The following is a 56,324-nucleotide window of genomic DNA, read 5'->3' as shown; positions in this document are numbered from 1 at the left end:
TTGCCGGCTGCGTACGTTGTCCGGTTCCACACCCGCCAGAATGGCCCACCGGCGGATCTTCTCGTCATCACCCTGGCTGCCGACGAAATAAAGATCAAAGGCCTGCTTTTTGGCTTGCAAGTCCTTAAGGCGTGCGATGCACGCTGTGCAGTTATCTTGAACAAAGATCGCAAGCCGACCATTGCTTTTTAGTGCTGTCTGCGCAGTGAAGCCTATGGAGGAAGGGTTAGATGAGATCTGGATGACTTTTTCATTGGGGTATAGACGGGCAAACGCCTGGTCATAGGCCAGCTGGTAAGCCAACTCCTTGTCAACTCGCTGCCTCTCAGCCCGCACCTGCAGTTCCGCGTAATGTTTACGCTCTTCATTCGATTTGGCCTCGATGCCAAGCGCTGTCAACGGATCTAGGCCGGGCGAGTACACTCCACGGGGACCCTCCATCAAGGTTTGGTATCGACTCCACTCTTGAGTGGTTAGGCCCCACTCGCGGGCAATCTCCCCTTTGTTAGTGCTTTGGACTGAATTCTGGATGTCACTGTTTTGCATGCTTGTGACGGAAGTCGCTGGTGGGGGAGCCGCAAAACAGCTGCAGGTAAATAGAAGCGTCACTAAGCTTGCAATGCTTTGGAGGTTGAGAATTGGCGGGGCTGATTTGGGGGAATTGTGGATGGCAGACATAGGACGGTCCTATTGCGCGACAGTTACGATTTGTGGGGTTCCCGCGACGTCGAAGCGTGCGGATTTACCGTCTAGGGTGTTGAGGCGCCAGGCAGTGCCTGCCACAGCGTCACCCGGCCGGATCAGATAGATTTGGCTTAGGTGGGTACTGCCAGTAGGAGCCACCGAAAGAAAACGTTCACCGCCTCGATACTCGATCCCTATCACAGTGAATGGTGGGGGCTGAGGTGCGGTGACACTGGTGACGGGCTTTTTGATAAGTGGTGATTTGCGAGGTACTGGTTTCGTTTTGGGGAGCGCCACGGGCGGTTGTTTGACCTGGGATTTACTCAGCTCTTGAAGGCGGTTGTCGATGGTCTCCAGACTTGCCTTGAGCACTACCAATTCGCCTGAAGATGCAGAGTTGCGAGACAACTCCTGTGTCGCTTCTGTTGCTTGCTTTGCGTAGGCCTGAGCGGCGTCGATCCTATTGGACAGCGCCTGCTGGCCGGAGCGGAAGTCTTCGTTGGACACTAGGTGCTTGCCATCAACGGCGTCCAGGCGCTCATCTACTTTGCCCAGCCGAGTCAGCAGTGCATCCAGCGACTCTTTGTCGGCAGTCGCGGCTAAGCTATTGCTGAGCTGGAAAAGTTGATGATGCTCATAGCTCAATATGCCCGCCAGAATGACTAGGCAGACACTGAGAATTGCAGTGGTTCGAGTAGGGCGTGGTAGGTTCATGGGCATCCTCGCGCGAAAACGAGGCAACCCTCTCAAACGGGCTCATTTGGCGCAGCAGAAAATAGGTTTCCCAGTGAATATCTTTTTTTCAAAGCTTGCTCTCCAGACTCCAAAACGCTACTAAAAAATGTCGCGATAAAATACGTTGTCACCCCAATCAGCCCTGGAAGGCTCACCATGACGTTTTACATCTCTCCGTCTTACGATTCGTACTATTCCTGCCCAAATGGTCATAACAACAACAGTGGCGCGACCCATCTTGATAACCAGACGTGGACATGCACTGAATGTGGCCAATTGATCAATATCACCATGACCGACTATTCCGGCGTCATGCATATCGTCCAGCGTCATCCTGCAAACACCATCCGCATTGGAAACTACATCGTGTGGGATAGAGGCAATAAGCTTCTGAACATTGGTGAGGTCTACGGCTCCAATGCCCCCACTGGTAAAAAGCAGGCCACGCACTGGAATTTGGTTGTAGAAGGTTACGGCCTTGGAACGATTCCGGCTAACCAGTACATCAACCGGATCTGACACCCGCCCCCCGCGAGGATAGGCCTATGCTCCTATTTGACCCGCTACGCGACTTTTTCCAGCGCCGTCAGATCGTACGCCTCGATGCGTTAGCCGGCGGCGTACAGCTGTTGAACCTGCGCAGCGAATCCCCCAGGGGCAGCTTCGTGTTTCCCGGTACCGACTGCCAGGACAACATCGAGGTCGGTAGCCGCCCGGTTGGCTACGTCGATTACGGCATCAGTCCGCTGGGCCGGGCACGCGGGCGACACCGGGGCGAATTTTCCTACCCAACGATACGGTTTAGCTGCTTGTATTCATCCCAATCGATACCAAGCGCATCCGCGATTTTACGGTGCTGATCCAAGCGCCATTCATTAGCCTGCTCCGGCGACTCGGCGACTAGGCAAATCACGAACTCATCGACTTCGAGTCCGCGGCTTCGAGCAGCCTCTGCGAAAACCACAATGCGCTGCTGTTCGCGGTATTCATCAACCGTTATCCCGCAGGCCTCAATTACGGCTGGATTGACCGACTCGATCTGAGTTAGCGCGCGAGGGTTTTCAGCGAAAAACCTACTACGGGCAGCCTGATACCGGTTTTCAATACTCATCGATTTTTTTTCCTAGCCATACAGAACTAAAGTGACGACAGCGCCAATCGACAACGCGAGCGCAATTGGAAACGGAATGTAGAAGTACTTCACCTGCATCCAGTCTTTTAACGTGGCTATGACGTTTTCCCTCAACTCTGCGCCTGATCAGTGGGCACTGTTTTTCCCGCAGTTAGCGCAGCAAAATGCTCAATCAGCTCTGGTTCTGCACCGGCCCATTTCATGGCTTCAGACATATCGTTGAAAGCACGCTGACGGCTGTCAGTTCTGCTGAGGCGACGTTTCCGCTTCTCAACTTCCAACGTCCATGCTTCACCTGTTTCGCTGATCAGCTTGGCAGCGGTGATGCTGCCGTTTTTGGAAGCAATGAGCATTTGGCTACTCCAAAGGTATCGCTGATGCTGAAACCGCATCCTGGTACTGCCACCGGCCCAATCAAGGGCCGGTGGTGTGCAGCGAACCTTTCCGTTAACTGGTTAGGTCGCTGAGACGTCACTCAGCGACTTATCCAAGGCTGCTGGTGTTACTCGGTCACGGACTCGAAACTTGTCAGGTCCAGATGCCCTTTCTCCTTCTCGGCAGGCAGGATCTCTGCCAACTGCTTGATAGTGGAAATATGCACATCAACCATGGCTTTCATCAGGTCACGGGCTGCCTGCTCGAATCGTTCATCTTCTTGCAGTGGAAGAGGCAAGATGCCCGGCAGATACGTTTTGCCAAACCCACCATAGCCACCATCGGCACCGTGGAAGGTATGGGTCGTGCTGAGGGTTGCCGATTTAACTGTAATGGTCACGATGTCAAACGGTGACTTAGTGGTCTCGGCGCCCTTGTATAATTCTTCTCGAACAGCGACAGCTTCGACCTGAATCAGGGACGCGGCCCCTTGGCCACAGTCTGATTGAATACGGGTAATCTTTTTCACTATGAATCCCTTTTTGAATTTGACGGCCAGAACTGCCAGTCTCTACTGACATGGCCCGCACTAGGCGGGCTGATAGTCAGCGGTCGATTCCTCGAACTACCCGGTGTACGTCCATGAGGTGGTCTTGCCACGAAACGGAACCTCAAGATCAGTACCGACGATTTGGACCGGCTTTACTGGGTTGATCGGCGGATTCCCAATAACCTTGCCAGACACTTGGCCTAGCAGTTCAAGCGTCCCCTGATTCAACACGTTGCGGGAAACCTGGCCATGGACGATGGCGTGACCGCCAGCTTCGATAATTAACCCGCCTGATAACTGTCCACGGGCAATCAAAACCCCTCCAGCGCGCACGTAAGTGGTGCCAGTAACTTGACCAGAGGTCTCTTGGGTATCGGTAACAATCAAATCGCCTACGTGCTGCATCTTGAAACTCCTGCCTATGGATAAAGGACTTTTCTACGTCCTCGGCCCCGGCTGTTTGACGGCCAGGGCTTGGGTTACAGCGGACGCGTTCCTAGCTGTTCCAGACCTTCCAAACAGGCTGCGATGTCTCGCATGCACTAATCCAATCGCCGATCTCCTGAATCATTTCCTGGGCTCGTTGTTCGTCTATTTCGCCGCTATCCAATTGCTCCCATACGAAGCCCAGGAACGCACCTACGTCGTGAGGGAATTTCACGTGGTCTTGATGTAAGTTCGACTCAAGGAACGGCGCACCTTCTCGATCAGCATCACCATAGATCGCGACGTGGGAAATGTGCCATCCAGCTTCGATTTTCTGTACCGTGAGCGTCGTGTTCGCTGACCACCGACGCGTCCAATAAGTAAGCTTGAAATCCATAAGTGTTCCTTAGCTTAAGGGGGGAGGCGCCAACGCGGCGTTCCTCTACGGCCTCAGCCCCGCAGGTGCGGGGCTTGGGCTTTTCCTACCTTAGTGGGACTGATGCTTCTCCATATAGCGAAGCACCTCGAATCGATCAGCATGGACCAAGGCGCATGCTGAATAATCACCTTCCCAAACAGCCGTAGCCCAAGTTCCCTCTAGCCCTGCATGCCAGAATGCTCCCCATTTCCCATTTGGTAGCTCCAGCAAAAGCCATTCTGGAAATGGACACTTCCGTGCCAGGCTCAAAACATATTCGTCATGATGCGGTTCGCTCGGCATTCCCATACAGTGTTGCTCCTTTTTCCTATCTAAACCTGCACTTCGGTTTCAGCATCACCGAGCCCATAAAGCGCATCCTCGGGAGCGTGAAAATACGCTGGCTTGCCTTGGCGTCCTTGATTGGTGCCCGCCCCATTCGGGTGGAGGGTGATAGTTACAGCTTCTTCATGCCCCGCCTGGACCTTGGATAGCCACCCGGAAACCGACAGATCTTAATTTTCTTCATAAGGACTTTTACATTGTGGCTGTTACTGTTGAAAGCCAACTTAGGAAGAGGGCTTTCAACAGGACCGGCTAGCCAAGCCATCGATCGTTGTGCCAGATTTACTTGGCTGTACTGCTCGGTTGTGATGGGGATGAGGCTGCTTGCAACACTTGGGCATCGCAGGTGAGTTTGCTGGAGCGCATTTCATAATGACAAGAGCTTGCGTCCACAGTCACCACAACTGGCTGGCCACCAAAGCCGACGGCGTATGGCTTAATCACAACCTGATCCACCGGATTAAAGGTGCCAGGCAGACAGACCATGTAACCTACAAATGCCAGCGCGAGCCCTATGATGTTTTTGTTCTTTTCGCCAAATGGGGAGTTGATCAGTAGAAAGCCGAGTCCAGTGCAGAGCATCGCCATGCCAAGGGGAAAACTTCGGAAGACCATGAAACACGCCGCGAAAAAGACGAAGACAATGCACACGTTTAGGCTTGTCAATCGAACGAATTGCGACGCGGTTGTGAATTTTTTTGGCTCGTTGGTGTTGGCTTGATTCAAAGTACCCTCCTTGGGTGCTATGGCGAAAAATGGTTTGGGGGGCGATAGACTAGCTAGGAGCGGCCGTTTTTCCTATCCACTTCGGCATGCAAGTGGTTTCTGTTTAGAGCCGGCTAGCGGCTCACTTTGCCCGAATGCACGTCGAGGTAAAGTCGATTGGCTGTGGTCATGCCGCCGCAGTACATGAAATACATACCTTCACCTTTGACAGGCGATGCCATCCACCCACCGATTTCTTCGAAGTCACCGGCGGTGCAGGTGCCATTGTCTATAAGCTCACGGGTTGCTTTGGTGAACTGGGTGCGGTAGAGAGGGTAATCATCCGAGTTTTTGACCAGTACGTCTTCACCGGAAGCACCCTCCCCTGGGTCTGCAGGTCTGTCTTTTGTAAGCGACTTTGTAGGCACCCACTCTGCGAACATCCCGTTATTGATGCCGTTGCTGGCGACGCACGCGGAGTTACCGCTCTTCACGTATTCACTGAAGCCACCCGAGCAAGAAGCTGAGTAGGGCTTGGTTACGCGGACCCAAGCGCCTTTCGTCTCCAAAACCTCCACGCCTTCGCGGAACATTAGCTGGCCAGCAACCCCACATTTAACGGACGGACAGGTATGACGCGCCACTCGGTCGGCAGCTACCCAGAGACTCGGTTCTGCGACAGCAATGTTAACGGACGTCAATAAGGCCATGGCAGTGAGCAAGGCGGGCCTTTTGGTTGCGATTTCCATGTCGTCATTCCTTTGTTTTCGCGGACGCGAAAATGGGCGTCCTCCTACTAAGCCGCCCCGCTGCGAGGGTAGGACTTGGTCGTACCTAGGCCTTTTCCTATTTAGTGGGAAGCGTCTTCAACCAGTTCAAACGCGTTGCCCAAGATAGACGGGCGACGTGCAGTGCCAGCCAGCTTTCGGCCATCGGACAGGACCACTTCAGCACGAATAAGCCCATCACGGATGAGATTGGTTGGATGGTCGACCATAACGGACCAGGTACGATGTGGCTCGTTATAGAACAGGGTAGCGATGACGCCGGGATGCGCTATAGGCGTTTCACGGCCAGGGGCGCTGTAGATCAGGGTCAAGTCGATGGGGCCGATGTAGTCCATGGTGCCTTTCATTCCTTCAAAAAGTGAGGCGCGAAAGCCGCGCTTTGTTAGCAATGGGCCGGTTGTGCAGCGATTTTTCCTATGCGTCAGCAATTTCGGCCCGCATGATGGTTATCATCGGTAAGAGCTGCTTTCGAATTTCATCAATCAACTCCGTTATCAGCTCACATTCACCCTTCGTAAAACGCCAAAATGGTGCGCCGCGTATATCGGTGAGCGCATTAGAATCTATGCGCCAAGGCTGGACTTTATGGTGCTTGCTGTCCGAATGCGCATACACCTCATGACGAAGGTCCATCAGCCGCTTATGAAGAGCTTTCGAGCCCTGATTATCAGGAAAAACATTTTCAGGTAGATTTGGCCATCCGTAGCTTTTGGTGAATGCTCTCGCATAGCTAACAACGAGTGCCGTAACAAATGCGGATTGCTGCATGTAGATAGAGCCCCGACGTTCCCAAGGTGCTGAGTGCCAGCCTTTTTTCAGTAGATGTTGGGCATATTGGCGCGCAAGCCCAAGATCCTCGGCAGCGACGTAGAGGCGTTCATACAGTCTCTGCTTCTGCTCACTAACGATGTTTAGAATGTCCATTTCATCAGGCTTATCCTATCGATCTAGATAGCGTTCCGACCACCCGCGAGGAAAGTAATATGCTCGTATGAAGGCTCCAAAGATCGATACACACCGTGTTCCTCGGCGTATTGACGAAGGTGCCGATTGCAGCCCAAATCCCAACTTGCCACCTCAACATTCCAACCCATTTTCACGGCTCTTTTCAGCGCCGGAATGAAGCCTTCGCCATCCAAATGACCATTGCCGTCGCCCGTCAAAAGCAGGATTGTTCCAGGTGCGTTTGCGTCAATCAGACGTTTCAGCATGGAGTATTGTATAGCTTGATCGACCGCTACCTCGCCGCCTCCGATAGCCCCTCGCTCTTGTACCTCGACCTTTACTCCAAGGTTGTCAAAATAGCTCCATAACACGTCATTGTTCGGTGGTAGCGATCCTCCAACAAATGCAAATTCCATTTGCCGACCGTCGACAACAGTCATCAGCAATTTCTTAAAATGAACTCGAAACTCACGCTCGTGGCCGGGCTCTTTCAGGCTGCAATAGTTTTTCCCCACAAGCCAGATGTTGGAGTTATCCCAAAAAACGTTCAACGACATGTGCTCATTCCCTCGATCATCGAACGCGAACGCCGCGCTCTGGTACTGCCAAAGCCCGCGACTGGGCGGGCTTGCGGGTGCAGTGATTTCCTCGAACTATTCAGTTGCCGCATCAGGCATGGCGTCAATGCGCGCATAGAGCTGGTTGATTTGCTCCTGCATCGCTCGATTATCTTCCTCGTTTGCGTCAATCTCGTCAGATAGCTAATTGATCTTGAACAGCATCTGTTCTTTGGTCATGTCGCTCGCGCCCTCGTGAATACTCATGTCGTTTTCCTTGGAGTCAGTGCAGTGCGACGACCGAACCAACGAAGCGCTCTCTCAGAACCTCACTGTCCGACTCGACTACTGCTGTAACGTTGGAATCAACTTCATCCTCGCCCTGGTCGTGCGTCGGGATCGAGGCGCTTCAAGCGCCGGATCAGTTCCTTGACTTTCATGGGCCGTTTTCCTTCGGCTAGCGATCTATGTCTTGCCTCGCTGCTCGCGCCACTTGCGTTCTTCTTCCTTGAGGTCGATGCCGTGGACGCTTTGAAAGAACTCAAGCTGGCTATAAAGCTTGAGCTGGACTCGCGCCGAATCATGACGACATGGCATGCTCAGATCTAGTTTCTCACCGCCAAATGCTTCTACTGCGGAGGACAACAGTCCACCGAGCAGTACCCACGCTTCAAAAGCAACATCGAGCAGATCCCTGTTAGGAAACTGCGGAACCATCCAAGTGCGCCAGAGCGCCGGTACGGAATCGCAATCCGGGCCAAGTCCACGCAATATCTCGTTTTCTCGACACATCGCCTTGTAGCGCTCGTACGCCTCATCAGATCGTTCCCATGGATGCACGCGGAACGGGAGCACCATCTTTATTTTAGTGCCCTCCATAGTCCCGATCCTCCCGTGGCTGCTGAGATTCAAGGCTCCGTGATGAACCACAAAGTCACGTCGCTTACCAAGCGTCCTGAATAGGTCGTTCATGGAGACCGTCTCTAGCAATATCTCGATCTTGCCTTTCACGTCAGAATGCCTCTGTAAATCGTTCCGCAAAGCCTGCGGAACTTCCTTTACGGCACGTAGGAACGAATTGCATGAGTAGCGGAAGGGTTCTGGCTCATGGTAATTCGTCTCCATCTGGTGCAAATACCAGTGGCACTCTTCCCATCGGTCAAGAGAGAGCTGCAGTTTGCTATGAGCACAAGACTTCATCGTTCCTCCGCTGAAACCTGCTGATTCTTTCGACTCCGGGTCCTTCACGTTTTTCCTATGCCGATCTGCGTTTGCCGATGCCCTTGCGAGCCTCACAGTCGCACCAAAGGTATTTGGGTATTTCGCAGAGTCACAACGACTACTGCGTTCGTGATCTCGCCTGAGCTCTTCGATGACGTTTACGCTCAGCTTTTTCCAAACGAGCTATGTCGCTCATAGTCATTGGGACAACCGAGGCGTGGCGCTGCATATCAGCCGTAGTGTGGGAGTGCTTTTCAACAAATGGGCTCACCATTATCCATTCGTTAATGATCGCTATGTGGCCATAGCTTTTAAAGTACTCGTGCCACTGCATGAAGAAATCATTTTTAGTACCTGGGGCCTTGGCCAGATACGCAGTCTCGCAAGCTATTGCGACGTTGCGTAACGCATCCCCGCGATTAGCCGTAGCTGGTAGTTTTACATCTAGATCCAATACGTCGCCTGGCATGGCCTGCATGGTGGTCAGCTTGAGCAGTATCTGAAAGAAACGCTCAGAGAATGAAGGATGGACTCCTGCCCCGTCATTCGTGTTCGGAAACGTTCTTATGATCCAGAACAGCACGTAAGTGACATAGCAACGAATATCGATGTCCTGGATGCCTGGGAGCCATTGCTGAACAGCGCGGTATACTGCTGCCGCAGCGCATAGGTCAGCGTCATGTTCGAAAGCACGTAGCACATGGTCATGTGATCCAAGTTCGATTTGGACCTGATGATGTGCGCGAAACAAATGAGCGTATTCGTGCGCCAAGACCCATGTGAGGCCTATTTGAGGAAACAAATCTGGCAAGCCATCCAGATAGTCCTCATTTCCTGCTTTGACCTTCGATGATGGTATGGCCGTATCAAAGCAGTGATTAATCATGCCTTGGCTGACCACAATAAGGCCAAGCGGATTGGCCTCAGCCTTGATTTGATCTGTTGTGAGCACAAAAAATTCTGGGACCGGTACGTCCACACAAAACCTTACGCGCATTAGTTCCAATGCTGACCGCGCTCGCTCAAATACAGAGGCTATAGCTGCACGCCGCAAAGGATCTGTGACGCTTTCGAGATACTCACTTACAGGTATCGTCCGGGCATCGCTAATCTCCATGAAGTTTTCCATCAGGATTTCCTTTAATCGGACGCTAATCCCATGTGCATGACATACCACGCACCGATGTCCATACAACCTTCCCCAACGTAACGGCCGCCAAGACGACGAAGAAAACCCTGCTTAGCTTCCTCCGTGGACAGCCTCAACCAAGGGCTATCGTCGCCATACGAGACCAAGAGCTGTCCATTTGGTGCACGCTCGGCTTTGTATTGAGCGAACTCTGTTTCACCGTCAACGGCTTCATGGAGGGCGTACACGTCCTCTACGTCCGTCTGCACAGCGCCATCGAGCCATTCGTCAAAATCGGTCAGTGTGTGCCTAGCCATTGTTGATTTCCTCAAGTTCTCGGGGGCAAAAACCTCACCCCTGGACGGACATTTCAATATCAATTCTGACTAGCGGAAAATTAGAAGATCGATTCATTACTCAGAAACCTAACCTTCATCGTCGCCTCCCGAAGGATCATCGTCACTGTAGGCCGGCCGATCCTCATATTCGCCTTCTGAACGATCATCGTTCTGCCCAGCCTCAGACTGGTCATTATTTTCACCTACTGAACGATCATCGTTCTGACCGGCTTCAGACCGATCATCATTTTCTGTGGCACTTGCTATGGCTACATGAGTAAAAGCCGAAAGCGATATTATCGCTACAACCGCAAGCAGAGCCAAACGCTGGAAAGCTATCTTCATTTTCACTTGTTCACTCCCTTCATTGCTGCCGCAATGTTGTGAGTTGATAACTGATATACGCCCATTGGGTATAGCCTACTTCTGGGAGCTGAACGGTCAGGGAAAATCGCAGGCAAAAAACCCCCGTGAAGAACGGGGGTTAGTTTGGGGTAGACCATCAATTGAGTGTCGGGGGTACGCCATCGCTGAGATGCGTGCTGAATTCGGATGCGCTGGCATTTTGATAATGCCGGTCGATCATCGCATCCGAACTCTCTTTGGTGACGACTGTAGAGGCCAGCAGAGCTTGTTTCGGGTCAACGCCTGCCTCCATCATTTTTGCTGCAAGTTCGTCCTTAGCATCCAGCGCTGCGTGAACGTACTGCTTGATACCGTCTTTCATTGTCACTTTGCCCATGGCTATTTCCCCAGGATATGCCCGTCCGCGAATGGCGGTTGGTAGCCGTCCAATACTAGTTCTATCAGGAACTGCCTACCAGCAACGGCGGGCATCCAGGAAAATCTGAAGCGAATTACAGCGAGAGCGGGCTATCAACCTCTGCCCTTACGCCTAGCGCTTCAATCTCTCTGGAGACTTCGTACGCATCGCGATGCTGGAAACCACTGGCAGCCGCATCGAGGCGCAAACGGACAAAGCCAGGATCAGAGCGCATGCAATCGTTCACCTCCTCACGCACATCATCAATGCACATGTCAGCATTGATACAGATGGTCGTTGGCTTAGCCGGAGCGAGGGTTGCCTGAAGCTTCGCTGAAGCCGTATTCCAATCCTTATATTCATGGGCCGCCGCTATGGCTTCGAGCGCTTGGGAATGGCTGAGAGGGATATTTTGTGATGCGAGGTGGTTGCGCAGGCGCTTGGCTTGCGACTTGAGGTTTTCAATCGTAGTCATGATGGGTTCTCAGAATACCGGCTCGCAATGCGCGTCGTCCCTCCATTGCGACCAGCCGGTGAGAATCACCATTAGGATGTGAACCTTGCTTTCACCATGCCAATCGGAGGAGGGGGCAGGCAGCAAGTCGCCTGCCCAAAGGGTATTGCAAGCGCCGCTGATTATGAAGCCAAAAGATCACGGAAAATTAGTCTTTGGCCTGCAGTTCTTTTTCAATGTTGGCCAGGTCTTGTGCAAACGCCTGATCGAGCAGGCTCGGTTTCTTTTTCCAAGGTCTTGTTTCCGGTTCCGGCTCTGCTGCGTAAAGCGTCACAGCATCAGGATTCGCTTGCAGGTGCCGCTCGAACTGCTCCTGCAGCTCTTGTCGCAGTTCTTCTTTGGTCATTCAAACACTCTCGTTTTTATCAGATCGGGTCATTTGTTGCGTCTGGCCAAGTTCACATAGCAACTGCCATGCGGTCCGCCGGGTACGGGCGCATGAACTCCATGCTATCCCCGGCCGGAGCTTTCAACCAATCGCCGTACAGCCCCTTGGGCAAGATCACCACCATGCGTTTTTCATCCTGGGGCTTATGGTAGTCGCGCATGAAGGGATGGTCGTCCGCGTTGATGGTCAACATCGTGTAACTGTGCAGGATCTTCCCGGTACCGGGATCGCGCCATTGCTCCCAAAGGCCTGCGATTCCCAACAGCTCATCGTCCGCACGGGTGATACGAGTAGCAATTGATTTACCCGATCGCCAGTCAGGCTCGTAGATGGCCGCAGCTGGGATGATGCAGTGCTGGGCCTTTCGCCAAGCTGCACGGAACGACGGCTTTTGACTGGCCGTCTCCGATCTGCAGTTATAGGTACTCCGAGCGATTTTTGTGTCCTTGCTCCAGGTCGGAATCAGTCCAAACGAGCCTGACAGCGCTTCTACCGGCGCCGGCGATTCAGCGTCGACGTGTTCCACGCGGCGGATGAAAGGCCCGATATAGCCTGGATACAGTTCCAACTTACCCTGCTTGAAAGGTTCAACATCGAATGTCTCGGCCACTCGATGCGGTGCCGGTGCTTCGTAATGACTGCACATACCGAAACTCCTTCAGGATCCTGACGCCTCAATTGGCGTTTACCGTCCATAACTGGTCAAGCCTAGTGGTGTAGCTCGGACTCATCAACTCCCGACGCATCGCCCAGGTCGGCGCCGCCGGCACAGCGGCAGCGCGCAGCGTGCCGCGTCCCCACCGGTTGTTGATCTCGTCGAGGACACTCATCACCTTGTCCGCAGCTGCTGGCTGCGTGTGGGCAAATAGGTCATCAGTAAACTCACCTGGTTGACGCAGATCCATAAGCAACACCTCAGCCTTGCTGTATCGGAACCCAGAGCGGAACAGGCGTTCCACTGCCTGCGTGGCGGCCTTGGTGATCAAACGCACGTCGTTGGTGGGGTAGGGCAGCTCCACCAACACACCGTTAGCGTAACGGGCTTCGTCAGGGTTAAACATGCCGGTGCGGATGCTGACGCGGATCTTCTTGCACAGCGAATGCTGGGCTCTTAGCTTTTCCGACGCACGCTGCGCGTATGTGGCCACCGCCTCTTTGATCGGCTCGATCTTCTCCAGACGCACGCCGAACATTCTGCTGCAGCAGATCTCCTGCTTGGCCGGCACCGCTTCTTCCAGGGCCAGGCACGACGTGCCGGCCAACTCGCGCACTGTTTTCTCCAGGACAACGCTGAATTTGCGGCCGAGCAAGAAGGGATCAGCCTTGGCCAGGTCCATGGCCGTGTGTATGCCCAGGGCCTGCATGTGCGCCGTCATGCGTCGACCTATGCCCCATACCTCTTCGACAGCCGTGTTGCGTAGCACCCAATCGCGCTTAAAAGGATCGCACAGATCCACGACTCCACCCGTCTGTGCCTGAAGGCGTTTTGCGGTGTGGTTTGCCAGTTTGGCCAGGGTTTTGGTGTGGGCAATGCCCACACCAACCGGGATACCGGTGTGTTTTAAGACTTTGGCACGGATCTTTCGCCCAAACTCGGTTAGGTTGCCGGGCATACCGGTGAGGTCACAGAAAATTTCGTCAATCTAAAGGAAAGATTGTGAACTATGGACATAGCCACAGAGCAGTCATGGTCTGCTGTTGACTCTGATCTCTGATGTCCATACTTCACCTCCATTTTTCCGCGAAAAATCTATGGGGTGCCCATACGTCATTGCATTGATCCAACCCTCTATTAGCTAGCTGCATCGCGTTTGACCTTTTTTCAGCTGACGTCCCTAAGCACTTGCGCATATGCGTAATTGCATGGACTTGACCAGTCGTTTGCATTGACTTGACCAGCACACTGGTTAGCCTTGACCGGCAGAAATCGGCCAATAGCTGCCGTTTAATGCAGCTCCACCGGTGCAAGTTTGCTGAGGAACCTGAAATAACAGGCCAGCCTTCTCCGCTGCAAGCAGTTGCTTGCTTGGAGTGAGGTATATCCGAATCTGCTCACCAGATCTCATGTTGCCTGAATGCGGCAAAAACAGTCGTATCCCGACCTGGCGTTTCTCAGCGTGGTAATCCGCGAAGCGGTTGGTGCACTCTCAGGATCGCGAGCCACACTTGGACATAGCCTCGCGTCCATTTTGCGGATCAAGCTTAAGCTCTAGCTCTACCAAACTGCTCTAAGCCGGAATTTTCAAGAATGCGCAAAATACGTTGTGGTGTTATATCGAGGATTTCAGTGTTACCTGCGTATAGGTAATTGCCGATATAAATTATATTGTCAGCATTGATTGGAAGCTCGACCTTGTTCTTAATTATTCGGCTCAAGAAAACCTCCCGATTGATCCGAAAGATCTTTTTGCCTGTTTCAGGATAGAGCTTTAACTTATCTACCACCTCTTTGCTAAGGTCACTTTCAGACCTCAATCGAAACTTGGTTCTAACCATTTGACTCCATTCGCCAGCTTTATAATGGCGATAGGCTAGAGTCTCAAATAGCTTCATCATTCCCCAGTCGGAGGTCTCAAGAGTTGCGAAGATACCATTAAGTGCGCGGCCTAAATCTGAATACCCAGACCAGTCGTCTTGACACTTGTACCTCAAATCATGCTCGACCTCGTGCCATCCTTCAGAAAGTACCGTTCGAATTTGAACTTCAAACGTATCGTCCAGTACGTCATAAGAATCCAAGAGCGTACTGTTCTCAGAAATCTCAGGGGGAAGCTTAAATATCAGATTGCAACGGTTCGCAGTAAAGACCGAACCATTGGGCGTATCGATGGTGGAGGAGTGTTCGTCGTAGTTAAACGAGTTTTTTAAAACATCCATAGCTACGGCCTGATCGTCAGGGAAATACAGCGCTACTCTCACGCCGAAAGCGTCTTGGATCTTCTTGCCGGTAGGGGTGTATTTTCCAGCTGATTTATTGATTTTCTTCTCTATGGACTCAACACTTTTTGCTCTCGAAAATACTCGGCAAAGCAACCCGATCCTATCAAGCTCGGACTGGATTAAGTGCTGGAGATTGTTGGCAATCAATTTGTCAGGAGAAACGGACATTAGCTGCGCCCCAGCATTGTTTTTATTTCCGAAATATGTTCAAGATTTAGTTCTAGAACGCTGTTTTTTCCACCATCACGTATAAAACGCTGCCGGCGTAATGAAGCAATCGCCTCAAGGATTTCGTCTTGGCCGATGTGTGCAGAGTTGGCGCAAACGATTCTAATGGGCCGATGTTTGTGGAAAGTGGGTCTCCCTTTGGGCCAGAATTTTTCGAGAACTAAGATCTCAGCGTCCGGGAATTTCCTTACTATCGTTGTGTCGTCTACCGCCCTTTGCTGGAGCGCTAGCAGGAGATTTGGGTTATCTGAGTCGCAGCCGAGCGCGTGGATAACACCGCCGTCTTCATCATGTTCAAAGCCGCAATTGAAAAAGCGGCAGTTGATGAAGGACACTTTATCCATGTTCTTGCCGACTAAGGTCACGTCTGAGAAAGAGCAACCAATGAAAATGAAGTTGTTGATCGAATTGGATTTGCCAATATCAACACTCCTGATTTCAATGTTTTCTACTGAACCGTCACAAAGATCAATATCCAACCTGTCAGTAAGCATGATCGTGTAAAGCACCTTGTCCGTTACCGGAAGGAACTCCAGAGAGAACTCCAGCGCGTGCCAAAGGTTTTGTTTCGTGTCATCAGCTCTAGCAATCGTCGCAATCACCGAAGGCTCAATAAACCGCTCGAATCCAGCCCACTCATTAGAAGTGTCATCAATGATTATCTCGGCGCAGAAGTTCCCAAGCACGAACTCATTCACGAAGCCAATACCCTGACCGTTCTCATTACTCCGATCTAGCATTGCGTGTCCCGACAATTTGGTCACGAGTTCCCCGAGCGTGGGTCGCTCATCTGGCTGGTACTGCTTACGACTCTGATCAAGCAACTCATCGTGATTTTTCAGAATAACGTCTGAAATGTATTCTTTCGACTCGGAGGTATAGTTCCTCTCCATCATATCGTTAGCAATAGTCTTAAGAATGGCATACTGATCTTGAGGCAGTACGCGTAGGTCTTGGCGGCGACGCTCCCGCTCAAGCATCGAAGAGAAGTATTTATCCACTATCGAGTTAGGGTTCGCGATTGCCGCATCAAACTCGGCGTTAGAGATGCAACGGAGATAGGAAAGCAGTACGGGATTGCTCAACCTATCGATTGGGAAGTTGACGAGTTTCAATGCATCTAGTCGTGCCGGCGGAACCCAGTCCTCAATGGTGGGCTCGCTAATACGGATACGATAAATCTCGAAGTCTTCGTCATGCTTTTCCACCCATGAGTGGAAGTTATCACCATCGAAAATCGCAGTGCGTCGGGTTGTTAGAATGACCTTCGCCGACTTGGTAAGCAGCTCGCTGATGGTGTCGAGCATGGGTTCGGTATGTTCATACCCATCGTTGTCTTCAGCAGTTTTACTCTGCGGTAAAAGCTCGTCAAAACCGTCGAGAATAACTGGAACGTTGCCGTTCTGAATTTCAGAACGAACCAGACTCGAGCGCAATAGGGGAAAGCTCCGATCAATTTCGTCCAAGAAGACGTAACGGAAAATTTTAGCCTGACGGTTCCTGGCCAGTTCAGAGAACAGCGGAACCATGTCGTCGGAGTTTTCGATTATTTCATTCAGCAGCTCGTGCGCGGTGCACGTCTTACCGAAGCCAGCGGCGGCTTCAATCAAAAAAAGCGCGGGCTTAGTCGATTTTAGCCTTGAATAAATTTCGTTTACGACGCTGCGAGTACCCACCACATCATTGATTGTGTAGTGTGAACTAATATATTCGTACTGACCGTTATCCGAGTGTGTTTTAGCGATCGCATCGGTATAGCGACTGTATTCTCTTTTCAGCTTCTTACGCGTGCTTTCAGCGGAGAAGAAGCCTCTAAAGAGAGTTTGCTCGATGGATTGAGTAGTCGTGTAAGAACGAACTTTGCAGGCATAGCCCGTCTTTTTGAATTCGTTGAAGACCTTTTCTTCGTCGCCATTTGGTCCTGTTTTGATAATGTCGGCGTTATGGAAGTGGCCTGATCTATAGGTAAATACATGGATGCCAGGCTCGTAGCTATCAGCTTCTTCAAAACCGTACTGCCGATACAACCTTCTGAGTTCGCTTACATCAATCATATCTATCCTTGGCATAGGTCATGACGTAAGCATCTTTATTCAAAATTGCTCACGCGCACGGGCGCTGATCCTGAGAAAAAGCGAGACGGTCTTCTTTCGTGGCTTAATGATATCAAGCTTGTACGCGTTCTGGGATACAATTTAGTAGCAGGGTATTCGGGTCACCGAGCGAGTGGGTGGGGAGTCTGAAGAAGCTCAGCGCGGTGATATTGAGCTTTATGAGGAGTTCGTTTTGGGAGCTTTCAGCAATTGGGATGAACGCTGCTTTCGGTACTAACACGCTACGGCGTGGTGGCTGAATGTCTGCACAGCCGATTGCAGTCTTTCGCGAATGACCGCTTCGGGTCGATTCTGTTGAAAAAGTAGCTCCCCTGTCTGGCCTGCGGCAAAATCTCTGCATTGGCCAGCAAGGAAGCACACAGCATGATGGGACAGTTATCGAGTGGGCAGGATCGACTGTTTTACTCTTTCAACCTTGAAGATCACATCCCAGCCAATCACCTTCTGCGAAGCATTGATCAGTGTCTCGATCTGAACGACCTGCGCCATTACCTCGCCGATTTTTATAGCCCGATCGGGCGTCCGTCGATTGATCCTGAACTGATGATCCGCATGCTGATCGTGGGCTATTGCTACGGCATTCGCTCCGAACGGCGGTTGTGCGAAGAGGCCCATTTGAACCTGGCGTATCGCTGGTTCTGCCGGTTGAGCCTTGAGGATGAAGTCCCCAATCACTCGACCTTTTCCAAAAATCGACACGGCCGTTTTCGGGACAGCGATCTGTTTCGCTGGTTGTTCAACGAGGTGCTGCGTCGTTGCATGGATGCTGGCCTGGTCAAAGGCGAAGGATTTGCTGTGGACGCCAGCATCATCAAAGCGGATGCGAGTCGGCAGCGCGGCGTACCGGGTGATGAACAGGTCAACTGGAGCGATCCGGCCCTGAGCACCCGCGCCGTGCGTGAGTACCTTGAAGCCCTCGATGAAGAGGCTTTGGCCGAAACGCTACCGAAGCGTTTATCACTGACTGATCCTCAGGCTCGCTGGACCGCTGCTCCAGGCGGCCCCGCGTTCTACGCTTACTCGACGAATTATCTGATCGATACCGAACACGGCGTCATCGTGGATGTGGAGCCTACACCGGCTCATCGAACGGCCGAGGTTGAGAGCACCAAGACAATGATCGAACGGGTCGAAGCGCAGTTCGACATCAAGCCGGAGCGCCTCATTGGCGATACTGCTTACGGTACAGCGCCGATGCTGGCTTGGATGGTGGAGGAAAAAGACATCGAGCCGCATGTACCGGTGTGGGACAAAACAGAGCGCAAGAACGACAGTTTCTCGAGCACCGATTTCCACTGGAATGAAGAGGCTGATGAATACCGCTGCCCGGCTGGCAACGCCTTGCGCAGCGAGTGGCGAGCCTTCAAGAACGAGCGTTCGCACGTCACCAAAGCCAACACCATCATCTTCCGATCCAGACAGACCGACTGCGTAGCGTGTCCGATGAAAGCCAAGTGCTGCCCGAACACTGCGTTTCGCAAGATCGCCCGCAGCGTCCATGAAGCCGCTCGGGATGTGGCTCGGCGCATTGCAGCAACACCGGCGTATCAGCGCTCTCGCCACGAACGTAAAAAGGTCGAAATGTTGTTTGCCCACCTCAAGCGAATCCTGAAATTGGATCGCTTGCGACTACGTGGCATGAGCGGCGCGACCGATGAGTTCACGCTGGCCGCTGCGGTGCAGAACCTGCGCCGGCTGGCCAAATTTACCTCTCAAGGTCCACCGGTCACGGGATAGGTGCGCCTGCACTAAGCAAAAACCTCAAACTAACCCACTAACTGAGCGGCAGCGGTCAACGAAGGGCCGAAAAACCACTCAATGTGGTGAGTAGGTTCTCCAGTGGTAGTCGTGCCTGAGTTCAGGCGATGTGAAAATCCGACTTTTTCAACAGAATCGGTCGAAAGCGGGCCTTTCTCTGACAACATCGCACTAGCCCGCGCTTAACCCCCACAACACTTCCAGCACATGTTGCGTCGGCCGCTCGACGCCCCCACCACGGTGGGCAATACCGAGTTGACGCCACAATAAGGGCTGTAATGGCCGCATGACGATCCTGGTATCGGGCAATGGCGTGGAGGCTTCATGCGGCAACAACGTCGCACCATAACCGGCCGCCACTAGGCTTTTGATCGCATCGTTATAGTTCAGTTGAATACGCGGCGTGGGCTGCCGTCCATCACTGGCGAACCACTCCGAGGTCAGGCGCGAAAGCCGAGTAGTGTTGTCATTCAGAATCAATGGTTGAGCGGCCAACCAACCAGGGTTCACCACATCCGGGCAATCCCAGCGTGCCGGCAAGAAAGCCATGACCGGGTCCCGCCGCCAGGGCTCGATGCGCAATCCCTTCACCGGGGTCTGTGGCAGCGCGACCAGACCGATCTCCAAAGAGCCCTCGGCAAGCTTCTTCAATGTTTCCTGCGACGTGAGCACCGCGACCCGCACATCGATAGCGGGATGGCGTTGGCTCAATGTCTCCAACGCTTGCGGCATCAGCTGGGCGATCGCCCCGGTGGAGGCACCCAGTCGCACACGCCCGGCCAAGCCCTGCACCTGACGCTGCACGTCCTCAAGCGCTTGCTCTGCATCCGCCAACAGGCGCCGCGCGCGTTCCACCAGCGTTTCTCCAATCGCCGACGGCTGAATGCGCCCACGCGTGCGCGACAACAGCTTGCCGCCAACCCGCGACTCCAGGTCGGCGATATGCAAACTGACCGTGGGTGGCGCGAGGTGTAGCACACGGGCCGCCTCGGCAAACGAACCCAGGTCGGCAATGGCCACCAACGTGCGCAGACGGTCCAGGCTGATTTCGCGCATGAGTCATTCCTTGTTCAGAAAAACTGAATTTCATCGTTTAGAAATTCAACTTTTCCTATCTTAGCCCCCTATTGATGATTGGAGCTCCTGATTTCCTATGTGCGAGAGCATTCCATGGCAAGCCCCCTTGTATTCATCGACGGCGACCAAGGCACCACCGGGTTGCAAATCCACCAACGTTTAAGAGGCAGGACCGATCTGCGGCTCATCACCCTCAGCCCCGAACACCGCAAGGATCCGCAACGTCGTGCCGAAATCATCAACGCCTGCGACATCGCGATTCTCTGCTTGCCCGACGAAGCCGCCCGCGACGCTGTAGCGAGCATCGAAAACCCCGCCGTTCGGGTGATCGATGCGAGTTCGGCGCACCGCACTCATCCAGACTGGACCTATGGTTTTGCCGAGATGGACGCGCAGCAGGCCCAACGCATCGCCACGGCGCGGCGGGTCAGCAATCCCGGTTGCTATCCCACGGGGGCGATAGGGCTGCTGCGCCCATTGCTGCAGGCCGGGTTACTGCCCAGGGACTTCCCGACGAACATTCATGCGGTGTCGGGCTATTCCGGAAAAGGGCGCGCCGGAGTGCAAGAGCATGAGGGAGAAGGCGCATCACAGGCGCCGGCGTTTCAGGTTTATGGCCTGGGGCTGGCACACAAACATATTCCGGAGATTGAGCAGCAAAGCGGTCTGATGGAACGGCCGATGTTTGTGCCGGCCTATGGGGCTTTTCGGCAGGGGATCGTGCTGACCATACCGTTGCAACTTCGGTTGTTGGCGGCGGGCATGGATGCGGTGCGGCTGCATGCGTGCCTTACGCAGCACTACATCGATGCAGACCATGTACAGGTGATGTCGATGCAGGAGGCCAAAGGGTTGACCCACCTTGATCCTCAGGCGCTCAACGGGACTGATAGTTTGCGATTGGTGGTGTGTGCAAATGATGAAACAGGGCAGGTTGTGTTGGCTGCGGTGCTTGACAATCTCGGGAAGGGAGCCGCTGGAGCGGCGGTGCAGAATCTGGATTTGATGGTTGCAGGAATATGACTCCGACTACCCACTGGCCCTCGAGTCTACGGTTCGAGTTTTCGAGCGGTTGTTTCCTCTCTGCTCATGGTCTGGCAACGACGGCATTAAACGAATCGAAAACAGAATCCACGCGTGTCAGCAGTTTGCAATCCATTCAGGCGTGGGGTTAAACGGTCGTTCACGACAGGCATCAATTGGCCGATTGCAGCCCTTCGCGACAGGCAGTTATCGATCCCAAAGGGACACCGGAGCAGGTTATCTACCAGCTGTGTGTTTGGAGGTGTGTATTGTTGAATTTGCCGCTACCCTTCTGGGACATCACGCAATAAGGACTATGCACATGAATGTCGGAATGGCTCATGCGATTGAGGCCGCAGAAAGCGAGTATTTGTGTGCCCGCGTCGAGAGTTTGTCTCGGATAAGTGGAAACCCTTTTGGTGCTCGTGTGTTTTTCAACGAAGCTTTTCCATGCTTTCAGGTGAAGGCATCACCTAGCCCGATGCTCAATCGCATCTACGGCGATAGTACTGACAGACCCAAGCCACTACTGAGCTTGCTCAAGGAGTCAGCAGAGTATTCGACAGTAACGCCTCTTATCGGAAAGGCCTCGACTTTGAAACAGTACGCTTTGGTGGGTGAGAGGCGGCTGGAGCGTCTGAGGGGGTGGACGCATCTGCAACTCGCGTGCACCATCGAAAATGTGGTCTTGAATCACCACTCATTCGAAATCGAAGAAGCCACCTCACAAACGCTTCCTGAGTTCGCAACCGTGCATGCGAGTGGATTTCATACCAAGCCAGAGCATCTTCAGTTGAGCCAGGCTTCGTTCGCAGGACTGATGTCAAATGAACGTCTGAAAATCTACGTTCTTAAAGCTGATGGAAAGGTCGTGGCAGGAGCGTTGATGTACCTGGCCTGCAATGGAGTTGCCTACCTTGGGACGGCTGCCACCCGAAAAAATGCACGAGGCCAGGGCTACCATGGAGCCCTGATATCTCATCGGGTAGAGCAAGCAAAAAAACACGGCAGTCTTGTGATCGCCGCAACCGCGCTTCCCAGCTCGCAAAGTCGCCGAAATTTGCAGCGTACAGGGCTAGCGACATCCCACGCTCAAGCGCTATATCGCCTGGTAGATAGCTGAAGTCTGCTCTTGGCCGACTTCTGCCGGTGAAAGACTCCTAGCGTGCTGGTCAAGTCCAACGCATACGCCTGGTCAGGTCGAATGCAATTGACTGGTCAGTGGCATTGCAAACGGGTGGTCAAGTGGAATGCAATTACGCACGCATACACATCAACTCCTAGGTCAGAATCCATCTTTGGGTACGGGCGGCTTGGGTGGACCTGGTGCGACTAATTCCAGCTAGAGGGTTTTAACCTTACTTTGCACACGCCACCGTGTAACTACGATTGGAGTCACGCCCACACCGAGACATTTTTGAAACGCGCTGTCGCTGGCAAGAGATGGGGATCGAGTCGTCCTGCGAGCTCTTCGGACCGAGGAGCCCAGAGATTTGCGTGGAGTCGCATTGGAAGATGTGGAATTGGAGTGGGGTCCCAGCCTACACGCTCATGCACGACATGGCCGTCCACTGACCACATGATACGGTCCGGTCGCCAGTCAACCGTGTAGACATGGAAGTCCGAAGTAGCATCGAAGCCGAGGTCGATACGACAAGGCGAACCCCTATAGCCGAAGTTCATTGCTGCGTCATCGTCACCTGGGTTGAAGTAGACGTTTACCAGCATGCTTCGAGGATCATCTCCTGCCAGTTCTACATCAATCTCTTGCCTCGGTGCATCTCGGTGAAGGAAAAAACCAGTGATGAGGCCAGATCCGCTGGCGGCTTTTATCTCAGCCTCAAAGCGACCGTATCCGAACAGTCGTTTTGACGCGAAGGCTCCCGAACGGTACTGCCTGGTTCCAGTGGCAACCTTGCTGACGATGAGATGGGCACCGTCCTTATCATGAACGAGAGCATCCTGCGAAAACGAGACCAAATTCCCCGGGAAAGTCTCGACGAGCGTGGGAAAAGACGAGGTCGCTGTAGTCATTTCGGAGAAAACGAGCAGCTCCCCTACAGGTGGTACGGGGCGATTCGAAGGTATTTTCGGCTGCCACCCATATTTTGCCGAGAGGACCCAAGGTGACTCATCTAGCAAGGAAATCTGCTGGGGATGCAACGGGGCAATCCGGTGCGCGCCGTCTTCTCTACCGACTCGAAACATCCTCAGGCTCCGTGGTGTTCCAACTGGGAAAGACTGCACGGGCTCGGTGAGTCTGAGAAGCCTGCAGATCGGTTCCCACAATCCACTTTCTGACTCGTCATACGACAGAATCGCGGTGCGCGAAGGCGGTAGAGCCCCCTGCCGTGTCTCGCACCGAAACACTGCCTTCGCTTCCATAAGAAATCTTACGTCAGTCGTTGTGGTCATGGCTTCCATGGCCTCCGGCGTTAGTGGAGCGTCAACAAGAGCGTCGAACATCTCGAAAAGCTCCAACAAGTCTTGCGGTCGAATTGCGTCTTCATCACCATCGAACACCCGCACTCGCAACCCCAGCATCGACAAAGCCATTGCGAGCGGTTCATGCTCACCGCGGGTGGTCCAAGCCAACACCGACAACGCCCCCGCCCGTTCGGGTGCCATAGGGCCCGAGCCTGCATCAACAATCCCCGCTCGCGCTAGGTAAGGAAGCACGGAATAGGAATTGTCCGAGCCGCTGTCCTGTCGCTGTAATATCACAGGCGAGGAGAGGGCGAGTGCACCGAGCTCACCAAAGCGATAGTTTAACCACATGTCCACAGGGCCAATAACGGGCATTGCCCGTAGCAGCGCTGCCGCGCCCTCACGCGACAAGATGTAGCCGGAGAGAAACCAAAGTCCCCGCACCGGTCGGAACAGTGCATCGCAGAGGTCAACACGTTCTGCTGTTCCCCCGGCATCTTCATAGGACAGATACAACAAACGCGGACCTCCTTCAGCACAACAGCGTTGAATGGCAGCACGCCAGCCGCAGGAGATTGCTGCCGCTGCACCTGTTTTGAACCAAACGTCGTCCTCGAGCACCAGCACATAATTGTCTGCCCCGCATGCGATGGTCTTCCAAACCTCCACGTGCGACCTCGCTACAGCTATCTCCTGCCGCGTCATTTTTATCGGCTCGTTGATAGGAAAACACTCTTCAAGCCTTGCATCCGGCTGGACGTAAAGTTGGTCACCAATGCGATATGTCGAGTCGACATCGGCAGTTGCGGCGACGGCGCGGCCGTCGCGAGCATCCACTGCCGCGAATCGTCGAGCTATAGAGGCAAGGGAAACATCGTCGGCCGTACGGAACCGCCGAAGTTCTCGGACCACACGCCGCCATCTACGCGGTTGCCGGTCAAGGTTGACGATTAAAATCGAGTTGATCAGCCCTTCGCCCGTACCAAAGGCCGAGATTTTCCCACCCGGAAAAATGCTCGCTATGGCACGTAGAAACCGAAATGCTATCCCACGCAACATGCCAGAGGCGTCCCTAAGATTCATCGAAACTTCCTACTCCAGATAGCCTCAATGGAAGTCCATGTTGCGCCAGTTGCGGGCGTCGTTACGGTAGGAAAGGTCCCAACGTGTTTGCGCAATTGACTCCCAGTCATTTAACAATTCGAAGTCGAGAGGTGCCCCCCTAATCATCAGATCACGTGCGTGCGCGGCTAAAGAAGCGGTGATATTTCCGGGACCAGTCGTCTCTTGGATCTCTGGGAAACGAGCTTTGCCTAAAAGCTTCTCGGTCGAGCGAGACAGCGCTCGCTTCAGTAAGGGGTGATGGGCTGGCGCAGCTATTGGATCGTTGTTGACATAAAAGATGCGTTCGTCTGTCGGTAGATCACTTCGCCAGATCTCTGACGCTGGCACCATGCTGCAAGATGGGATGTCGTAGCAAAGCGGCTGGACCTTAAGCGCGCTGTCATGGAAAAGGTATCTCCAGTTGTCTCCAAGCAGTACGTCATCTGCATCGACATAAAGTCCACCTTCTGCAACCAAGACGCACATCCGCAAATAGTCGCAGCGCATTGCCGGATGGCGACATCGGGCGAATGCCTCTTGCTCCGACTTTCCATACCACTCAGTAATGTACTCGGCAGCGGATACGTCGTTAAACATCCGGAATGCAAAGCCCTCCGCGCTTAGCCTCTTCCAACTGTTAATACAGGCTTGAACGTCTTCCGGCACATCATGCGGATCGTGCCAGTACTGTACGAGTGTCTTCGGAATACTCGAAGCCAGGTTCGATCCGGTAACATTCGAAAATGCCGAGCGGTTCAGCTGATGCAGCGTGAGGTTTCGGATAAAGGCGGATCGCAGACGATCGTCCTCCTCGAATCCCAGTGGGTATGAATCCATATAATGTTCGCTTACTCAGTAAGGGGCATACATCGGATTGGGGCGTCCGACTGATGCCCCTTCCGGCGTGACGCGTGGCGCAACTACCGCTAGTCTTCAGCGAGTAGGTAATCACGCGATCTTTGACAGAAAGGTCATGCGGACTGAAGTGAATGTGTTCGACGGTAGCCAAGGGATCTCTCTGTAAGAACAAGCGTCAATGTCCATAGGTGCCCCCGTTACTTTGGGCGTCCGCAGTATGCAACTTATTCTTATCAATTGAATACACTTCACTGGCACAAACCATTGATTCTATTAGGGTCATTACGCGTTCTGATAGCTGACCATACAGCGCGTAATTGCTGCTGAAGGCGACAATTCCGTGGCGCCTCAGCGTGTCCTTGATTTGAAAATAGGGCGCACCCATTTTGACGAAGGGCTTGGCGTCGTAGCTGCGCGCAATGACGCAACCATCGTTGTTGCTCAACACCACGATCGGAGTGCTGGCAAGATCTGGCCGAAAAACACGTTCGCAGCTGGCATAGAAACTGTTGCAGTCTGCGAGCGCGAAAACCGGCAAGGCTGTATTGGGGGCGCTCATGATGAATGCTCATGGTCGCGCACGCTGTAACTGACTACGCCCCATATCACCAGCTCGTCCCCTTCCATCACGTACCTGGGTGGGAATTTTGGATTTTCGGCTATCAACACCACCTGGTCATCACGCATGTAAAGGCGCTTGCAAACGGACTCGGTATTAAGAGCTGCAATAACGATATCGCCATGACGCGCCGTTTTACTTCGATCAACGATTACCAAGTCACCGCTGAAAATGCCGGCACCTTGCATACTGTCGCCCAGGATCTTGGCTAAGTAGACATGCGGCGCGCGGATTTCAAAAAGCTCGTCCAGCGATATTAGCTTTTCAAGGTGGTCCGCTGCCGGCGATGGGAAGCCTGCAGAAACTTGACAGGAGTACAGCGGCAATAATTCACCACCGCTGGCAATGGGACCAATGAGGGTTGCGCTCATAAAACTGGCCTGATGAATAACTGTATGGATAGACAGTTAACTGCTTGCTCAATGCCACGTCAATTTGATCCGACCGAATGTCGGTTCACTACCAATTATCACCTTGAAAAAAAGGCCACCCGGGGGTGGCCTTGAGGTCATACAGCAATCAATTGTCTAGCAAGCGCCATCTCTACCGAATCCCCATCCTGGTTTAACGAATCGAGACCAGACTCTGGAACGTCTCCCGACGTACTCTGTGACACAGCGATCTTCTTGGCCATTAGTTGCAGGCAGGTAACCTGGGAGCTACCTGCGTAGCCAAAAAAAACCACCCGCACCGGCATTCTTTGCCCGATTCGCCACGAGCGTCGAGCTGCCTGTTGCAGGGTGTAGACGTTGTAGCCTGTCTGTAAGAACGCAATGGTCGGGAAGTCGAGCAGATCTAGGCCGGTCTTTACCAGCTCCGGATTAGTGATCAGCACGTCGACGCCGCGATCAACCTGGTCGAGGATCCAGTCCTCGCGCCTGGCCGTATCGACCGAGGCGCGAAGAACCGCAACCTTTAATCCAGCCTGTTCCAACAAACGCTTCAGCCTGCTGGTGGTGTCCCGCGTTCCGGTGTACACAGAATAAGCCAGAACTTTGCGGTTTTTGGATTTCTCCGAAAGGCACAGATCCAGCAATGCCCGTTCTTTTGGCATGAGTTCCTCGTCTCCAAAGATCGAAGAAACAAATGCCAATGTGTCTCTGGAACGAGGGTGTTTTACCACTTCCGGTCGAAAACAGCAGTCAGGCCAAGCTAGAAGCACGTTGAGCACGACCCCCAGAAGGGTAGTGTCTCGGCGAGCCAACGCCTGGCGAAGTTCCTGGGTCAGTTTTCCTGCCAACTGCTGATAGGCCTCGGCCTGTTCTGCAGACATGGCTATGTCGATGAACTCCTCTTGGTAGTCGGGCAGGATGTTCCCGCCGATGTCTTTGAGCTTCAGAAAGACTGTGAACGGCAGCACGAAACGATGAATACCTTTAGGTCCAAACCCCGGAGCTTTTACCGAACGTACCGAGAGCTTTTTTCCCTTGGCTGTTTTGTGAGACACGTTGTCTCGCTCGGTGTAGATATCCTTCAATACGCCATGGTCGCGCATGAACGACATGGCCGCAGGTGCCATGCTGCCGCGTGCGTTTGGTCGGTAACCATCCTCAATCATCCGACGAGTGAGGATGCGGAACAGGAGATAGAACAAGTCGTCGGCATAGCCGCCCATAAGGGTGCCTGTCAGTAGTAGGGTCTTACGTGTCTTCGCTGCCAGTACCCCCATGGCTTGGCCCTGGGCTGAGCCGCTGTTCTTGTACTCATGCCCTTCGTCCACAACCAGCAGGTCAAAATATCCATCGGGCAGGTAGCGTTTGATGAATTCCGTGGGTTGGTAACCGCCTTCGCCAAAGCCGAACTCAATGTTGGCCATGGCTCGCTCCATGCGCTTGGCCTGGCGGTCGCTGAAGATAAAGTTGCCCTGGGCGTCCATTAGGTTGATGAATTCACTGACGTTGTCGATCAGCATCGAGGCGAGGAAGTCCTCCCCGAAGTCACTCAGCAATCTTTCTGCACGTACTGGGCCGATGGTCGGAATCCGACACATCGATTTTAGGATGGTAGCGTGACGAGTTCCGCTCTCAGCCTTGCCTGGGCGCATCAACGTCCAGAGCTGGCCTTGGCAATGAGGGCAGCTTCGACGGCGTTCCTCTCGGTAAAACTTTTCGATGGTGATCAGGTTGCCTTCTGGATCCTCCAAAAGACGTCCGCAGTCTGGGCATCCTGCAAAGTTGTGTCCGCCGCCGGCGCGACGTGGCCAACATACCGACCGCCAGTGAAACCCCATGCGCATACGCACGCGTCCGAGAATGAAGAACTCTTGCCGCCCATCGTATGTATCTCCCTGTTGCTCACGCAGCTTGAGCAGCTTAGTCAGGGTATCGGGTCCGTTGAGTACCCAGACGCGAGCGTCTGGGATGGTTTCAAGGATCTCTCGCCGCCATTTGTAGACCAGGTGAGGAGGCGAAACGACCATGGTGCGGCGGTAGCCGGCGCCGTGCATGACTGCCGCTACGGCAATGGCCATCATGGTTTTACCAGTGCCCATTTCTGCATTGATAACGGCTGCCTGTTCATTGCGGTCCAGCAGTAGCGCGGCAACAGCCTGAACTACCTCAGCTTGCGCTGGGAACGGTTGGCGTTTCAGTGCATTCATCACCCGTTGGCGAGCTTCGTTGGCGTTGCCGGCATAAACCGGTGGGTTAGAGCGGTTTAGAGAATCCAGCAACTCATCACCGAACTCGTCGATGAATTCGGTCAGGCCGATGGCCAAGGCAGCTACAGGGACTTGGGACATGTCGTTCATGATTGTTTCTCCAATAGGAATGAAACAGGGCATGCACGACACCCCGACGGGTATGGTGAATACCCTGCGGGTTAGTTGATGAGTGGTCAGCTTGACGTGATGGGTCAGTAGTCCGATGGCAGCAGCACGGTAGTAGTACTCCGGTCAGCTTCGGTGATGATCCACAACCGTGTTTCATCGCCGACGTCGACGTTGTAGCTGGAGAACAACCGCTCCCTGGTGGTCAGGGCGCGTTGGTTGCTGTTCCTGTCTTCGTCGTGCAGTTCACCCCAGTCGCCGGAGAAATGTCGTCGGAGGTAAAGGGTTGGGTCGAGGTATCCGCGCTCCATGAGGTGTTGCACAGATTGGGTAAGTAAAACGCGGCCAGGATCAAATATGACCTTTGGTTGGTTATTGGGGGTAGGCGCTGATACTGGTTCGTCAGGCTCAGGCTGTGGATCCGCCGATGAGCTGATGGTGATGACCTTTCCGAGGTTTGTAGAGTCTGGCGTCATATCCCATGCCCGAATAATGGGCACGAAACGATCTGTCAGGATCCTCACCTCAGAGACGTTGCCGTCCTGGTCTTCAGTGAACTCGGTCTTGCGGACCTTATCTTTGTAGGTGTCGCCCTTGAGTGCCAATACGCGACCGGTTTTGGATGTCACCACGCCGGAAATCGCGCCGGCAGCTAAGGCCAAAGCTAAGTGCCAACGCGAAAGCTCCCTTACGGGAGGTCTTGGCTGTGCGCCGCTTTGCCCAAAGTGCAGTGTGAAGTCCGGCCACATGCCACGAAGTCTATTGACCTCTTCGCTGAGCTGTTCGGGTTCAAGGCTGATACGGTAGAAGTGTTCCAGGTCAGTGGATGCTGGGAGGACCCTGTAGGGCTCCCACGTCCAACTGGTTGGTAACGCTTCCGCACTCAAGGTGCCGGCGCCGATCGCCTGAAGGCGTGCGCGTACGTATTTGACCTCTTGTGGTCGAGCTAGATCCTGGCGTCGAATACGAATACCGAAGATCACTACCTGCTTGAATGTTGGATCAGCGGCGTTATAGATCCGCAGTTCAGTGAAGTGATTGCATAGCCAACTGCATAGCTCGTCGTCTAGCACATAGTGCGGAACAATGAGCACCAAGACCCCACCGTACTGCAGCAAAGGAAGTGTTCGTTGATAGAACATCTTTTCCAGGCGTCGACGGCCGTTACCTTGGTATTGTGAGGCTCCTGCATGGTCAGCGACCAGGTCACCGTAGGGCGGGTTGAGCCACAGCAAGCCAAAGGCCTGGCGGCTGATCATAGTGTCCATTAGATCGCTATGCAGCACGCGATCCAGCAGTGTCTTGCAGTGGTTGGCACGTTCCTGGTCGTACTCGACTGCGTAGGTCTCGACGCGGTCACGGCCGAGGACGTGAGCAGTTTCAGCAAGGGCAACACCTTCGCCTGCACAAGGATCGAAGATCCGCATCTTGCCAGTTGGAGATGGTGCCAACGCTTGCAGGGTGAGTTCCAGCGTCGTTTCGTCTGTAGGGTAGTAGCCATTGCGAGCGAAGTTGCGCGCCAAGCGTGGGAACATCAAGGCCATCGTGAGGCTCCTGGATCAAAGCTCAAAACTGAGCATGGGTTGAGAGTTGCCCCTGGCGAATGAGATCGCCCAAGGCAGGTTCGAGTACGTCGAGTTGCAACGACAAACGCCATGCCGCAACTGCGCCTGACGATCCGGGCAAGAGCTGCAACATGTCGTGTTGAGTGAGTAAGTCCATCACCGGCTTTTGCCAATGCGGCAGCAGTGGTAATGGACAGGTTTCCTGGATCAGCGGCCAAAGCCTTTGATCAGGTGACTGCCCGTTCTCAAGAAGGGCGTAGGCGAAGTGGTTCGCCCGATCCGGCTGCACGCAGCGTCGGTCGAACAACCAGAGGTGAATCAAGCTGCCGAATAACGTCCCGCGCAGTTGTCGCGTGGTGCGTTTTTCCAACAGATCGATGTTGGGAAAGACCGGAAGACTTCGATCATCTACGACAATGTGAAACTGGGTCAGACCATCCTCGGCAGCGCCGAGGGTCAGCCTGGCCAGGAACTCCTGCAGCGCCGTGTCGCGGCCCCATGCAGAGAGAAACACTAGGTTGCGTTGTTCATCGCACGCGCAAGCATCGACAAATAGATCATTGCACTCCTCTATTGGGAAGAGCGGGGTAGGGCTGGGCATGTGAACCTCCATCGTGGAGGGGAACCTGCCCCGAGGGGCGGTGAGCCCCTCTGGCGTGTTAGCAGTTAGTGTTGTTACTCAGGAAGTAGCGGGCCGTCTGATTTGAACTTTTTGTCGTTTGGATCAAACGAAACCGTATCGTTTCGAAACAGAGGGCTATGGCCTGTTAGGAAGATTTGCCCCAGGTATTTGGGACGAAGTGCCACGGCGGCATCAGCTTGTTCAGCCGTCATGTCGAGCTCTTCTATGAAAAAGTCCCACAGTTCCTCATCCGTCGATACCTCGTTGTTGGCGAGTTGATCGTCGATATTGTTCAGGACAGCAGTGGTCAGGATGTTGAAGATTGGGTTCATGTGATGCTCCAGATATGGAAAGGAGCACCCATGAGGGAGCCCCTCTAGGGTGGGTTTAGCTAGTCAGAAACTGGAAATCTTCCAGACCTGTAGTTTGAAGTCCAGCACATAACCGAGCTCGCCCAGGCGAGTGCATTGATGGCGTAATCGCTGACGGTCGACAGTGGTGTCAAGTTTGACTGTATCGCCCAGAGGCCAGATTGTGCCGAACAGCTCGGCGTCTTGCTCTGCGCTGTTGGGCAAGCTCGGGGGCGCCATACCAAAGGGGGCGTCGTCCGATACCGACTGTTTGTTTGCGTTGTTAACAGCCTTCGCATTGGGCCGCTTTTGATGCGGCCGCTGAGGTTTTGATACAGCTGATGAGGGCTCTTCGTCTATGGGATCAGGCTCGCTTGTGGAGAGCTTGTCGGCATCCTCTGCTGTCAAGTTATCAACGTCATCGAGACTCATGCTTTCGAGCTTTGCACGAATTTCGACCACAAGTCGGCCTGCAGTTGAATAGTACGAGGGACGAATTTCCGTGATCAGGAAGTCGCCTCGGTACTTGCCTTCGGTGTACTGATCAAGGAGTGCGTCCTTGATGACGAACTCACCGATTGAAGTTGAAAGCCGCCCGACGTTGAAGTCGCCATTACGGCCACTGATGGTGCGGATGGCCAGTTGACCTGGAATGTTGATCATGTGCAGCTCCACACTGCTATCAATGAAAAAAGCCCGACAGATGTCGGGCTTGGGGGGGAGTGCTGTGAATTCAGAAGGGGTTATGGGCAAGAAGTGTGCATTTCTTCTTTAAGTGAGATGTAAAGGTAGAAAACGCCAGGCGGCGATTCAATACGGTCAAGTTTCAGGTCCAGCCAGACTCGATCTGAGCTGTTGCCGTCAGGCAACAGTCGATAGAGGCCAAAATGGATCAGATCACTGTCAGGTTGCAAATGCAGCTCCCGGTACGCCTCCAGGACAACATCGCCCAGTCGCTTACTGATAACAGTTACATCCTGTGGGTTTTCTATATGCACCGCTTCTTGCCAGGCCCGGGGGGTCAGAACGACCGGAAGCTTGAGCAGGTCAGACGGTACGTGATTGATAGGGTTATTCATGGTCGACTCCAGGTGTGAAAACCACCTGGCCCGTCCGGGAGGTGGTTTCCCGTAAGGTGTGTATGTGATGATTTAGGCGGTGTTTTAGTCTTGTGAACCTGTCAGTACTCGTCGTCACTTTCAGGTTGCGGGTCTAGACGATCGCGAGCGCGCCAATACTCTTGGAGAAGTCCAAACTCCGATAACATCGGGCTGGTCTCTGGAGTGAAGTCATATCGGTGGTCCATTTCAGCCAACTTGATAACCCCATTCAGAGCATCGAACCAGAGGTGGTCTGATGCGAGGAAATGCTGCGGGTCCTCATGAGGGTCAATGGCCACATTGATGAGGCGCTGTTCGTCGAGCGCACTGTAAACACGGGCTTGAGCCGCTATTAAGCCAATCTGAATTACCAGTGGCAGCCGTTCCGAGTTGTGAATCATGGCGAGTCTCCAATGTATGAGAATCACCGTGCCCGGAAGGGAGGTGATCCCTTCGGACTTTGATAGTAATGAAAGGCACCCGAAGGGTGCCTTTCAACAAAGTGAATCAAGATGCTTTACGCTGCTGTTTAGCGCGCGTTGGATTGGTTTTTTCCTGCGCAACTGGCTCTGGCTCAGGTGTTTCTTTGCTTTCGAGCAGTGCTTCAGGTTCAGCTTCGCCTTGTTCAGCAACTGGTTCTACTTCACGAGGCTTCGCTTCATAGACGGTTTGGCCATCCACCTTAATCCAGCCGATAAACAACAGGCGTCCCTTGAGGCTTGCTCCAGGTTGCCCTTTTTTATCGCCTTTCTCATAGGTAAATGCATCGGTCCAAATATCACCGATACGGAAGCTCACAAGGACCTTCTTTCCGGCTTCAACGGCGGCTTGGCTGCGACGAATCAGCTTTTCAGCATCAGCGCCGACCACGTTGCAGTCGATGTAGGAGTACTCGGCGTCATCCATCGAGCCGCGCAGTGCTGCAACGGTGACCGCCATAAATGGCTTACCTTTGCCGCGAGGTTTCACTTCACGGATACGGTTGAGGTAACCAATACCAGTGGTGTGAAGGTCGAAGAATTTTGCTTCGTTGGTTTGAGTAGTGCTCATGATGATTCTCCAATTTCGAAATAACAGAAAGCGGAGAAACACTTCGCCCTTGGGGGAAAGTATTCCCCGCGAGGGTGGTAGAGCTAAGGATTTTGCTTAGTGCAGGAGCTTCATGGCAGCAATCAACACACCAGTGGTGGCTGACAACATAACGCCCATGCGAATGGTGAGTTTGACTTCGAGCTGAGCGATTTCAGTCCGAAGAGCTGTAATGTCCGCTTTAGTTGCGAGTAGCGTGAGCATGTCGGTCTCCAAAGCTTCAATCACTGCGTTAGCTTTCTGTTCCGGGACGTTGATCGAGATCAGCGCTTGGTAGAGAGCCAGTTCAGTTTTCATCAGACCTCCAAAAAAATTGAGAGGCCTGCCCTGACGGGGTAGGCCCGTCATGGGTGGGAAAGATGCTTCCATCGACTGAGTCGACTGATCGCGCTACCGGAAGCTATGGCGATCTTGGGATTGGATCAATGCGGTAAACCGCATCGTAGTCTCTCGGATCCAGACTACTTGGGCATGTTGCTGACGACGTCAGCGATACATGTGCAGATCATGGAAATACGATTGTCGCGTGTCAAGCCCCTCCCATGAAAACTCTGAAGAAACCTTCCCGATGGGAAGGCTTCGTTCAGGGACGAGTAGGGCGGGCTTAGCAAGTAGAAGCCGCCATTGAGGGGCTGGCTATCTTCTTACGCGATCTGCGAGCAGGCTTTTCGACCACTCGTGTATTTGCAGCGTACCAAAGGTTTAGGTCGACACCTTTACGAGCTATTGCCGACACATGATCCATCTCACGTACCAGGCTCTCAGGTACGCAGGGTGGTGGCAGCAGCGGAACTGCTTTGGGGTGGATAGCTGTAGGCGCAGAGCTGGTTTTCTTCACCGCATACAGAAACTGTCGCGTGAGGGTGCCAAGCGCAAAACCGAAGCCATAAGAAAGTTTGGACATAGTGATTCTCCTGCAGGTTGAATGCGGAGAAAGCACTGACCCTGTCGGGGAAGTGATTCCCCGCGAGGTGAGTTGCATAAGGTGCTTCTATCGACGGTTGTCGACCGACCGCGCTTCCAGAAGCTCAGCGGTCTTGGGCGGATCAGACACATGTATCGTGTCGCAGTCTTCAAGACCCTAACTGCCTGGGCATGATGCTGACAACGTCAGCAAAGCACGTTTGTATCATCGAAGGGAGATAGTGATGTGTCAAGCGGGAGGGGAATTACGGGGAGGGCAAAAGCAGATTTAACTCAGCGGGAGAAGCTACCGAGAGCAGCTGGGTCAACAGTCACCCTCGGTTGTAGTAAGAAACGTCTTTCAGAAAAAAATACCACCTGTGAGAGATTAAGGCGTCATCGATCCCTGGGCTGTGATCTGAACGTCTCACTTTCTACACCTGGCCGATTATCGTGGCTGAGGCCAGCAAACATAAGGCACGCATCCGCGCACAAAAGGAGCCCTGCGTTTCGCCGGCGGGCCACCGGCAGGGAAAAGCAGCTACCAATGGGTAGCCTGATCATCCTTTGCAAGATGATCAGGCTACCCATTGTGTGAGCTTTAAAAAGAATGGGCCACAACACCAGTGTGGCCCTTAGACTACGATGCTTCGAACCTCGACAAAGCTCTATGTGCCTATGAACTCGCAATTCACGAGTTAGACGGCTGCGTGTCTGGCTTGAGCAGGGAGACACAGGGAGAGCCTTGTACCAGGTCCGCACGCCCTTCCCGGAGCTATGCGTGCTTTGGGGTTGGTAATGAGGCAAGCCGCATCACCGGGCGCTACTGATGACCGCCAGTAGCCAGCGGGGTGGAAACTTTGTCGCGTTCATTATGTTGAGAGCCCGAGGTATATGCAACCTCGCACCGGATACAAAGACGCTAATCAAGTCAGTTGACTGCCACGGCTGCGCCTTCAGGAATGACGTTGGGGAGAATGATGTCTGTTTCTCCCGACCTGGGCGAAATCAACACTCCTGCCCGGTTCACTCCTACTGTGATCGACTGGGTTCGCTCCACCAAAGCTGCAGGTAATCCTGGAGGTGCTGTACCCGCAAAGTAGGTGTAGCTTTGTCCCGCAGATATGTAGGTCATAACCCCTGAAGGTTTTGAAAACCATGCTGGCAGGTTGAGTGCTTCATCCGCCGGCGTCCCTGTATACCCGGCGTTTGCCTTCGCATACTCAGCTGCTGCGGATCTATAGACGAGCAAATTGCGACTCAGAGAGTCGATGGTCGCATAGTCTGTGATTTGTTCGGATTGCTTTTGCTGTTGATTGAACAAACCCACAGCGATCAGCAGGATTGTGAGAACTGCCCAATTTAGCGACATGACTGAGCCTCAAGAGTGTCAGACGTAATTGTCACCGAAGCTCAACCAGATCGTCTTGGGAAAATACGAGGTCGGGCTACAACAGATTTTGCTGCTTCGGACTATAGTCGGCTGACGACAAAAGTCAGGCCCTCAGAGTTCGAAAGCTAAGCTCGTATTTGCCGAGTTAAAAGTAATGAGTAATACAATATAATGCAGGTAGTTACAATTATTGCCGTAAGTGTCAAAGGGCGTCGACCTGCAAGGGAAGTGGTCTTTCTAACTTTGTGGGCTGCTGAAATAATATCAGAAGTTTTTACGCATATAACTCTATATCGTCCTGATCCTAATGGGGTAAGGCGATAGGTGTGATCTCCTACCTCGAAAGCTTCTAAGCCCTTAAGGGCCGGAGCCCATAATGCGCTTGAGCAAATCCGGCTTCTAGAATTTAGCCATGCTTGCAGCTGATGATCATTATATTCAGTGCCATTCTCAAGGTGGTCCATCAAGCAAGTACCTGTCAGCAGCATAGGAAAATTGGTTTTACGACCAGATCTCAACGTATATGAATGAGTATCAACAAACAAAACGCAAAGGTATTCGTGCAAATACTATTTTAGGCACTGCCAATAAAAGACCCCAGCCCAACCGGCTCTGACCGCGCGTAGAAACCAGTTTCCAGCTCCGTCCCGATACACTTGACCGGACTCGTCTTGACCAACGGCCGCAGCACCAGAGAGAGTGCATATAGGCCAAGTTGAGTCAGCAATAGCACAAACCCTAGGATTCCATTGGCCGTAACCTTGGCAAGAGCCGGAGATGTAGTTTTTGAATTTTGCCCCGGAGATAGTCCACACCCCGGATTGGCACGAAAGTGGGATTCCCGCCGCATTTTTTGCGATGAGCCTGCTGTCATTGCACGCTTCTCCCTCTGTCGCCTGGCCACCGATCGATAGAAATTCATTGGTCGAGAGACGGCCGTTGGCACTAACGGTGCCGGTAGAGGTGACCTGTCCAGCAGCAACTGTCCCACCTGTAGAGAGCCCTTTGTTGTTATAGACACGCACCCAGTCAGAATCGGACTGGTAGATGCCTCCACCCCATTTCTCGCTGTACCAGCCAGTATCACCTCGAGTTCTGAACCAGCCCCCTGTGTAGGTCTCGCCAGTGACGTTCGCAGTTGCTGCGGATACAGTATTCGTAGCTGTTACATTTCGAGCATTGACATCAGCGCCTGTGGTCACGTTGCCGGTAGCCGTAATTGCAGCCGCATTGTTGATATTGTGGCCGCCTAAACTGAGGTCGGTATTCATGGTGTTGAGCTCGGGATGTCCCGGCACCGCGTTGCGATATAGGTAGTCATTGGCGAGTTGGCCATCCATCAGGAACAATGCGCTGGCGGTATGACCTGGACCGGGGTTGATAGAGTAATTACTAAGCGCTACCTGCCATCCCCCGCGTACACCCTGAACGATGTTAGGGTTGGTTGAAGAAATGAAACCACCAGGTCCGCCTAGATTTTCAGCGATGACACGAATGCCCATTTCTGGGATTGTTTGCCCACCTGTGGTGACGACGATCACCTCCAGTTGGTTGGGATTAGGCTTCCGGGCCAGGCCGAGAATGGTCTGCCCGAAGGTATTGGTGGAGCTAAAACCTGCAGGAAGATAGCTGGTGTTTATCAGCATCGGAACGGTTATTTGCGCTGGAACGGTCGCTGTAGCGTTGTTCAATAAGGCATTGAAATTATCCTTCAAGTATTTTGCCACTGCTTCAGAGATGGTTCTCTGTTGATCTGCGGCAATGCGGTAATCCTGACCGTCCATTTGCCTGATTTGCCATATTGTCGCCAAGGTGACGACGACGGAAAACACGATCAATCCGATTGCCATATCCAGGCTCAAGAAACCCCGCTGTTTGTTTTTACTGGTCATTCCAGAGGCTCCTAGATGATTGGTGAGCGATGTCTTGTTCGAGTAGGGTGATCTTCCCTGCATGGACTTTTTCTCGAATGCCCGGTCCGTCACGGTCAGTGAAAAGCAGACTCTGCAACGTAAGTCGACGATTCCCATCAATCCCCATAGACAGAGACTGGTGAATGACCGCTACTAGGCCTTTGGAAAGCAACTCTCGGGCGTTATTCAGCAAGGGCTGGGCCAAGGCCGAGATTCTTTCAATGCCTTGAGTGACGCTGCCAGCATGGCCTGTACAAATAATGAGATGACCATTTATTGATGCCTGAATGACTTGAGCAGCGGTCGAGCTGTCGCGAATTTCCCCGACAAACAGCAAGTCAGCTCTTGTGCGTAGCGCCAAGATCAACGCCTCCTCGTAGCCTCCCATACGGCGAGAAACTGGAACTTGAATACAGCGCCCTTCACCGTGTCGACCATTCAGATAGGGTTCTGGGGGATCCTCTACAGCCACGCAAATTCCACCCCAGGCCTCAAGGCGGGCCTTTACAAGCGAGGCCGCGCTTGAAGTCTTTCCTGTACCCATTTCTCCGCAGATGAAGATCAGGCCGCGTACAGAGTCGCTCATCAATGCATCCTGCAGATAATCTGGCAGGCCTAGCATGTCCAATGGTCGGATCTGAACCGATGACTTGCTCAAGACAAAAACTGGTTTACCGTTCAAATCCAGTAGTTGGGTTACGCGTAGGACTACGCCATCCTCAATCAAAGCGAATTCAGGATCCTGGGTAGCAGCGTGCTTTTCCTGACACTGCAGCCGCAAGCGCTCGAGGTCCGCACGCCATTCGACTGGTGCTTCAACTCTTCGCGCATGCCCAGGAAGACCTTTGGCATCGGCAAACCCCTCGCCTAGGTACAGGTCGACGAATTCAGCATCGGAGATCACGCTCACACAGGGCTCCTTAATACGAAGTCCAGGCAATGGTATTGGCGTCCGATGAGCAACTTGTAGCCGCTGCCACTGCAGTGATTTCTCCAGCAATGGCAGTACCACCGTTGATTGCCGTCGTCGTCTGTTTGTCCTTGGCCATATTTGAGGCGAGGGTGATACAGGCATTTTTCGGGAGGTTGGATTCGGTGATCGTAAAGGTCATGCCGTTGCTCACTACGGTCACCGCACCGTTCCAGCGGTTGGACAGGGCATTGCCGTTGATGCTCATGCCGCCGGTAGCTTCGAGGTTGATTAAGGAGGGCGCCAGGTTGGTGCCGGCAGTCGCGTAACCCGTAGTACTTTTCAGTCTTTTGGTATTGCTGAGCAACGTACCGAGGTTGCTCTGTTCGATAGTGACGTCCGAGCTGCCGAACGTTCTGTAACCCATAAAGACGATGAATCCGAGTGCCACCGCGATCAGCATCAGCCAGAACATCCCGTCAAGGGAAAGGAATCCACGTTGGTTTTTGCGAATATTTGTTGGCATTTCCAGTACCTCATTTGAGTTTGAGTTAGAGCGTTTCAGTCACAGTGCCGGCCAGCTGGAAGATCCCGATCACCACCAGAATCATCATGATCCCCATGGCCATGGAGGACACACCGATGAGCGATTTAGCGATGGCTTCGACGCGCTGGAGGGTTTGCTCCAGCCAGCGGTTGGAAAACCGTTCCATCGACTCTGCGAAGCCTTTGCGTATGGCAAGTACTTCAAGAAAATGCATGGCCATGGGGTCTGGAAATTGATGACCCGCGAGCTTCAGCGCAGTACCGAAGTTTTTGCCAGCGCTGACGCCGTAATGAATGGCCGTCAGCCGCTCCTTTAGCCAGGGCGAAGCATTGCGCTGAAGAGAGGTGAGTGCATCGAGCTGGTTGATGCCGGAGCGCAACATCACGGCCATGTTGAGCAAAAAGATGGAGCCGTGAAGTGCCTTGTAGACCGACCAAGGGGGAAGGCGCTCTGCTCGGACTCTCAAGACCTGGAGCAACTTGTTCAACTGCAGCTTCCATGACGGGCTGGCCGCCGTGATCTGTAGCCCGCAAAACACCGGTAGGGTGATGATCGACACGAAGATGAAGACGACGACCGCGATTAAGGTAACCAGACCGTAGTGGGTCACGAAATTTGATAGGGCGTACAGAAACGCCGGTACACCCGTCCAGGCTTCGGGGTTAGACCGACGTGTCATGGAGGGCACCATCCACACGGCGATCACATACAGCAGAGCCGCCATGACGCTCCACACAACGGATGGGAACACGGTGGCCGAGGCCACGAGTTTGCTGATCCGTTGGCGTACTTCAATGATCCTCACGCAGTCACGACAAGCCTGCACCAGGTTGCCCGTGTCTTCACCGGAGGCGATCAGTGAGTTCTCGTCGTAGGGAACCCAGCCTTCGCAGGAAATGCTAAGGGATTTTCCGTCTTTCACCGATTGCGCGATGTCTCTGCAGGCTAGAGATACGGGGTGCAATTTCTGACCGTTATCGCTGAACGCTCTGGCGACCGTGTGCAGCGCGTCCTCAAGTGACACACCATCCTCAAGGATGCCCATAAGGCTCTCGTAGAATTGGATTCGCTCGTTTTTGCCGAACTGTTTGGCATAGAAGACTTCTGCCCAACGATTCAGCATCCCCCTGACGTCACTCATCATGAGAGAGCTCCAAGGTTTGTTGATCAAAGTCCAGGGGACCTACCATCATTTCCGCGTGGCGCGGATCTACCAGGCCTTGCTTGAGTTTCATGATGGTGTGGGCGGTTTTGGTGACGCCGCCCATTTCCTTGACCCAGTGGCGACGTGCTGCACTCGCACCGTGCTTATTGAAAACCTGCATAAATTTGAGGTCGGTAAGGAGTGTTTCAGCAACTGCGGTGCGGCCACCGACGCCTAAACCTTTGCAGTGTGGGCACCCCGGGCCTTTCAGGTAAATCAGCTCGATGGCCTGCAGGTCGTGCAAGCGCCGAGTCAGCGCAGCGCTGAGCTGGTCCAGATTTGCAGATGCAGGTATGCGACAGTGGTGGCATAGCTCAGGCAGCAAAGACTGATTCACGACGCTGGTCATCAAGGCCGGGTCAGTGACCAGGTAGCGATCCACCCCCATGTCGATCAGACGCTGCAGGCCGGCTACGGCATTGTTGGTGTGCAGTGTCGAAAGTACCAAGTGACCGGTCATTCCGCCACGGAACGCCGCTTGGGCTGATTCAAGATCCCGGATTTCCCCGTACATCAGAATGTCGGGGTCCAGCCGCATGGTGTTGGTGATACCTGCGTTCCAGGTTTCACCAGGGCCCAGTGGCGACTGGTTGGCCATGATTGGATATTCAGGCGGATCTTCCATGGTCAAAATGTGTTTGGTGCCACCACATTCTTCATGCAGCAGGTTCAGGTTGACTTGTTGGGACTTGGACTTCCCGGAACCTGTGGGGCCAGTAATTAGGTTCACCCCATAAGGCAAACTACGGATGCGGCTGAATGCCTCGATCTGCTGGGGAAGAAAACCGAGCTCCTCAAATGTCATTTTGGTTTTGTCGTCGTACAGCAGACGCAGAACCATCAGGGGGCCGTCAACCAGCGGCCGGGTGGCAACCCGGGCGCCGAACAGACCAAGCTGTTCGACATAGGCTCGTTTCACCCTGGCGTCCTGGCTCACCTGCGGCTGATAGTGGTCCTTAGCTACATCGCACATGCTGTTGTAGAGGGATGAGCAGAGCTCCATGCCCACCTGGCTCTGATGCTGCTCTGCCTCCCACAAAAGCCCGTGGATACGAAAGAATATTCGAGTGATGTCGTGGCCAACGACAAAATGAACGTCGCTCGCATTGCGCCGGTGGGCCTCTCCCAGCAGTTGTACTACCTGGGCTTGGCGTTTTGTATCGGTGGACAGTGTTTTACCATTTACATCCTCATTCGCTTGGTACAGAGCCTTGATCGTGCTCATGGAGCAGACCTTGACTTCGAAAGGATGATTTTCGTGTTCCAACTGATCCTCGAATGCCATGACATAGGCATCCGTTTGATGTTGGGCAGACACATACAGAATCCCATCGCTGGTCAGCGCGCACAGTTGACGCAACTCGGGTTTCAGTTCAAACGGTCCTCCAGTTGCGGTCAGCAACTTTTTGTGCGAAATCAGAATTTCCACAGCAGACTCGTCGGAGCCTACTTCCGTTGCCTGGGGATTTTCGGTCGGGATCGTCATAGCATTGGTCTCTCAGCGTTGGTCAGGGATTAAGCCGGGCAGCAGCACAGGGGGCGACGCGGTGTTGCTGACTGCGGGGTTATTGGCGTTGCCTGGGACGACTGGAGGAGTATTGGAAAAACCGAGGGGATAGCGCTTGCCGCTTCGCTCAAGCGTCACGTTGTCGAAGGTGAGGATTGCCACTCGGTAACCCCCAGGCAATTCCCTGGAGGAGGCATCAGCGTCAATCTCAACCCCACCGCTGTAGAGAAGGGTGGCACGTAGACGCTTTGCTGAGCCGAAGACGGCTTTTACAACAGGCAACTCAGGCTGTGAGTCAGCGCTGCGGGCGGAGGCAGAAGTCGGAGGCGTGAGGTAGCCTTGAGAAAAAATCATTGGCGAAGGCTGCGCCGTCGCAGTTTGGTCTTCGCCGTTGATGGATCTTTCGGCTTTGGCTTTCTCGGCCTTTGCGTTCAACAGAATCGTCTGGCTTTGAATAAGGGCCAACTCACCGACGTTTACCCCGGATGGCGTGTTTTCGCTCGCCCAACAAATGGGGGCGCCGAAGGCAAGGATTGAACACCAAAAGCGCAGCGTCTTATTTCGCATAAAGGTCACCTATTACTGACCAGACAAGGTGGCCAGCCTCATATTTGGTTTGGATTTCACGCAGCCGAAGGCCTTGACTGGGTGCGCCGGATAAAGAGTCCAGTGGGGTAAGCCCGGAGGTGTAACGCAGTTCGAATAGCTTCCATTGAGGAGGTGGCGGCGGCGGTGGAGCAGGCTGACCAGGAATGGCTGGTTGAACGGGCACAACAACCGGCATCTCTTTCAGGGTGGGGGTCTGCATGAAGCTATGCAGCCAAGACGATAGGTTTGCCAGCATCACGATCGCTCCTTCAAGCGGTTCATCACCAGCGGCAGGTAAGGAAATGTCGGACTTCAACGTCGCCGAGTTACCCTCGTCAAAAAAGGCCGGCCGATCAGAAAAGTGGCCTTGAGTTGCCTGTATCAGCTTGTCGGCAGTGCTATTGCCAGAACGTGTGTAAGAGGACAGGACCTGAGTGCCGTCGCACATGGCACTCGTGAACTGCCATCCCTGAATGGATAGGGGCAACTGATAAATGACGTTGCTGCAACCTTCCAAGAAGTCTTCAACAGAGGGACGTTTGGCCCAGGGATGTTCAAGCGCTTGGGGAGGTTGCTCCACACCCGATTCTTTTTGCAGCCTGGCCAACTCAGCTAGACGTTGTTGTTCAGCCTGGAACGCTGCCTCCTTGGCTATTTGCTCCTGATGGCTCTGCCATTGCGCCCAGCCAATGACGCCGACTGCGATCAGCGCTGCAAGAATCGAGAGCTGCACCAGCTCGGTCTTGGAGAGTCCAAATACAAGCTGTTTAAGTCGATATTCACGTTTGAGTTTCTCGGGTTGGAGCAGATCTTCAACGTCCAGAGGATGCCCGCCCATCTCAAACTCTGGAGGGAGGTACTCATGGCTGAATTGAATGCCGCGACTGCGTTGTTGCACGACCCTGCGCCGCACTTCGGCGCCTGTACCGATCATGTCACAGCCTGAAATCACACCGCCTTGATACACCGCGACCAAGGCGTACTGGTCCAGATCGGGTGCCGTCCGCCATGCCGCAATCCACGAATCGCCCAACTGTCCAGCCAGCGTCGCGGCGAGTGAATACATGCCCTTGGTGACGCTGTCGCTGTGCGCTACAAAACCTGCCTGAATGATCGCCGGCGTTCTGCGAATGGCGACAATGTCTAGTTCGTGTTCACGCCCATATTGGCGGGCTTCTTTCATGTGACCGGTGACACTGCCCAGGGGATGCCAGCGCAGACCAGTGACGAAAGATTTCCCTCTATGCTGCAGTACCTGGACGCGCGCAGAACGTGTGTTTTTCGATACTTCCGCGACCATGGCTTACCCCTTAAAGCCTGCGCAACGCAGCGCCGGGCTTGGGCATTGGCCCCATAGGTCATTGGCAGCCGGTGTATTCAGAGTGCTAGGGCCTCCCGTGTCGCTGTCGACAACAGGGGTAATTAACACCACCAGTACATTGCGGTCTGTGCTGCGGATACGGCTACCACCCAAACCAAAGAAGCCCGGATCACCTACGCCGGATTTAGTCGCGTTTTCGCTGTTCTCTTCGAAGCCGGTCAGTACCAATGTTTGACCGCTGCGCAATTTGACTTTCGGAGACAGGTTCTTGGTGTCGTAGTCAGCGGTTTGGACGCTGGAGCCATTGCTGGTGAAGGGGGTGAAGGTGGGTTTGCTGCTCATGCTCAGGGTGATCATCAGCAGCAGGTTGTCCTGGTCGATAATCCGAGGAAGCAGCATCATGTTGAAGCCGCTCGTAATCGTCGCGGGAGTCAGTGAGGTGGACGATCCGACTGAGGCCGTTGTAGTAGTCGAACTCGACGCGATATAGCTTTGCACGTTGCCGATCTGGATAGGTGCCGGCTGTAGATTGAGCGTCGTGACCGAGGGCGAACGGACATTTGAAATTCGTCCCTGCTCCGACAGTGCTTTTATGATCAGGTTAGATCCGGCCCACGGCGACTTGGAAGTATCCAAGATACTCAGAGAGCCTGAGACCGCATTGGCGCCAATCCCAGTAGTGGCATTTTTAAGTGAAAATCCCCACTTGTTGCTCAGATTGGTATAGACCGCTGTCCAATCCAGGCCAGTCTGATCCTTGTCGCTGAGGGTTACCTCGAAGACTTTGACATTGAACAGCACCTGACGCGTGATGCTACGGTTGATGGAGTTCAAGTATTTAGAAACGTTGGAGAGGACCTCTGGTCGATCGGTAACTGTCAAGGTGCCGGTGGAACGCGAAAGGAACATCCGACCTTGCGGTTGCTGGCTCAGCATCGCCTTGACGTTTTTTTCAATATCCCCGATCAGTGATGTCTTGATAGAGACGGTGGTGCTCTGGTTGCTGCCGGACTCTCCCGATGCACCGGTGGATGAAGATCCTCCACCGCCACCTGAGCTCCCGCTCCCTGTCGCGGTCAGCAAACCTGACTTCACTGTGCTTTCAATGATCTGGTCATCTCCAAATGCCCATACATCGAACGTTTTGGTGTCGAAGTAAGTGACATGCACGCTGCGATCGTCTGAGGAGTAGTTCCACGCTAAGCCCAGCTGCGCGGCGGTTTGATTTAGCAAACCTGACAGTTTGCCGCTGTACTTGATGGGGAACGTGCTGGGTGCAATCTGTCCGATCATATTCATTGAGCGGGCATTGCTGGGCACGTTGCCGATGACACCTGCGGGCATGAAGTTGGACAGGTTGTCGGGTTGATTCATACCCGGGGGAGCGGTTGGACCTGAGTTCCCTTGTGTTGCACTGGTAAGGACGCTTGGATCGATGGCATCAGGCGCTACAATGACGGGAACGCCGCACTCGCTGGTGATGTAACGTGCGATCTCCGCGATCCCAACGTTGTACGAAGGGCGGTAGGTGATGTCGCAATCCATGGTCAGCGGCAAACCACGCTTGGCGACCATCGGCTGTTTTGAAACCCAGGGTTTATCGCTGAACACCACCGTGGCGCGCGCGGGCTCTTGTTGCTGATTTCTCAGAAACCGGCTGTATTGCGAGGCGGTCGCCGCATCATTTTCGGCGCGACTGGCTGACTCATTAACCCGCTGCAGTGAGCAGGAACTCAGCAGAGCCACGATGAGCGCTATAGCTGTGCCTCGGATCCAGAGACGGGCAGTCATCATTTTTTCCTCTCTGCAATGTAAATCAGCATTTGCGATGAAACGCCGTCGACCACAAAGGACCGTGGGGCCGAGTCATAAAGCGGGAAAATCTCTCTAATGGCTTCTTCGAAGCTGCCCTCGAATCGCAGTGGTGCCTCAATTGGATAATCAAGATCATCGATCTGCCAGATCAGCCTCCAATGCGCTTTTTCAGCCCAGCCTTCAACGGTTTGACGAAGTGATGATCCAGTTGAAGCCGTCCATAACTGGGCTAGCGGCTTCGGCGCGGCAATGACTGGAATAACCGGAGTGGCTGGAATTGCTGGAGCCATGGCTTGGGTTACTGGAGGGGTAGCTGTAGTCGCCTTGGCATTGATACTGCTGGATTTGGCCGAGACAGGACCCGGATTCAGCAAGGAAGACGTTTGTTTGGCAGAACCATCCTTAGCAATTGCAGAAGGAGTGGTCACGGTTTTGGCAGGTGCAGCATTCGTTACAGGCGCTGCGGTTGTTGCTGTTGCGGTGAAAGGCGCTGTCTGCGGTACGGCGGCGACTACAACTCCACCGCTCGAATCGTCTTTGATTGGGGTTGCGGGAGCTGGTTGAACGGTGGAGGGGGCTTTGAGTTGAGCAACCTGAGCCGATGCAGGACGTGGAGAATCCGGGAGCTGGTAGCCAGGGCGCAGGACGTAGCACACTTGACGGTTGACCTCGTCGACCTTCACCTGCCAGGCCGGACCTGCGAGCACCTGCAGAGTGTTACGCAGGGTCATTGGGCCAAGTTTATATTGGGCTGCTGGCAGTGGTCGGGTGTAGAGGATGTTGACGTGGCCAGTGTCTGCCGAGCAAAGCGTATAACCGGAACGGTCCACCACGTACTGCATCGCCTCACGCACATTTGGGTGCATGTTGGCTGGAATGCTGATGTCGATAATCTGAGCCATCAGGTCACGTTGGCCAGAATCTGGCAGCGTGCTGACGAGGGTGTAGCGGCCATAGCGCACTACTGGTTCTTTTTCAGGAACGGCGCCGCCAGGATAGAGGTCTGGCGTCAACATGTCCGGATTGCGACTGCTGTCGAAATCGGGCTTGGGTGTCTGCGCCGTTTGGGTCGTGCAACTGGCGATTAACGCGAGCAGCGAGAGCGTGGTGACGTGCCTGATCATGTGCCGAGAGGCCCCCTGTAATGATAGGGGAACGGTGACAGGCGGGTACCAGCTGCGCAGTAGGAAATAGAAAACTGCGTCTATAGGTATTTATAGGGTATACAAAGATGACGCAGACCGAGCAGAAGGCTTGCGGAGAAAGCGCACAGATCTTTGTGCAATGACTTGGATAATCAGATGAATTTGAAGCGGAGCACCAATCGTATGAAGGGAATCTTGTTCATAGCATTAGCTACCTTGGTCACTGGAGCTTCGGCTGCCGAATCAATACTCGTGACGGCTGAGCTGACGCGTAATGGTGAGCTGGTTGACAAGTTTTCGGGATATACAATGGATCGTGCCACTTTATCGTATCGGAATGTGCAAACAATTTCTTATAAGAAAGCCTCCGATCAGGGCAAGGTTGCTGTAGATAATTTGGAAGTCGGAACTGTTGGATTTGTCACCCCGGCCATTATGAGCGATGGGAAAATTCTAATACGTTATAAAGTCAACTATGTTCGACTCCTGGAAATGAATGCGAGCAAGGTCGGTAAACTCCAAATAGATTTGCCACATACGGAAGTTTTCCAGATATCGAACGAAACTACGGTTGCCGACGGCGAGACCTTTCAGATACCAGAAAACAAAAGTAATGGTTCCAAGTATATTTACAAGGTCTCAGCCACTAAGCAGTGATACACCGCTGCTCTATAAATTGGTCGCCAATGCTTGTCTCGCGTTGGCGGCCGCATCGGGCTCAATGAGGTCACTTGCCAACTGGCGCTTATCCAGCAGCATTTGCCATAGCATCTGGTCGATGGTGTTTTCCACCAGGGGGATTTTCACCACGACCATTCGCAATTGCCCATTCCGATAGGCCCTGTCCTCTGCCTGGTCCTGCAGTCCTGGCGTCCAGGGCAGGCCCAAGAACATGACATAGTTGGCCGCAGTGAGGTTGTTGCCGGTGCCTGCAGCGGAGGTAGTGGCGGCAAAAACGCGGGTTTCTGGATCACTTTGGAATTGATCGATCGCCTTTTGCCGTTTTCCTACAGAGTCACTGCCGACAACCGTGACGCACCCGTACTCAGCTTGCTTGCACCGAGTGCGAAGTGTTCCTACCGTATCCTTGAACTCACAGAACAAGATAACTTTGTCCTCCGCGTCCAGTTCGCACAGCAGATCCATTACGACACGAATCTTTACCTGCTCAAGCAACTGACGCAGTGATCCCAACCTGGCGAGGCTAGGCCTGTCTTCGAGCCGAATTTGATCGTATTGCTTGCGCTCCTCAGCAGTGAGTTCGATGGGTAAAGTTTGGCGCTGTTTGCCCTTGAGGCCGGGCAAGACATCCTTGCGTCGACGAAGCATCCAATCGCCGATTGCGCCCCGCAGATTCATGCGGAAATCCTGACTGCCGGCGAACTGTTCGCAGAATTCTTTCAAGGGCAGTTTCCCTACGGGGTGGCCGGATAGCCGTAGCAGCGTGTGCATCTCAGATTCTCGGTTGAGGACTGGCGTACCCGTCAGCAGGTAGCGGTTGGGTATCTTGGCGGCAATGTCGAAGCCGTGACGTGTCCACGCGGCGGTCGGCTCTTTCAGGCGGTGCGCCTCGTCGATGATCATCACGTCAAAGTGTCCTGCATGCAGAACAAAATCGCCCAGGCGTTCGTAGTTGGTGATAATCCATTGCGAAGAGGGATCAAAGACCTGTTGGCCGATTGTGGCCTCGGGATACACCATCTGGATTTCGCGTTGCCAGTTGATGATCAACGTCGACAGCGTGATTACCAAGATGGGTCTATCAGCTGCTCGGATTGCAGCGGCAATGATTGCCTGGCGAGTTTTGCCAAGCCCCATGTCATCCGCAAGCAAGGCGCTTGTGCGCTGTAGCAAGTGCCGGATGCCTGCCGGTTGATGGTCCAGTAAAGAATAACCAGCCAATGCCTGGTTAATCTGTTCGGTGGTGAACCCGGTGCGCTCGATTGAGGGCACCGCGGCTAGATACACATCGGTTGAGGTGCTGTCATCAGCCGCTTTTGCAGCGCGCTCTTGTGGAGGTCCACCAAGACTGATGCGGGTGATTTCATCAGCTGGAACAACGGATCCGTCGGTCAGTAGCTCTTGTACGGTGTCGAGGATTTCGAACTGATCCTCCGACAATCCAAGCTCCAGGATCAAGTTGCTTCGCACCACTTCCGCACCAGCGTCGATGCGCCAGGACTTGGAATGCCCGAGAAACACGCCGTGCATGCGCCTTGAAATGGCGACCGCGCCAGGATGGTAGTCACCTGACAGCAGGATCCCGCCCTGAACGAGTGGAGCTATCCGAAAGGTCAGCCCCCACGTGAATGCCTGCCGATCTGGGTCGTTTTGTGCGGCTGTGATTTTATGTGAAAACGTCTCCCAACTTTCATTGAAACGGTCCTCGGACAACTCCATCAAACGGTGGAAGAGCACATCCAGGTCATCCAGCAACTTGCCTTTTGGTAATCGCCAATAGCGATGTTGAGGATGCTCGGCACGCCGAATATAGAAACCATTACGTTCGAGAAACAGCCGGTTCGCACCCTCAACGTATTGCATTAACACCCCGAAGTCATAGCCGTCAAAAATGACTTTTTCGACCAGGTCCTGCCGGCGGTTCATCAGACGTGGACGACTCATGTCCTGCTCAAGCGTTGGTTGATCCATTCCGCACAGGCCTGGGCATGCAGTTTTTTCCGGTTTCGATTTGTATAGCGCGACATGAATAGTGTTTGGTCGGGCCATTCCAGGTTAATGGCGAGTTCACCCGATTTGATCTTTGCCCAAAACCATTGATAGGCCCGGTCAACCCTGGAGCCCGACTTAGGTGTGCGATTGCGAAGTCCTCTCAGTTGTATCGTCACCAGGTGTTTGGGAGTCAACTTTGCTAACGTTTCGCCCCAGGCACTTTCATCCATTTGAATTTCTGCAGAGGCCAACGATCTCCCGTTTTCGCGAACTGAAATAAGACGGCAGATGCCCCGATAAGCGCTGTAGTCGTAACCATCAATGCAATGCCCCAGCGCTCGATGTTCCGCATAAAGATCGGCTGGGCATTTCAGCTCGACAATTTGCAGCCCATTCGGGCTTACGAGAAGTGTGTCGTTTGAATTAAGCAGCGTCCTCCAGGGTGTCAAAGAGTCTGTTTTGGTTTGGGGATCTGCGGCATCAAGAGCTTCACGTATGTCTATCATTGCGAGGTGAAAGCCATCCACCAAGCTGGCGATCTGGTGATAGGTGGCAGTACCAATGAAGCTTTTGAGTTTTTGCAGTGCTTCACAGGCATCAGGTCCGTAGCTCTCATCTATGTTGTTGAAGAGCTCGTTCAGGTCTCGCAAGTCGTCGGCGATTTTGGACCAACTGGGATCCGACCAATCAGTTGGACACCCCGACAGCAGCCTGTTCCAGTCCTGCGTCTGCTCCCGCAGTTGATACGGAATTTTATCCAACAAGGCGAAGAATGTGATCCAGTGCGCTTTTTTAAGGGGACGTCGATTGCCCAGTGAAGCTCCTAGCAGCAGTCGATGCCAGGGCCGTTCAGGCCCCTCACGATTGATACGGGTCAATGCACTGCCGGTATCGAATACCCGTTGTTGCCCTAAGTAGCGCACTGCAGTACGCGGCGTCTGTAGCAGCCACGCCAGAGTGTCGGTAAGCGGAAGGCCTGCATCTGCAATGCGACCGATCAGGCACTCATGCGCGATGATCAAAGAGCCATCTCCGCTCCAGTTTGGGCGGCATTCTTGAAGGTCGTCCCACGGGCAGGTCATGTATACCTGCTGCTGCTCATCCCACGGCCACGGCCATTGATCAACCAGTACCAGAAGTGGAATCAGTACCGGTTGGGCTTTCAGGGCCTGCATGCGGCGTTTGCGGTCACCTTGAGCCAGCCAGTTATAGAGCTTGGGGGAGGGGCATTGCGCTGAACGGATGGCGAACAGTAATTCCTGTTCCAGGCACCGGCAAAACTGCTTCAGCGTGCTGCCTATCTGCTTCAGGTAAAACCGGTTTCGAGGAGAGAAGTACCGATTGTTGCTCGCCGTCGAATCGTAGCCTCTGCGATTAAAGCCTCCTAGATCTTCAATCGATAGGGCTTGCGCCCTTTCTCCAGCCGACTTGCAGAAGGAGGTCAGCAGAACGTCTGCATACCAACGTTTTTCAAACCTGAGCAGCAGCTGCTGGGCCACCAATACGGTGGGTTTTTTCTTGTGGACGCGGTCCTTGCTGGTGATTTTGCAGGCCTTCACCTGATAACCATCGAAGTACTGGAGGTGGTCGCCGATTCTGGCCAAAACTGGTCGTGTTTGATCACTTGTTGAAGGCAGGGTGACGCACCAGCACCGCGTGTGTGCGGTTGAACCCAGATAGGTATCGATGAATGAGGTCAGTTGGTAGGGCGGTACGTTAAAATGCAAAGCCCAGGTCTGCGCAACTTCAATTTGCCGGTCTGAGAACTTCTGGAGCTTCGGCGCTAAGATGCGCAGTCCCAACACCGATTGTCTCTTCTGTACGCTCACCCATGACCTCCTCTGCGATTTCGCAGAGGAATGTCAGGTATAGGGCGGGCGGGCTTCCAGGGTTAATGCGTAACGGCGTTGACGGTGATTTATAGCGGGAATGGCTGAAGTCACACCCCTCTGGGTTTATTGAGATCTGGTTTGCCATTCAAGTTTGGATAACTCACCCTGCATCCATTCGATTTGAAGCCTGTACACCCCCAAAAGTCATATCCACCGTCCCCTTTCTTCTGTCGCCTTGCGAGGGGTTGATTGCATTTGGGACAGTTGAAAGCGCCACCTGCAGCGTCTGGGCGTGGAGCGGACGCCATGGGCACACTCGGCATTCCACGCTGCTGGGACAGTTCCTCTTCCAGTCGCCTATGCAGACGCGCAACTACAGCTCCATAGGTGTCTTGGCCCTGGGCGATTTTGTCCAAATCGCGCTCCAGCTCCCGCGTAAAATCGAGTTCCACGAAACTGAAGAAACCTTCCAGCTTGGCGATTGTTTCCTCACCAAGTGGGGCCGGTACCAGTTTGCGGCTTTTTTCCTCGATCAGGCCTTTGCTGGTGATGTTCTTCAAGATCGAGGCGAACGTACTGGGACGGCCAATACCGCGGCGCTCCATTTCCTTGATCAAACTGGCCTTCGTGTAGCGCGAAGGCGGCTGGGTTTTCTTCTGCAGCAGTTCTCCGTTGTGCACAGCGAGAATCTGTTTAGGTGAGAGTGCAGGCACTGGGTTGCTGGCTGTTGCATCTTCCTCATCGTCAGTGTCATCGCCTTTCAGCAGTTTTCGCCACCCGGGATGGAAGAGGGTTTCACCTGTTGCATTGAATCGCAGCGTCTTACCATTTGGGCCAACCGCGAGCAGTTTTACGGTACGCACATCGAACACTGCTGCTTCAAGCTGGCTGGCAAGAGCCCGGACCCATATCAACTTGTAGAGGGCGAGCTCCTCGTCGTTTTCACCAGCCTTGGCATCAACCCAATGCGTCGGTGTAATTGCGGGGTGGCCTTCCTGAGCACCTTCGGCGGACTTAAATGTACGTCGCACGTCGACGGCCTCCACCCCGATAGATCTGGCCACGGTTCTAATATCCTCCATGGCTTCGTCTGGAACGTTGGGGTTGTCCGTCCGGTGGTAGGTGATGACGCCTTGCTCGTACAACCGCTGGGCGACCTGCATGGTCTTATCTGGGTCCCATTTCAAGGCGTTGCTCGCCGCTTGCTGAAGCGTGGAAGAGATGAAAGGCGCAGGAGGGTTACGTTCGGCCTTGCGGTCGTCACAGGATTCGACAACGACATTGCGTGTGCCGGCAACGAGCTGAGCCAGATTCCCGTCCTGGACGTAGGGGAAATCCTTGGTCGCGAAGTCAGGCACGGGTTGCCAGTCTGCGTACCAGTCTCCCATTGGTCCCTGGAAGTTGAGCCGCACACCAAAGTAATTGATGACGCGGAAGGTGCGAATCTCGCGCTCGCGCAACACCACCAGGTAGACAGCCGGTGATTGAACTCGTCCCGCAGAAGTGGGTTTGCCCATGAGGCGGCGAAGCTCCTGTGTCACCAGGTAACCCACCAGACGGTCAAGTACGCGCCGGCACTCTTGCGAGGCGACCCTGTTCAGGTCAATTTTGCGCGGGTTGGCCAGGGCTTCTTCAACACGCTTCAGAGTGATTTCGTTGAAGGTGATGCGTTGGTAGTCCTTGACGCCCAGCACCTGTTGGATATGCCAGCTGATGCTTTCGCCTTCACGATCCGGGTCTGTTGCAAGGTAGATTTCGGTGGCTTGTTTCGCTGCCGCCTTGATGTTCCGCACGGCCTTGGTGCTTTTATCCAGGATCTCATACACCGGCGTGTAATTTTTGCGTACGCCGGTGGTGATCATATTGTCGTCCTGCCCTCGGGCCGGTAGGTCCCGGATGTGCCCACCACTGGCAACCACCTGCCAGTCTTCGCCTGGGCGCAGCTTCTTCATCATTGGCTGGAGCTTTTTCAGCTTACCTGGTGCCTCGATGATTAATAACTTCATGGGGTGCCCTCTCAATTATCCAGAGTGGGACTCTCGCGTCAGGGGGGTAGGGCTTCAATGGGAAATGCTCAATGAGCAAGAAAGGGCTTTCAGCTGCTAGAGGTCGAGCGATAGCTGCTGTTCCTGGGCAAAGCCCTTTAGCCACGACGCGCGCATGGCGGGGTGATGGTAAGGGCAGTCATACACCCGTAGCCCTTTTCGGGCGGCCTCCGCACCGGCTATTTGCACAGCAGCGTGGGGGTTATTGAATTGCCGCCTATCTGTTGGCTTTAATACTGGGTGGGTTGACGCCATCGGAGGCGGTCCTCGAAGAGCTGATCAAACAGGCAGTAGCTATATAAGTTGATTTTGTTCGAAAAGCTCTAAAGATTGAAAATCAGTGCTTAAGTATGCCGATATATGGGTTATTTAAATCAAAAAAATCACGGGTTGCGCGATTTTTTTCAGATTGAATAGTTGGTTATTCCGCAAGTTTTGGGCCGGTTCGTCCGACCAAGCCGCGCTCCAAATCCACTCTATAAAGGCCTCTGTGGATTGCCCGCTTTGAACGCGCAGGCACTCTAGACTACCGTAGAGCTGTTCAGTGATCTCTCCATCATCGTCGAAGTCGACGCTGTATTCAGTATCCAGGCGGAACCCATCGAGTAGCTTGTCAAGAAATCGGCGAGCTTGCCAGGAATCGAGGTCGGTCTCCTCACGTCTGCCCATCTGATGCTCACCTTTGCGCCAGCCGAGTGGGGCCCATGATGCACGGTTCAAATCCAAAGTAAGTCCGTAGTAGTCGGGGGCATTCACCTCGCTTTCATCGAAGTACGCCCAGAAAACACGGCCTAAAACCGGATGCTCTGCAGCAATGACAACGTACCCGGTTGGATCTCTAAGGGTTTCGCACATCGGTAACTCCGACTTCGAAGGGAGTTTTCAAACTGGGTGAGGGTAACGATGAGCCGTATCCCCCACCACCGGCAGCCTCACGAATGGGGCCGAAAATTAAGCCCCTGGTTTTCAGAAGTTCGGAGGATCAGATTCTGGATATTCATCAGGACCTGGTGCCGGCTGCGGCTGCGATTTTGGTCCGTTGGACTGTTGCGAGTTCTGGCTCTGTGAAGGCGCTAGATTCACCATGGTCACGCGGTGTGGCAGCATGCCAATACGGCTGGCCTGAATTTTCAGGGCTTCGAATTCGCCCTGGTCGTTCTCCCAACGGTCCATAACGGCGCGGCCGGAAACGATCACGCGCATGCCTTTCTGAAACAGCTGCGAATAGTGTTCCGCGTCCTTGTGCCACCATTCGACGTTTGCCCAGAATCCGCCACGATCTTCATAACCGCCTTTACCGTCCGGAATCGAATTGTCGAAGTAGACGTTGATCCGCATGAGTCGACGTGGATCCTTGTTACCGTTGGGGAATTCTTTGAACTCCGGTGTCGAACCGATGTTGCCTTCCCAGCCTTGTACTGGCGTACCCATGAGTGTTCTCCGAGGTTATTGGTGTTGCATTGGTTTGGTGAGCTGCTGCAAGCGAGCCATGTACACGGCCTCCGCCTGGCCCATTTTTTTTGCACATTCGGCGGCCTGTTTGGCGATGGAGTGGACCAAGCTCATCTGCATGTTTAACGTGATCCGCTGAAGCTCCATCGCATACAGGTCCTGCAGCATGGATTCCGGTGTTCTGGGGGAGCCCATCATGTCCGCCCAAACCCCAACGCCCATTCGGCGATCTGTCACCTGTTGCCATCTCAGAAATTGCGTCCCGGCTTGAGTGTTTTGCTCGGTAAGCCGAACAGGCACCAAGGTGAACGGATACCGTCGGGCCTGTTCCAGTACGCCCTGGGCAAGGGCTTTCAACCCCGACTCCTGATCTCGGCATAACGCGGCAAATTGGGTCAGCTCCCCCTTACCTTTAAAAGGCTTTAAAAGGCCTTTTAGTGAGGCAGCCTGTTGCAGTTGCTGAAAGGCATCCTGTTGCAGTGGCCGAAAGGCAGTCTGTTGCAGTGCTCCATCGTCGGATTTTTGCTGGCCCATGTGCTTCAACCCTCTTCGGCCTCATCGAAGTGATCTTCCACCTCGGTTTGTTGCTGGCCGCGAATGATGGGTGGAGCGAAGTTCGAACGACGGGTGCCTTCCAGGATGTCCTGTGGCAGTTCTCCATAACGCTCGTACATTTTGCGGGCTGCATCAGCTTTGGCATTGTTGGCGGCGAAGTCATCGCGTGCAGCACCGGAGTATTTATAGTTCTGGGCCAATCCAAAAAGTCTCCTGAGTACCGCTGCGCCTTCATCTATCCAGGTTTCCATATCGTGGCGCCCGACAAGTCCGACGTGCTGGGCCAGCAAGATGCGCCTAACTATTTCGTCGTAGTTGGTCAGCAGGAATACGGCCTGAAAGCCTAGAGGGTTGGAGATATAAAGCGGGAGACTGACTGGCTGAATTGAAAGGTTCTCACTGATGCTAATGGCCGGTGGCAGGGAAGCCATGGCCATATCCAAGCGCTCTTCGATGTTCTTCAGTGCTTGCTTGGACTCATTGATTTTTTCTTCTATAAGAATCATCCACCAATCAGAGTACGGATCGTCCTGCTGGGCTCCGCGTGACATGCGATTGACGACACTACAAAAACCCGACAAGCCAATGATGCCGACTTTTAGATCGTTTTTTGGACGTCCCATCCAGATGCGTGCGGCGTGGTGAGTGTGAAGAGTGAGCTTCACATCGCTACGCAGTGAACCGATGTTGAGCCGGAAATTATCAGCCATGGTGCAGTTTTTCCTTGGGAAGAGGAGTGACGTGCCCATGCTGCAATCTGGCTATAAGAGGCGCACCAACAAATCCATTACCCGATGGAAGGGGATTTGTTGATGCTTCTTTATATACGTGGTGATTGGAGGACGAACTTTGCAGAGTTCCACCGCT

The 56,324-nt window shown here is 53.7% G+C and carries 59 protein-coding genes and 2 pseudogenes (1 of these 61 cut by a window edge); 5 read left to right on the top strand and 56 right to left on the bottom strand.

Translation table 11 applies throughout. The features are described 5' to 3' along the window. Positions 1–678 carry the 5' portion of a TIGR03759 family integrating conjugative element protein gene (locus tag HDC32_RS16755; RefSeq protein ID WP_260403618.1) on the bottom strand. It extends 102 nt beyond the left edge of the window, so the window shows 678 of its 780 coding nt (coding positions 1–678); the start codon lies at positions 676–678; its stop codon lies beyond the left edge, outside the window. Between the two features lie 9 nt (positions 679–687). Further along, entirely contained in the window at positions 688–1,398 is a 711-nt protein-coding gene (locus HDC32_RS16750; protein WP_184744815.1) for a methyl-accepting chemotaxis protein, read from the bottom strand. A gap of 177 nt (positions 1,399–1,575) precedes the next feature. On the opposite strand from HDC32_RS16750, the gene HDC32_RS16745 reads away from it, so the two are divergent. Then, positions 1,576–1,938 carry a hypothetical protein gene (locus HDC32_RS16745; RefSeq protein WP_184744813.1) on the top strand — a complete coding sequence of 121 codons (363 nt, stop codon included), beginning with the start codon at positions 1,576–1,578 and terminating at the stop codon, positions 1,936–1,938. 265 nt (positions 1,939–2,203) lie between these two features. Here HDC32_RS16745 and HDC32_RS16740 read toward each other — a convergent pair whose 3' ends face one another. From HDC32_RS16740 to HDC32_RS16640, 21 genes and pseudogenes are all read right to left on the bottom strand, one after another. Further along, a complete protein-coding gene (locus HDC32_RS16740; RefSeq protein WP_184744812.1) occupies positions 2,204–2,530 on the bottom strand; it encodes a DUF6388 family protein in 327 nt (108 codons plus the stop codon). Between the two features lie 131 nt (positions 2,531–2,661). Next, positions 2,662–2,904 (bottom strand): hypothetical protein, encoded by a 243-nt coding sequence (locus HDC32_RS16735; protein WP_184744810.1) that lies wholly within the window; start codon positions 2,902–2,904, stop codon positions 2,662–2,664. Between the two features lie 149 nt (positions 2,905–3,053). After that, positions 3,054–3,455, bottom strand: a complete 402-nt coding sequence (locus HDC32_RS16730) for a hypothetical protein (protein ID WP_184744808.1) — start codon at positions 3,453–3,455, stop codon at positions 3,054–3,056. Positions 3,456–3,551: 96 nt separating this feature from the next. Next, entirely contained in the window at positions 3,552–3,881 is a 330-nt protein-coding gene (locus HDC32_RS16725) for a hypothetical protein (RefSeq protein ID WP_184744806.1), read from the bottom strand. Between the two features lie 91 nt (positions 3,882–3,972). Then, positions 3,973–4,299 carry a hypothetical protein gene (locus tag HDC32_RS16720; protein ID WP_184744804.1) on the bottom strand — a complete coding sequence of 109 codons (327 nt, stop codon included), beginning with the start codon at positions 4,297–4,299 and terminating at the stop codon, positions 3,973–3,975. 648 nt (positions 4,300–4,947) lie between these two features. Next, complete coding sequence (locus HDC32_RS16715; RefSeq protein ID WP_184744802.1) at positions 4,948–5,391, bottom strand: hypothetical protein; 444 nt, start codon at positions 5,389–5,391, stop codon at positions 4,948–4,950. 113 nt (positions 5,392–5,504) lie between these two features. Further along, positions 5,505–6,119, bottom strand: a complete 615-nt coding sequence (locus HDC32_RS16710) for a hypothetical protein (protein WP_184744800.1) — start codon at positions 6,117–6,119, stop codon at positions 5,505–5,507. Positions 6,120–6,220: 101 nt separating this feature from the next. After that, positions 6,221–6,493 (bottom strand): hypothetical protein, encoded by a 273-nt coding sequence (locus HDC32_RS16705; RefSeq protein WP_184744798.1) that lies wholly within the window; start codon positions 6,491–6,493, stop codon positions 6,221–6,223. Between the two features lie 79 nt (positions 6,494–6,572). Further along, a complete protein-coding gene (locus HDC32_RS16700; protein WP_184744796.1) occupies positions 6,573–7,082 on the bottom strand; it encodes a hypothetical protein in 510 nt (169 codons plus the stop codon). Between the two features lie 23 nt (positions 7,083–7,105). Further along, on the bottom strand, positions 7,106–7,660 hold the full coding sequence (locus HDC32_RS16695) for an NYN domain-containing protein (RefSeq protein WP_184744794.1): 555 nt from the start codon (positions 7,658–7,660) through the stop codon (positions 7,106–7,108). A 465-nt stretch (positions 7,661–8,125) separates the two neighbouring features. Continuing rightward, positions 8,126–8,671, bottom strand: coding sequence for a hypothetical protein (locus HDC32_RS16690; RefSeq protein WP_184744793.1), 546 nt, complete (start codon positions 8,669–8,671; stop codon positions 8,126–8,128). Positions 8,672–8,999: 328 nt separating this feature from the next. Continuing rightward, the gene (locus HDC32_RS16685; RefSeq protein ID WP_184744791.1) at positions 9,000–10,010 is read right to left on the bottom strand and encodes a hypothetical protein; all 1,011 of its coding nucleotides are present in this window, start codon (positions 10,008–10,010) and stop codon (positions 9,000–9,002) included. A gap of 11 nt (positions 10,011–10,021) precedes the next feature. Beyond that, a complete protein-coding gene (locus tag HDC32_RS16680) occupies positions 10,022–10,327 on the bottom strand; it encodes a hypothetical protein (protein ID WP_184744789.1) in 306 nt (101 codons plus the stop codon). Between the two features lie 108 nt (positions 10,328–10,435). Continuing rightward, positions 10,436–10,699 carry a hypothetical protein gene (locus HDC32_RS16675; RefSeq protein WP_184744787.1) on the bottom strand — a complete coding sequence of 88 codons (264 nt, stop codon included), beginning with the start codon at positions 10,697–10,699 and terminating at the stop codon, positions 10,436–10,438. Between the two features lie 151 nt (positions 10,700–10,850). After that, positions 10,851–11,090, bottom strand: a complete 240-nt coding sequence (locus HDC32_RS16670; RefSeq protein WP_184744785.1) for a hypothetical protein — start codon at positions 11,088–11,090, stop codon at positions 10,851–10,853. Between the two features lie 115 nt (positions 11,091–11,205). Then, on the bottom strand, positions 11,206–11,586 hold the full coding sequence (locus tag HDC32_RS16665) for a glyoxalase superfamily protein (RefSeq protein ID WP_184744783.1): 381 nt from the start codon (positions 11,584–11,586) through the stop codon (positions 11,206–11,208). Positions 11,587–11,773: 187 nt separating this feature from the next. Further along, positions 11,774–11,971, bottom strand: a complete 198-nt coding sequence (locus HDC32_RS16660) for a hypothetical protein (protein ID WP_184744781.1) — start codon at positions 11,969–11,971, stop codon at positions 11,774–11,776. Between the two features lie 52 nt (positions 11,972–12,023). After that, positions 12,024–12,659: an SOS response-associated peptidase gene (locus HDC32_RS16655; protein ID WP_184744779.1), complete on the bottom strand. Its 636-nt coding sequence runs from the start codon at positions 12,657–12,659 to the stop codon at positions 12,024–12,026. 28 nt (positions 12,660–12,687) lie between these two features. Beyond that, a pseudogene (locus tag HDC32_RS16650) lies at positions 12,688–13,656 on the bottom strand (DUF4113 domain-containing protein); the annotation flags it as partial. A 559-nt stretch (positions 13,657–14,215) separates the two neighbouring features. After that, positions 14,216–15,121, bottom strand: coding sequence for a RelA/SpoT domain-containing protein (locus HDC32_RS16645; RefSeq protein WP_177126613.1), 906 nt, complete (start codon positions 15,119–15,121; stop codon positions 14,216–14,218). Continuing rightward, on the bottom strand, positions 15,121–17,235 hold the full coding sequence (locus tag HDC32_RS16640; protein ID WP_184744777.1) for an NACHT domain-containing NTPase: 2,115 nt from the start codon (positions 17,233–17,235) through the stop codon (positions 15,121–15,123). The genes HDC32_RS16645 and HDC32_RS16640 overlap by 1 nt, the downstream gene beginning before the upstream one ends. A gap of 423 nt (positions 17,236–17,658) precedes the next feature. Here HDC32_RS16640 and HDC32_RS16635 point away from each other — a divergent pair, with 423 nt between their 5' ends. Next, the gene (locus HDC32_RS16635; RefSeq protein WP_184744775.1) at positions 17,659–19,032 is read left to right on the top strand and encodes a transposase; all 1,374 of its coding nucleotides are present in this window, start codon (positions 17,659–17,661) and stop codon (positions 19,030–19,032) included. Between the two features lie 192 nt (positions 19,033–19,224). Here HDC32_RS16635 and HDC32_RS16630 read toward each other — a convergent pair whose 3' ends face one another. Next, positions 19,225–20,109, bottom strand: coding sequence for a LysR family transcriptional regulator (locus tag HDC32_RS16630; protein WP_184744773.1), 885 nt, complete (start codon positions 20,107–20,109; stop codon positions 19,225–19,227). A gap of 114 nt (positions 20,110–20,223) precedes the next feature. Between HDC32_RS16630 and argC the strand changes: the two genes are divergently transcribed. Next, entirely contained in the window at positions 20,224–21,153 is a 930-nt protein-coding gene (gene argC, locus HDC32_RS16625) for an N-acetyl-gamma-glutamyl-phosphate reductase (RefSeq protein WP_184744770.1), read from the top strand. Positions 21,154–21,475: 322 nt separating this feature from the next. Beyond that, positions 21,476–22,276, top strand: coding sequence for a GNAT family N-acetyltransferase (locus HDC32_RS16620; RefSeq protein ID WP_128191637.1), 801 nt, complete (start codon positions 21,476–21,478; stop codon positions 22,274–22,276). 272 nt (positions 22,277–22,548) lie between these two features. Here the strand turns inward: HDC32_RS16620 and HDC32_RS16615 are convergent, their stop codons facing one another. From HDC32_RS16615 to HDC32_RS16500, 24 genes and pseudogenes are all read right to left on the bottom strand, one after another. Beyond that, positions 22,549–24,663, bottom strand: a complete 2,115-nt coding sequence (locus HDC32_RS16615) for a family 16 glycosylhydrolase (RefSeq protein ID WP_184744768.1) — start codon at positions 24,661–24,663, stop codon at positions 22,549–22,551. A gap of 24 nt (positions 24,664–24,687) precedes the next feature. Beyond that, positions 24,688–25,521 (bottom strand): glycosyltransferase family 32 protein, encoded by an 834-nt coding sequence (locus HDC32_RS16610; protein WP_184744766.1) that lies wholly within the window; start codon positions 25,519–25,521, stop codon positions 24,688–24,690. A 202-nt stretch (positions 25,522–25,723) separates the two neighbouring features. Continuing rightward, a pseudogene (locus HDC32_RS16605) lies at positions 25,724–26,101 on the bottom strand (DNA polymerase V subunit UmuC); the annotation flags it as partial. Further along, complete coding sequence (locus HDC32_RS16600) at positions 26,098–26,532, bottom strand: LexA family transcriptional regulator (protein WP_184744762.1); 435 nt, start codon at positions 26,530–26,532, stop codon at positions 26,098–26,100. The gene HDC32_RS16600 and the pseudogene HDC32_RS16605, both read right to left, overlap by 4 nt. A gap of 137 nt (positions 26,533–26,669) precedes the next feature. Further along, positions 26,670–28,910 carry an SNF2-related protein gene (locus HDC32_RS16595; protein ID WP_409438483.1) on the bottom strand — a complete coding sequence of 747 codons (2,241 nt, stop codon included), beginning with the start codon at positions 28,908–28,910 and terminating at the stop codon, positions 26,670–26,672. 104 nt (positions 28,911–29,014) lie between these two features. Further along, entirely contained in the window at positions 29,015–30,472 is a 1,458-nt protein-coding gene (locus HDC32_RS16590; protein WP_184744760.1) for a DUF6094 domain-containing protein, read from the bottom strand. 22 nt (positions 30,473–30,494) lie between these two features. Further along, positions 30,495–31,094: a hypothetical protein gene (locus HDC32_RS16585; RefSeq protein ID WP_184744758.1), complete on the bottom strand. Its 600-nt coding sequence runs from the start codon at positions 31,092–31,094 to the stop codon at positions 30,495–30,497. A 74-nt stretch (positions 31,095–31,168) separates the two neighbouring features. Beyond that, positions 31,169–31,447 (bottom strand): hypothetical protein, encoded by a 279-nt coding sequence (locus HDC32_RS16580; RefSeq protein WP_184744756.1) that lies wholly within the window; start codon positions 31,445–31,447, stop codon positions 31,169–31,171. 63 nt (positions 31,448–31,510) lie between these two features. Further along, a complete protein-coding gene (locus tag HDC32_RS16575; protein WP_184744754.1) occupies positions 31,511–32,128 on the bottom strand; it encodes a DUF3275 family protein in 618 nt (205 codons plus the stop codon). Between the two features lie 80 nt (positions 32,129–32,208). Beyond that, positions 32,209–32,544 carry a hypothetical protein gene (locus HDC32_RS16570; protein ID WP_184744752.1) on the bottom strand — a complete coding sequence of 112 codons (336 nt, stop codon included), beginning with the start codon at positions 32,542–32,544 and terminating at the stop codon, positions 32,209–32,211. Between the two features lie 101 nt (positions 32,545–32,645). Continuing rightward, complete coding sequence (locus HDC32_RS16565; protein WP_184744750.1) at positions 32,646–32,966, bottom strand: hypothetical protein; 321 nt, start codon at positions 32,964–32,966, stop codon at positions 32,646–32,648. 106 nt (positions 32,967–33,072) lie between these two features. Continuing rightward, on the bottom strand, positions 33,073–33,615 hold the full coding sequence (locus HDC32_RS16560) for an STY4534 family ICE replication protein (protein ID WP_184744748.1): 543 nt from the start codon (positions 33,613–33,615) through the stop codon (positions 33,073–33,075). Between the two features lie 96 nt (positions 33,616–33,711). Next, complete coding sequence (locus HDC32_RS16555) at positions 33,712–33,951, bottom strand: hypothetical protein (protein WP_184744746.1); 240 nt, start codon at positions 33,949–33,951, stop codon at positions 33,712–33,714. Between the two features lie 307 nt (positions 33,952–34,258). Further along, positions 34,259–34,558, bottom strand: a complete 300-nt coding sequence (locus HDC32_RS16550; RefSeq protein ID WP_184744744.1) for a hypothetical protein — start codon at positions 34,556–34,558, stop codon at positions 34,259–34,261. A gap of 930 nt (positions 34,559–35,488) precedes the next feature. Beyond that, positions 35,489–35,929: a type IV pilus biogenesis protein PilM gene (gene pilM, locus HDC32_RS16545; RefSeq protein WP_184744742.1), complete on the bottom strand. Its 441-nt coding sequence runs from the start codon at positions 35,927–35,929 to the stop codon at positions 35,489–35,491. Positions 35,930–36,519: 590 nt separating this feature from the next. After that, on the bottom strand, positions 36,520–37,842 hold the full coding sequence (gene pilV / locus HDC32_RS16540) for a shufflon system plasmid conjugative transfer pilus tip adhesin PilV (protein ID WP_184744740.1): 1,323 nt from the start codon (positions 37,840–37,842) through the stop codon (positions 36,520–36,522). After that, entirely contained in the window at positions 37,832–38,773 is a 942-nt protein-coding gene (locus HDC32_RS16535; protein WP_184744737.1) for an ATPase, T2SS/T4P/T4SS family, read from the bottom strand. The genes pilV and HDC32_RS16535 overlap by 11 nt, the downstream gene beginning before the upstream one ends. A gap of 10 nt (positions 38,774–38,783) precedes the next feature. Beyond that, positions 38,784–39,299: a type 4 pilus major pilin gene (locus HDC32_RS16530; protein ID WP_184744735.1), complete on the bottom strand. Its 516-nt coding sequence runs from the start codon at positions 39,297–39,299 to the stop codon at positions 38,784–38,786. A 25-nt stretch (positions 39,300–39,324) separates the two neighbouring features. Next, complete coding sequence (locus HDC32_RS16525; protein ID WP_184744733.1) at positions 39,325–40,464, bottom strand: type II secretion system F family protein; 1,140 nt, start codon at positions 40,462–40,464, stop codon at positions 39,325–39,327. Next, positions 40,454–42,010 carry a GspE/PulE family protein gene (locus tag HDC32_RS16520; protein WP_184744731.1) on the bottom strand — a complete coding sequence of 519 codons (1,557 nt, stop codon included), beginning with the start codon at positions 42,008–42,010 and terminating at the stop codon, positions 40,454–40,456. Before HDC32_RS16520 ends, HDC32_RS16525 begins: the two co-directional genes overlap by 11 nt. A gap of 12 nt (positions 42,011–42,022) precedes the next feature. After that, complete coding sequence (gene pilP, locus HDC32_RS16515) at positions 42,023–42,598, bottom strand: type IV pilus biogenesis protein PilP (protein ID WP_184744729.1); 576 nt, start codon at positions 42,596–42,598, stop codon at positions 42,023–42,025. After that, a complete protein-coding gene (gene pilO2, locus HDC32_RS16510) occupies positions 42,588–43,919 on the bottom strand; it encodes a type 4b pilus protein PilO2 (RefSeq protein ID WP_184744727.1) in 1,332 nt (443 codons plus the stop codon). The genes pilP and pilO2 overlap by 11 nt, the downstream gene beginning before the upstream one ends. Positions 43,920–43,922: 3 nt before the next feature. Next, on the bottom strand, positions 43,923–45,731 hold the full coding sequence (locus tag HDC32_RS16505) for a PilN family type IVB pilus formation outer membrane protein (RefSeq protein ID WP_184744725.1): 1,809 nt from the start codon (positions 45,729–45,731) through the stop codon (positions 43,923–43,925). Next, positions 45,731–46,879 carry a TcpQ domain-containing protein gene (locus HDC32_RS16500; protein WP_184744723.1) on the bottom strand — a complete coding sequence of 383 codons (1,149 nt, stop codon included), beginning with the start codon at positions 46,877–46,879 and terminating at the stop codon, positions 45,731–45,733. The genes HDC32_RS16505 and HDC32_RS16500 overlap by 1 nt, the downstream gene beginning before the upstream one ends. A gap of 204 nt (positions 46,880–47,083) precedes the next feature. Here HDC32_RS16500 and HDC32_RS16495 point away from each other — a divergent pair, with 204 nt between their 5' ends. Next, positions 47,084–47,557, top strand: a complete 474-nt coding sequence (locus HDC32_RS16495) for a hypothetical protein (RefSeq protein WP_184744721.1) — start codon at positions 47,084–47,086, stop codon at positions 47,555–47,557. Between the two features lie 12 nt (positions 47,558–47,569). Here the strand turns inward: HDC32_RS16495 and HDC32_RS16490 are convergent, their stop codons facing one another. The 8 genes from HDC32_RS16490 to HDC32_RS16455 all read right to left on the bottom strand — a co-directional run bounded on the left by HDC32_RS16490 (position 47,570) and on the right by HDC32_RS16455 (position 56,167). Then, complete coding sequence (locus tag HDC32_RS16490) at positions 47,570–49,525, bottom strand: DEAD/DEAH box helicase (RefSeq protein ID WP_184744719.1); 1,956 nt, start codon at positions 49,523–49,525, stop codon at positions 47,570–47,572. Next, positions 49,522–51,402 carry a hypothetical protein gene (locus tag HDC32_RS16485; RefSeq protein WP_184744717.1) on the bottom strand — a complete coding sequence of 627 codons (1,881 nt, stop codon included), beginning with the start codon at positions 51,400–51,402 and terminating at the stop codon, positions 49,522–49,524. The genes HDC32_RS16490 and HDC32_RS16485 overlap by 4 nt, the downstream gene beginning before the upstream one ends. Before the next feature lie 110 nt (positions 51,403–51,512). Then, complete coding sequence (gene topA / locus HDC32_RS16480) at positions 51,513–53,411, bottom strand: type I DNA topoisomerase (RefSeq protein WP_184744715.1); 1,899 nt, start codon at positions 53,409–53,411, stop codon at positions 51,513–51,515. Positions 53,412–53,507: 96 nt separating this feature from the next. Beyond that, positions 53,508–53,705 (bottom strand): CrpP family ICE-associated protein, encoded by a 198-nt coding sequence (locus HDC32_RS16475; RefSeq protein WP_081744453.1) that lies wholly within the window; start codon positions 53,703–53,705, stop codon positions 53,508–53,510. Positions 53,706–53,819: 114 nt separating this feature from the next. Next, a complete protein-coding gene (locus HDC32_RS16470) occupies positions 53,820–54,305 on the bottom strand; it encodes a hypothetical protein (protein ID WP_184744713.1) in 486 nt (161 codons plus the stop codon). Between the two features lie 111 nt (positions 54,306–54,416). Next, positions 54,417–54,881, bottom strand: coding sequence for a single-stranded DNA-binding protein (locus HDC32_RS16465; protein ID WP_184744711.1), 465 nt, complete (start codon positions 54,879–54,881; stop codon positions 54,417–54,419). A 15-nt stretch (positions 54,882–54,896) separates the two neighbouring features. After that, positions 54,897–55,436 (bottom strand): DUF3158 family protein, encoded by a 540-nt coding sequence (locus HDC32_RS16460; RefSeq protein WP_184744709.1) that lies wholly within the window; start codon positions 55,434–55,436, stop codon positions 54,897–54,899. 5 nt (positions 55,437–55,441) lie between these two features. Then, complete coding sequence (locus HDC32_RS16455) at positions 55,442–56,167, bottom strand: PFL_4669 family integrating conjugative element protein (RefSeq protein WP_184744707.1); 726 nt, start codon at positions 56,165–56,167, stop codon at positions 55,442–55,444. Between the last annotated feature and the right edge of the window lie 157 nt (positions 56,168–56,324).

Source organism: Pseudomonas sp. JAI120, from assembly GCF_014207255.1.
In the GTDB taxonomy this organism is placed as follows: Bacteria; Pseudomonadota; Gammaproteobacteria; order Pseudomonadales; family Pseudomonadaceae; genus Aquipseudomonas.
Note: the sequence above shows the minus strand (reverse complement) of the source record. Positions and strands in the feature narration are given on the sequence as shown.

Excerpts from the sequence above, each read along its gene's own strand:
- HDC32_RS16655 (WP_184744779.1), bottom strand. The coding sequence starts at position 12,659 with ATGTGCAGTCATTACGAAGCACCGGCACCGCATCGAGTGGCCGAGACA.
- HDC32_RS16725 (WP_184744806.1), bottom strand. The coding sequence starts at position 3,881 with ATGCAGCACGTAGGCGATTTGATTGTTACCGATACCCAAGAGACCTCT.
- HDC32_RS16495 (WP_184744721.1), top strand. The coding sequence starts at position 47,084 with ATGAAGGGAATCTTGTTCATAGCATTAGCTACCTTGGTCACTGGAGCT.
- HDC32_RS16520 (WP_184744731.1), bottom strand. The coding sequence starts at position 42,010 with ATGACGATCCCGACCGAAAATCCCCAGGCAACGGAAGTAGGCTCCGAC.
- HDC32_RS16580 (WP_184744756.1), bottom strand. The coding sequence starts at position 31,447 with ATGAACCCAATCTTCAACATCCTGACCACTGCTGTCCTGAACAATATC.
- HDC32_RS16585 (WP_184744758.1), bottom strand. The coding sequence starts at position 31,094 with ATGCCCAGCCCTACCCCGCTCTTCCCAATAGAGGAGTGCAATGATCTA.
- HDC32_RS16560 (WP_184744748.1), bottom strand. The coding sequence starts at position 33,615 with ATGAGCACTACTCAAACCAACGAAGCAAAATTCTTCGACCTTCACACC.
- HDC32_RS16525 (WP_184744733.1), bottom strand. The coding sequence starts at position 40,464 with ATGATGAGTGACGTCAGGGGGATGCTGAATCGTTGGGCAGAAGTCTTC.
- HDC32_RS16705 (WP_184744798.1), bottom strand. The coding sequence starts at position 6,493 with ATGGACTACATCGGCCCCATCGACTTGACCCTGATCTACAGCGCCCCT.
- HDC32_RS16475 (WP_081744453.1), bottom strand. The coding sequence starts at position 53,705 with ATGGCGTCAACCCACCCAGTATTAAAGCCAACAGATAGGCGGCAATTC.
- HDC32_RS16500 (WP_184744723.1), bottom strand. The coding sequence starts at position 46,879 with ATGATCAGGCACGTCACCACGCTCTCGCTGCTCGCGTTAATCGCCAGT.
- argC (WP_184744770.1), top strand. The coding sequence starts at position 20,224 with ATGGCAAGCCCCCTTGTATTCATCGACGGCGACCAAGGCACCACCGGG.
- pilM (WP_184744742.1), bottom strand. The coding sequence starts at position 35,929 with ATGTCGCTAAATTGGGCAGTTCTCACAATCCTGCTGATCGCTGTGGGT.
- HDC32_RS16490 (WP_184744719.1), bottom strand. The coding sequence starts at position 49,525 with ATGAGTCGTCCACGTCTGATGAACCGCCGGCAGGACCTGGTCGAAAAA.
- HDC32_RS16665 (WP_184744783.1), bottom strand. The coding sequence starts at position 11,586 with ATGACTACGATTGAAAACCTCAAGTCGCAAGCCAAGCGCCTGCGCAAC.
- HDC32_RS16670 (WP_184744785.1), bottom strand. The coding sequence starts at position 11,090 with ATGGGCAAAGTGACAATGAAAGACGGTATCAAGCAGTACGTTCACGCA.
- HDC32_RS16745 (WP_184744813.1), top strand. The coding sequence starts at position 1,576 with ATGACGTTTTACATCTCTCCGTCTTACGATTCGTACTATTCCTGCCCA.
- HDC32_RS16640 (WP_184744777.1), bottom strand. The coding sequence starts at position 17,235 with ATGATTGATGTAAGCGAACTCAGAAGGTTGTATCGGCAGTACGGTTTT.
- HDC32_RS16740 (WP_184744812.1), bottom strand. The coding sequence starts at position 2,530 with ATGAGTATTGAAAACCGGTATCAGGCTGCCCGTAGTAGGTTTTTCGCT.
- HDC32_RS16710 (WP_184744800.1), bottom strand. The coding sequence starts at position 6,119 with ATGGAAATCGCAACCAAAAGGCCCGCCTTGCTCACTGCCATGGCCTTA.
- HDC32_RS16555 (WP_184744746.1), bottom strand. The coding sequence starts at position 33,951 with ATGAAAACTGAACTGGCTCTCTACCAAGCGCTGATCTCGATCAACGTC.
- HDC32_RS16630 (WP_184744773.1), bottom strand. The coding sequence starts at position 20,109 with ATGCGCGAAATCAGCCTGGACCGTCTGCGCACGTTGGTGGCCATTGCC.
- HDC32_RS16460 (WP_184744709.1), bottom strand. The coding sequence starts at position 55,436 with ATGGGCCAGCAAAAATCCGACGATGGAGCACTGCAACAGACTGCCTTT.
- HDC32_RS16590 (WP_184744760.1), bottom strand. The coding sequence starts at position 30,472 with ATGGCCTTGATGTTCCCACGCTTGGCGCGCAACTTCGCTCGCAATGGC.
- HDC32_RS16575 (WP_184744754.1), bottom strand. The coding sequence starts at position 32,128 with ATGATCAACATTCCAGGTCAACTGGCCATCCGCACCATCAGTGGCCGT.
- HDC32_RS16620 (WP_128191637.1), top strand. The coding sequence starts at position 21,476 with ATGAATGTCGGAATGGCTCATGCGATTGAGGCCGCAGAAAGCGAGTAT.
- HDC32_RS16505 (WP_184744725.1), bottom strand. The coding sequence starts at position 45,731 with ATGACTGCCCGTCTCTGGATCCGAGGCACAGCTATAGCGCTCATCGTG.
- pilV (WP_184744740.1), bottom strand. The coding sequence starts at position 37,842 with ATGACCAGTAAAAACAAACAGCGGGGTTTCTTGAGCCTGGATATGGCA.
- HDC32_RS16610 (WP_184744766.1), bottom strand. The coding sequence starts at position 25,521 with ATGGATTCATACCCACTGGGATTCGAGGAGGACGATCGTCTGCGATCC.
- HDC32_RS16530 (WP_184744735.1), bottom strand. The coding sequence starts at position 39,299 with ATGCCAACAAATATTCGCAAAAACCAACGTGGATTCCTTTCCCTTGAC.
- HDC32_RS16695 (WP_184744794.1), bottom strand. The coding sequence starts at position 7,660 with ATGTCGTTGAACGTTTTTTGGGATAACTCCAACATCTGGCTTGTGGGG.
- HDC32_RS16660 (WP_184744781.1), bottom strand. The coding sequence starts at position 11,971 with ATGACCAAAGAAGAACTGCGACAAGAGCTGCAGGAGCAGTTCGAGCGG.
- HDC32_RS16550 (WP_184744744.1), bottom strand. The coding sequence starts at position 34,558 with ATGTCCAAACTTTCTTATGGCTTCGGTTTTGCGCTTGGCACCCTCACG.
- HDC32_RS16735 (WP_184744810.1), bottom strand. The coding sequence starts at position 2,904 with ATGCTCATTGCTTCCAAAAACGGCAGCATCACCGCTGCCAAGCTGATC.
- HDC32_RS16645 (WP_177126613.1), bottom strand. The coding sequence starts at position 15,121 with ATGTCCGTTTCTCCTGACAAATTGATTGCCAACAATCTCCAGCACTTA.
- HDC32_RS16685 (WP_184744791.1), bottom strand. The coding sequence starts at position 10,010 with ATGGAAAACTTCATGGAGATTAGCGATGCCCGGACGATACCTGTAAGT.
- HDC32_RS16470 (WP_184744713.1), bottom strand. The coding sequence starts at position 54,305 with ATGTGCGAAACCCTTAGAGATCCAACCGGGTACGTTGTCATTGCTGCA.
- HDC32_RS16595 (WP_409438483.1), bottom strand. The coding sequence starts at position 28,910 with ATGAACGACATGTCCCAAGTCCCTGTAGCTGCCTTGGCCATCGGCCTG.
- HDC32_RS16680 (WP_184744789.1), bottom strand. The coding sequence starts at position 10,327 with ATGGCTAGGCACACACTGACCGATTTTGACGAATGGCTCGATGGCGCT.
- HDC32_RS16615 (WP_184744768.1), bottom strand. The coding sequence starts at position 24,663 with ATGAATCTTAGGGACGCCTCTGGCATGTTGCGTGGGATAGCATTTCGG.
- HDC32_RS16600 (WP_184744762.1), bottom strand. The coding sequence starts at position 26,532 with ATGAGCGCAACCCTCATTGGTCCCATTGCCAGCGGTGGTGAATTATTG.
- pilO2 (WP_184744727.1), bottom strand. The coding sequence starts at position 43,919 with ATGGTCGCGGAAGTATCGAAAAACACACGTTCTGCGCGCGTCCAGGTA.
- pilP (WP_184744729.1), bottom strand. The coding sequence starts at position 42,598 with ATGCGAAATAAGACGCTGCGCTTTTGGTGTTCAATCCTTGCCTTCGGC.
- HDC32_RS16570 (WP_184744752.1), bottom strand. The coding sequence starts at position 32,544 with ATGAATAACCCTATCAATCACGTACCGTCTGACCTGCTCAAGCTTCCG.
- topA (WP_184744715.1), bottom strand. The coding sequence starts at position 53,411 with ATGAAGTTATTAATCATCGAGGCACCAGGTAAGCTGAAAAAGCTCCAG.
- HDC32_RS16700 (WP_184744796.1), bottom strand. The coding sequence starts at position 7,082 with ATGGACATTCTAAACATCGTTAGTGAGCAGAAGCAGAGACTGTATGAA.
- HDC32_RS16750 (WP_184744815.1), bottom strand. The coding sequence starts at position 1,398 with ATGAACCTACCACGCCCTACTCGAACCACTGCAATTCTCAGTGTCTGC.
- HDC32_RS16455 (WP_184744707.1), bottom strand. The coding sequence starts at position 56,167 with ATGGCTGATAATTTCCGGCTCAACATCGGTTCACTGCGTAGCGATGTG.
- HDC32_RS16720 (WP_184744804.1), bottom strand. The coding sequence starts at position 4,299 with ATGGATTTCAAGCTTACTTATTGGACGCGTCGGTGGTCAGCGAACACG.
- HDC32_RS16565 (WP_184744750.1), bottom strand. The coding sequence starts at position 32,966 with ATGATTCACAACTCGGAACGGCTGCCACTGGTAATTCAGATTGGCTTA.
- HDC32_RS16465 (WP_184744711.1), bottom strand. The coding sequence starts at position 54,881 with ATGGGTACGCCAGTACAAGGCTGGGAAGGCAACATCGGTTCGACACCG.
- HDC32_RS16635 (WP_184744775.1), top strand. The coding sequence starts at position 17,659 with ATGATGGGACAGTTATCGAGTGGGCAGGATCGACTGTTTTACTCTTTC.